Annotated in this window: 59 protein-coding genes and 1 pseudogene (1 of these 60 running past the window's edge); 39 read left to right on the forward strand and 21 right to left on the reverse strand. The window is 69.9% G+C overall.

The window, feature by feature from the left end:
* Together QSK05_RS12805 and QSK05_RS36340 are read right to left on the reverse strand one after the other, a co-directional pair.
* Positions 1-724, reverse strand: a 724-nt coding sequence (locus tag QSK05_RS12805) for a DUF222 domain-containing protein (protein WP_285597372.1), incomplete at its 3' end; no start/stop codon positions are given.
* A 408-nt stretch (positions 725-1,132) separates the two neighbouring features.
* Positions 1,133-1,222: pseudogene (locus tag QSK05_RS36340) on the reverse strand (dehydrogenase); the annotation flags it as partial.
* A 27-nt stretch (positions 1,223-1,249) separates the two neighbouring features.
* Here QSK05_RS36340 and QSK05_RS12810 point away from each other — a divergent pair.
* Positions 1,250-1,591 carry a hypothetical protein gene (locus QSK05_RS12810; protein WP_285597373.1) on the forward strand — a complete coding sequence of 114 codons (342 nt, stop codon included), beginning with the start codon at positions 1,250-1,252 and terminating at the stop codon, positions 1,589-1,591.
* Between the two features lie 118 nt (positions 1,592-1,709).
* Here the strand turns inward: QSK05_RS12810 and QSK05_RS12815 are convergent, their stop codons facing one another.
* Positions 1,710-2,186, reverse strand: coding sequence for a GNAT family N-acetyltransferase (locus QSK05_RS12815; protein ID WP_285597374.1), 477 nt, complete (start codon positions 2,184-2,186; stop codon positions 1,710-1,712).
* Positions 2,187-2,301: 115 nt separating this feature from the next.
* Between QSK05_RS12815 and QSK05_RS12820 the strand changes: the two genes are divergently transcribed.
* The 5 genes from QSK05_RS12820 (at position 2,302) to QSK05_RS12840 (ending at position 4,913) form a co-directional block, all read left to right on the forward strand.
* The gene (locus QSK05_RS12820; protein WP_285597375.1) at positions 2,302-2,700 is read left to right on the forward strand and encodes a nuclear transport factor 2 family protein; all 399 of its coding nucleotides are present in this window, start codon (positions 2,302-2,304) and stop codon (positions 2,698-2,700) included.
* Positions 2,701-2,741: 41 nt separating this feature from the next.
* A complete protein-coding gene (locus tag QSK05_RS12825; protein ID WP_285597376.1) occupies positions 2,742-3,320 on the forward strand; it encodes a helix-turn-helix transcriptional regulator in 579 nt (192 codons plus the stop codon).
* The gene (locus QSK05_RS12830; RefSeq protein WP_352301078.1) at positions 3,280-3,603 is read left to right on the forward strand and encodes an alpha/beta hydrolase; all 324 of its coding nucleotides are present in this window, start codon (positions 3,280-3,282) and stop codon (positions 3,601-3,603) included. The genes QSK05_RS12825 and QSK05_RS12830 overlap by 41 nt, the downstream gene beginning before the upstream one ends.
* A 48-nt stretch (positions 3,604-3,651) precedes the next feature.
* On the forward strand, positions 3,652-4,632 hold the full coding sequence (locus tag QSK05_RS12835) for a M28 family peptidase (protein ID WP_285597378.1): 981 nt from the start codon (positions 3,652-3,654) through the stop codon (positions 4,630-4,632).
* A gap of 77 nt (positions 4,633-4,709) precedes the next feature.
* Positions 4,710-4,913 (forward strand): hypothetical protein, encoded by a 204-nt coding sequence (locus tag QSK05_RS12840; RefSeq protein ID WP_285597379.1) that lies wholly within the window; start codon positions 4,710-4,712, stop codon positions 4,911-4,913.
* Here the strand turns inward: QSK05_RS12840 and QSK05_RS12845 are convergent.
* The gene (locus QSK05_RS12845; protein ID WP_285597380.1) at positions 4,900-5,700 is read right to left on the reverse strand and encodes an NADPH-dependent F420 reductase; all 801 of its coding nucleotides are present in this window, start codon (positions 5,698-5,700) and stop codon (positions 4,900-4,902) included. The genes QSK05_RS12840 and QSK05_RS12845 overlap by 14 nt on opposite strands.
* Between QSK05_RS12845 and QSK05_RS12850 the strand changes: the two genes are divergently transcribed.
* A complete protein-coding gene (locus QSK05_RS12850) occupies positions 5,617-6,495 on the forward strand; it encodes a LysR family transcriptional regulator (RefSeq protein ID WP_285597381.1) in 879 nt (292 codons plus the stop codon). The genes QSK05_RS12845 and QSK05_RS12850 overlap by 84 nt on opposite strands.
* A 33-nt stretch (positions 6,496-6,528) precedes the next feature.
* Here QSK05_RS12850 and QSK05_RS12855 read toward each other — a convergent pair whose 3' ends face one another.
* A complete protein-coding gene (locus tag QSK05_RS12855) occupies positions 6,529-7,398 on the reverse strand; it encodes an SDR family oxidoreductase (RefSeq protein WP_285597382.1) in 870 nt (289 codons plus the stop codon).
* A gap of 406 nt (positions 7,399-7,804) precedes the next feature.
* On the opposite strand from QSK05_RS12855, the gene QSK05_RS12860 reads away from it, so the two are divergent.
* Positions 7,805-8,038, forward strand: coding sequence for a hypothetical protein (locus QSK05_RS12860; RefSeq protein ID WP_285597383.1), 234 nt, complete (start codon positions 7,805-7,807; stop codon positions 8,036-8,038).
* A gap of 143 nt (positions 8,039-8,181) precedes the next feature.
* A complete protein-coding gene (locus QSK05_RS12865) occupies positions 8,182-9,108 on the forward strand; it encodes an AraC family transcriptional regulator (protein WP_285597384.1) in 927 nt (308 codons plus the stop codon).
* A 140-nt stretch (positions 9,109-9,248) separates the two neighbouring features.
* Here the strand turns inward: QSK05_RS12865 and QSK05_RS12870 are convergent, their stop codons facing one another.
* A complete protein-coding gene (locus QSK05_RS12870) occupies positions 9,249-9,860 on the reverse strand; it encodes a TetR/AcrR family transcriptional regulator (RefSeq protein ID WP_285597385.1) in 612 nt (203 codons plus the stop codon).
* 57 nt (positions 9,861-9,917) lie between these two features.
* Between QSK05_RS12870 and QSK05_RS12875 the strand changes: the two genes are divergently transcribed.
* From QSK05_RS12875 to QSK05_RS12900, 6 genes are all read left to right on the forward strand, one after another.
* Positions 9,918-10,532, forward strand: a complete 615-nt coding sequence (locus QSK05_RS12875) for a biotin transporter BioY (protein WP_352301367.1) — start codon at positions 9,918-9,920, stop codon at positions 10,530-10,532.
* On the forward strand, positions 10,529-11,614 hold the full coding sequence (locus tag QSK05_RS12880; protein ID WP_285597387.1) for an AMP-binding protein: 1,086 nt from the start codon (positions 10,529-10,531) through the stop codon (positions 11,612-11,614). The genes QSK05_RS12875 and QSK05_RS12880 overlap by 4 nt, the downstream gene beginning before the upstream one ends.
* Positions 11,607-12,773 carry a thiolase family protein gene (locus QSK05_RS12885; RefSeq protein WP_285597388.1) on the forward strand — a complete coding sequence of 389 codons (1,167 nt, stop codon included), beginning with the start codon at positions 11,607-11,609 and terminating at the stop codon, positions 12,771-12,773. Before QSK05_RS12880 ends, QSK05_RS12885 begins: the two co-directional genes overlap by 8 nt.
* A complete protein-coding gene (locus tag QSK05_RS12890; protein ID WP_285597389.1) occupies positions 12,770-13,456 on the forward strand; it encodes an energy-coupling factor ABC transporter ATP-binding protein in 687 nt (228 codons plus the stop codon). The genes QSK05_RS12885 and QSK05_RS12890 overlap by 4 nt, the downstream gene beginning before the upstream one ends.
* Positions 13,450-14,046 (forward strand): energy-coupling factor transporter transmembrane component T family protein, encoded by a 597-nt coding sequence (locus QSK05_RS12895; protein ID WP_285597390.1) that lies wholly within the window; start codon positions 13,450-13,452, stop codon positions 14,044-14,046. The genes QSK05_RS12890 and QSK05_RS12895 overlap by 7 nt, the downstream gene beginning before the upstream one ends.
* Before the next feature lie 152 nt (positions 14,047-14,198).
* The gene (locus QSK05_RS12900) at positions 14,199-15,215 is read left to right on the forward strand and encodes an aldo/keto reductase (protein WP_285597391.1); all 1,017 of its coding nucleotides are present in this window, start codon (positions 14,199-14,201) and stop codon (positions 15,213-15,215) included.
* A 15-nt stretch (positions 15,216-15,230) separates the two neighbouring features.
* Here the strand turns inward: QSK05_RS12900 and QSK05_RS12905 are convergent, their stop codons facing one another.
* Positions 15,231-16,139 carry a LysR family transcriptional regulator gene (locus tag QSK05_RS12905; RefSeq protein ID WP_285597392.1) on the reverse strand — a complete coding sequence of 303 codons (909 nt, stop codon included), beginning with the start codon at positions 16,137-16,139 and terminating at the stop codon, positions 15,231-15,233.
* A gap of 107 nt (positions 16,140-16,246) precedes the next feature.
* Here QSK05_RS12905 and QSK05_RS12910 point away from each other — a divergent pair, with 107 nt between their 5' ends.
* Positions 16,247-16,660: a tautomerase family protein gene (locus QSK05_RS12910; RefSeq protein ID WP_285597393.1), complete on the forward strand. Its 414-nt coding sequence runs from the start codon at positions 16,247-16,249 to the stop codon at positions 16,658-16,660.
* Positions 16,661-16,781: 121 nt separating this feature from the next.
* Positions 16,782-17,663, forward strand: a complete 882-nt coding sequence (locus QSK05_RS12915) for an LLM class F420-dependent oxidoreductase (protein ID WP_285597394.1) — start codon at positions 16,782-16,784, stop codon at positions 17,661-17,663.
* A 136-nt stretch (positions 17,664-17,799) separates the two neighbouring features.
* Here QSK05_RS12915 and QSK05_RS12920 read toward each other — a convergent pair whose 3' ends face one another.
* Complete coding sequence (locus QSK05_RS12920) at positions 17,800-19,236, reverse strand: GGDEF domain-containing protein (RefSeq protein WP_285597395.1); 1,437 nt, start codon at positions 19,234-19,236, stop codon at positions 17,800-17,802.
* Between the two features lie 160 nt (positions 19,237-19,396).
* On the opposite strand from QSK05_RS12920, the gene QSK05_RS12925 reads away from it, so the two are divergent.
* Positions 19,397-19,747 (forward strand): nucleoside triphosphate pyrophosphohydrolase family protein, encoded by a 351-nt coding sequence (locus QSK05_RS12925; RefSeq protein ID WP_285597396.1) that lies wholly within the window; start codon positions 19,397-19,399, stop codon positions 19,745-19,747.
* 9 nt (positions 19,748-19,756) lie between these two features.
* Here the strand turns inward: QSK05_RS12925 and QSK05_RS12930 are convergent, their stop codons facing one another.
* The 4 genes from QSK05_RS12930 to QSK05_RS12945 form a co-directional block, all read right to left on the reverse strand.
* Positions 19,757-20,221: a MarR family winged helix-turn-helix transcriptional regulator gene (locus tag QSK05_RS12930; protein ID WP_352301370.1), complete on the reverse strand. Its 465-nt coding sequence runs from the start codon at positions 20,219-20,221 to the stop codon at positions 19,757-19,759.
* A gap of 113 nt (positions 20,222-20,334) precedes the next feature.
* Positions 20,335-21,549 (reverse strand): MFS transporter, encoded by a 1,215-nt coding sequence (locus QSK05_RS12935; RefSeq protein ID WP_285597398.1) that lies wholly within the window; start codon positions 21,547-21,549, stop codon positions 20,335-20,337.
* Positions 21,550-21,594: 45 nt separating this feature from the next.
* Complete coding sequence (locus QSK05_RS12940) at positions 21,595-21,840, reverse strand: hypothetical protein (RefSeq protein WP_285597399.1); 246 nt, start codon at positions 21,838-21,840, stop codon at positions 21,595-21,597.
* A 34-nt stretch (positions 21,841-21,874) separates the two neighbouring features.
* A complete protein-coding gene (locus tag QSK05_RS12945) occupies positions 21,875-24,256 on the reverse strand; it encodes a putative bifunctional diguanylate cyclase/phosphodiesterase (protein ID WP_285597400.1) in 2,382 nt (793 codons plus the stop codon).
* Positions 24,257-24,697: 441 nt separating this feature from the next.
* Between QSK05_RS12945 and QSK05_RS12950 the strand changes: the two genes are divergently transcribed.
* From QSK05_RS12950 to QSK05_RS12965, 4 genes are all read left to right on the forward strand, one after another.
* On the forward strand, positions 24,698-25,879 hold the full coding sequence (locus QSK05_RS12950) for a lipid II:glycine glycyltransferase FemX (RefSeq protein WP_285597401.1): 1,182 nt from the start codon (positions 24,698-24,700) through the stop codon (positions 25,877-25,879).
* A 40-nt stretch (positions 25,880-25,919) separates the two neighbouring features.
* Complete coding sequence (locus QSK05_RS12955; RefSeq protein ID WP_285597402.1) at positions 25,920-27,221, forward strand: glycosyltransferase family 4 protein; 1,302 nt, start codon at positions 25,920-25,922, stop codon at positions 27,219-27,221.
* On the forward strand, positions 27,215-27,922 hold the full coding sequence (locus QSK05_RS12960; protein ID WP_285597403.1) for a class I SAM-dependent methyltransferase: 708 nt from the start codon (positions 27,215-27,217) through the stop codon (positions 27,920-27,922). The genes QSK05_RS12955 and QSK05_RS12960 overlap by 7 nt, the downstream gene beginning before the upstream one ends.
* Before the next feature lie 227 nt (positions 27,923-28,149).
* A complete protein-coding gene (locus QSK05_RS12965; RefSeq protein WP_285597404.1) occupies positions 28,150-29,187 on the forward strand; it encodes a glucosidase family protein in 1,038 nt (345 codons plus the stop codon).
* A 70-nt stretch (positions 29,188-29,257) separates the two neighbouring features.
* Here QSK05_RS12965 and QSK05_RS12970 read toward each other — a convergent pair whose 3' ends face one another.
* Entirely contained in the window at positions 29,258-30,184 is a 927-nt protein-coding gene (locus QSK05_RS12970; RefSeq protein WP_285597405.1) for a LysR family transcriptional regulator, read from the reverse strand.
* 98 nt (positions 30,185-30,282) lie between these two features.
* On the opposite strand from QSK05_RS12970, the gene QSK05_RS12975 reads away from it, so the two are divergent.
* Complete coding sequence (locus QSK05_RS12975; RefSeq protein ID WP_352301094.1) at positions 30,283-31,167, forward strand: NAD(P)H-binding protein; 885 nt, start codon at positions 30,283-30,285, stop codon at positions 31,165-31,167.
* Positions 31,168-31,217: 50 nt separating this feature from the next.
* On the opposite strand, the gene QSK05_RS12980 is transcribed toward QSK05_RS12975, so the two are convergent.
* The gene (locus QSK05_RS12980) at positions 31,218-31,787 is read right to left on the reverse strand and encodes a hypothetical protein (protein WP_285597407.1); all 570 of its coding nucleotides are present in this window, start codon (positions 31,785-31,787) and stop codon (positions 31,218-31,220) included.
* 103 nt (positions 31,788-31,890) lie between these two features.
* Positions 31,891-32,544 (reverse strand): class I SAM-dependent methyltransferase, encoded by a 654-nt coding sequence (locus QSK05_RS12985; RefSeq protein WP_352301097.1) that lies wholly within the window; start codon positions 32,542-32,544, stop codon positions 31,891-31,893.
* Here QSK05_RS12985 and pepN point away from each other — a divergent pair.
* Both pepN and QSK05_RS12995 read left to right on the forward strand, forming a co-directional pair.
* Entirely contained in the window at positions 32,543-35,080 is a 2,538-nt protein-coding gene (pepN, locus tag QSK05_RS12990; protein ID WP_285597409.1) for an aminopeptidase N, read from the forward strand. The two genes, QSK05_RS12985 and pepN, sit on opposite strands and share 2 nt — an antisense overlap.
* 569 nt (positions 35,081-35,649) lie before the next feature.
* Positions 35,650-37,182, forward strand: a complete 1,533-nt coding sequence (locus QSK05_RS12995; RefSeq protein ID WP_285597410.1) for an alpha-amylase — start codon at positions 35,650-35,652, stop codon at positions 37,180-37,182.
* On the opposite strand, the gene QSK05_RS13000 is transcribed toward QSK05_RS12995, so the two are convergent.
* Positions 37,160-37,795 carry an NAD(P)H-dependent oxidoreductase gene (locus QSK05_RS13000; protein ID WP_285597411.1) on the reverse strand — a complete coding sequence of 212 codons (636 nt, stop codon included), beginning with the start codon at positions 37,793-37,795 and terminating at the stop codon, positions 37,160-37,162. The genes QSK05_RS12995 and QSK05_RS13000 overlap by 23 nt on opposite strands.
* 140 nt (positions 37,796-37,935) lie before the next feature.
* Here QSK05_RS13000 and QSK05_RS13005 point away from each other — a divergent pair, with 140 nt between their 5' ends.
* Positions 37,936-38,811: a helix-turn-helix transcriptional regulator gene (locus tag QSK05_RS13005; protein ID WP_285597412.1), complete on the forward strand. Its 876-nt coding sequence runs from the start codon at positions 37,936-37,938 to the stop codon at positions 38,809-38,811.
* On the opposite strand, the gene QSK05_RS13010 is transcribed toward QSK05_RS13005, so the two are convergent.
* Positions 38,812-40,251 carry an amidohydrolase family protein gene (locus QSK05_RS13010; RefSeq protein ID WP_285597413.1) on the reverse strand — a complete coding sequence of 480 codons (1,440 nt, stop codon included), beginning with the start codon at positions 40,249-40,251 and terminating at the stop codon, positions 38,812-38,814.
* Positions 40,252-40,417: 166 nt separating this feature from the next.
* On the opposite strand from QSK05_RS13010, the gene QSK05_RS13015 reads away from it, so the two are divergent.
* From QSK05_RS13015 to QSK05_RS13055, 9 genes are all read left to right on the forward strand, one after another.
* Positions 40,418-41,572, forward strand: a complete 1,155-nt coding sequence (locus QSK05_RS13015; protein ID WP_285597414.1) for a CaiB/BaiF CoA transferase family protein — start codon at positions 40,418-40,420, stop codon at positions 41,570-41,572.
* The gene (locus QSK05_RS13020; RefSeq protein ID WP_285597415.1) at positions 41,569-42,390 is read left to right on the forward strand and encodes a citryl-CoA lyase; all 822 of its coding nucleotides are present in this window, start codon (positions 41,569-41,571) and stop codon (positions 42,388-42,390) included. The genes QSK05_RS13015 and QSK05_RS13020 overlap by 4 nt, the downstream gene beginning before the upstream one ends.
* A gap of 18 nt (positions 42,391-42,408) precedes the next feature.
* Positions 42,409-43,269 carry a DODA-type extradiol aromatic ring-opening family dioxygenase gene (locus QSK05_RS13025; protein WP_285597416.1) on the forward strand — a complete coding sequence of 287 codons (861 nt, stop codon included), beginning with the start codon at positions 42,409-42,411 and terminating at the stop codon, positions 43,267-43,269.
* Positions 43,266-43,625, forward strand: a complete 360-nt coding sequence (locus QSK05_RS13030) for a hypothetical protein (protein WP_285597417.1) — start codon at positions 43,266-43,268, stop codon at positions 43,623-43,625. Before QSK05_RS13025 ends, QSK05_RS13030 begins: the two co-directional genes overlap by 4 nt.
* Positions 43,626-43,675: 50 nt before the next feature.
* Entirely contained in the window at positions 43,676-44,482 is an 807-nt protein-coding gene (locus QSK05_RS13035) for an IclR family transcriptional regulator domain-containing protein (RefSeq protein WP_285597418.1), read from the forward strand.
* Positions 44,483-44,596: 114 nt separating this feature from the next.
* Complete coding sequence (locus tag QSK05_RS13040; protein WP_285597419.1) at positions 44,597-45,781, forward strand: D-alanyl-D-alanine carboxypeptidase family protein; 1,185 nt, start codon at positions 44,597-44,599, stop codon at positions 45,779-45,781.
* A 121-nt stretch (positions 45,782-45,902) separates the two neighbouring features.
* Positions 45,903-46,448 (forward strand): hypothetical protein, encoded by a 546-nt coding sequence (locus QSK05_RS13045; RefSeq protein ID WP_285597420.1) that lies wholly within the window; start codon positions 45,903-45,905, stop codon positions 46,446-46,448.
* A 209-nt stretch (positions 46,449-46,657) separates the two neighbouring features.
* Entirely contained in the window at positions 46,658-47,206 is a 549-nt protein-coding gene (locus QSK05_RS13050) for a SigE family RNA polymerase sigma factor (protein WP_285597421.1), read from the forward strand.
* Entirely contained in the window at positions 47,199-47,834 is a 636-nt protein-coding gene (locus QSK05_RS13055) for a hypothetical protein (RefSeq protein WP_285597422.1), read from the forward strand. Before QSK05_RS13050 ends, QSK05_RS13055 begins: the two co-directional genes overlap by 8 nt.
* A gap of 5 nt (positions 47,835-47,839) precedes the next feature.
* Here QSK05_RS13055 and QSK05_RS13060 read toward each other — a convergent pair whose 3' ends face one another.
* Together QSK05_RS13060 and QSK05_RS13065 are read right to left on the reverse strand one after the other, a co-directional pair.
* The gene (locus QSK05_RS13060) at positions 47,840-48,169 is read right to left on the reverse strand and encodes an NADPH-dependent F420 reductase (RefSeq protein WP_285597423.1); all 330 of its coding nucleotides are present in this window, start codon (positions 48,167-48,169) and stop codon (positions 47,840-47,842) included.
* A gap of 143 nt (positions 48,170-48,312) precedes the next feature.
* On the reverse strand, positions 48,313-49,248 hold the full coding sequence (locus QSK05_RS13065; RefSeq protein ID WP_285597424.1) for an SDR family oxidoreductase: 936 nt from the start codon (positions 49,246-49,248) through the stop codon (positions 48,313-48,315).
* Between the two features lie 176 nt (positions 49,249-49,424).
* On the opposite strand from QSK05_RS13065, the gene QSK05_RS13070 reads away from it, so the two are divergent.
* A complete protein-coding gene (locus QSK05_RS13070) occupies positions 49,425-50,711 on the forward strand; it encodes an amidohydrolase family protein (protein ID WP_285597425.1) in 1,287 nt (428 codons plus the stop codon).
* Here QSK05_RS13070 and QSK05_RS13075 read toward each other — a convergent pair.
* A complete protein-coding gene (locus QSK05_RS13075; protein WP_285597426.1) occupies positions 50,696-51,196 on the reverse strand; it encodes an NUDIX domain-containing protein in 501 nt (166 codons plus the stop codon). The genes QSK05_RS13070 and QSK05_RS13075 overlap by 16 nt on opposite strands.
* Before the next feature lie 47 nt (positions 51,197-51,243).
* On the reverse strand, positions 51,244-51,819 hold the full coding sequence (locus QSK05_RS13080) for a helix-turn-helix domain-containing protein (protein WP_352301374.1): 576 nt from the start codon (positions 51,817-51,819) through the stop codon (positions 51,244-51,246).
* Between the two features lie 153 nt (positions 51,820-51,972).
* Here QSK05_RS13080 and QSK05_RS13085 point away from each other — a divergent pair, with 153 nt between their 5' ends.
* The 3 genes in view from QSK05_RS13085 to QSK05_RS13095 are tightly spaced (at most 40 nt apart) and all read left to right on the forward strand, a layout consistent with a single transcriptional unit that may run on beyond the window.
* On the forward strand, positions 51,973-53,199 hold the full coding sequence (locus tag QSK05_RS13085; protein ID WP_285597427.1) for an amidohydrolase family protein: 1,227 nt from the start codon (positions 51,973-51,975) through the stop codon (positions 53,197-53,199).
* A gap of 40 nt (positions 53,200-53,239) precedes the next feature.
* Complete coding sequence (locus tag QSK05_RS13090) at positions 53,240-53,983, forward strand: ABC transporter ATP-binding protein (protein WP_285597428.1); 744 nt, start codon at positions 53,240-53,242, stop codon at positions 53,981-53,983.
* Positions 53,980-54,521, forward strand: the 5' portion of a protein-coding gene (locus QSK05_RS13095) for an ABC transporter permease (protein ID WP_285597429.1). 235 nt of this gene lie beyond the right edge of the window; only the first 542 of its 777 coding nucleotides appear in the window; its start codon is at positions 53,980-53,982; its stop codon lies off the right edge, out of view. The genes QSK05_RS13090 and QSK05_RS13095 overlap by 4 nt, the downstream gene beginning before the upstream one ends.

The following is a 54,521-nucleotide window of genomic DNA, read 5'->3' on the forward strand; positions in this document are numbered from 1 at the left end:
CGTCGGCTCGGCGTTCTTGGTGGCTGCGGGTGTCGGGGATGCCGGCTCGGCGGAGGGCGTCGCGGTAGCTGTCGGCCAGGGCGTCGAGCATGGAGTGGATGAGCATGGCTTTGTCGGCGCGTAGTTTGACGGTCAGTCCGCCCATGCCGTCGGCCAGTGGGTAGGCGTAGACGCAGCTTTCTTTGACTGCTTCTTCGTAGCGGTTGCGGGCGGCGTTGGGGTTGACTTTCTGGATCTCGCGTTGGGCGGCGTGAATGGCTTGGCGCTGGTTCTTGCCGGGTAGGTGCTGGGCCAGGGCTTTCTGGACGGCTTCCCAGGCGGGGCTGCCGGGGGTGAGGCGGTTGCGCATCTGGGTGTTGACCGAGACCGCGGCGCGCCAGTCGAAGGTGCCCTGGTAGACGAGTTGCCAGATGGCGGGGAGGTCTTGGCAGATCTCTACCGCGTTGACGACCTGGTTCGTGGCGGTGGTGCGGGTGATGCTCAGGGAGAGGCAGCTTTCGGCGGCGACGGCGTCGATGCCGTTGATCGGGTCGAACGTGGCCCCGGGTGGGACGGTCTGGGCCTGGGCCGCCAAGGTTGCTGCCTGGGCCAGGGATTGGGCCTGGACGGCGTCGAGGTAGCGTTTGACGCGTTCGGCTGCGGTGGCCGTGCCCAGGCAGTGGTTCTCGGAAGATGAAGGCCAGGAGAAGCTTTCAACTTCCTGGAAAAGGTCGAGAGGTGACATGGCCGCCAGGTTGACCTGGGGCCAGGCTGATAACACGTTTTCCTGCATGACCGCGCCCCCGCACCGTCGGATCGAACAGTTGTTCGAATTCTATGCCATGTGGGCTTGTTTTCCTACTTGGGGTTGCCGGGCCGGAGGGCGAGGGTTGCACCGCCAGATGAAATGAAAATCAATGACCAGAAGCATGTCACGATGGTTCCAGGGCTGATGATGCCGTCATGGGTCGGGCGCCGACATGGGTCTGGCGCCAATCGGCTCGGCCGGTGCCATCGGCGGGACCAACTCGGCATCGTCCAGGAGATCATCATCTTCTTCGAGATCCACCGAAACTGGCCGTGCCGGTGAAAAACTGGGTACACGTGGTCCTGGCGCCCCCGAAGGCACCTGGTCGCGAAAGTGAATCCGGGCTCAGATGGCGGTGGTTCCGCTTTCCACGACCAGTTCCAGGCCGTTGACGTACCACGAGTCGTCGGAGGCGAGAAACAACGCGACGACCGCCGGAGTGTTTCCAGTGTCGTTCCGGCCTTGCTCGCCGTGCTCGCCGTGCTCGCCGTGATGGTCAAGGTCGTGCTGATCAGCATCACTCTGCTTCAGGTGACGCAGGGCCATGGCTTCGCGGGGAAATCACAGCCTCTGGCGGTCGACTGGGCCCGGCTGGTGGGACTGACCGGGCTGGTCTGCCTCGTCCTCGGCGTTCGATCGCTCGTGCGTGGCTGGGGGCGTGAGGGCCCGCAGGACGGAGCGATGCTGATGGCGCTGGCCGGTGTGGGCGGACTGGTCCTCGTGTCGGTGATCGCATCGGGTGAGATCATGGCGCTGAGCGTCGTTGCGATGTTTTATTTTTCGGCGTTGGATTCGATCCGGTAAACGGTGCCACCCGGAGTTCTCGGGGTGAGTCGCTTTCCGGTGATCCGGCACCGGGTCACACCGGTACCAGGCTCCTTGATCCGGCCGACGGGTCGGCCAGCTCTCGAGCGCGCCTTCTCTACCGGGTCAGCACGAAATGTAGCTCCGCGATCCCATCGCCAGGACCGGGTGCGTGAGGGACCTGCTCCTGGTGGAAGCCGCATTTCTCCAGGACGCGGATCGATCCGGCGTTGTGCGCGGCAACGTGAGCATGGAGCGACGGGTTCGTCACCTCGTCCACGAAAAGTCTGATTGCCTGCGTCGCCACGCCACGGCCCCAGTAACCGCGCCCGATCCAGTAGCCGATCAGCCACTGCTCCTGGTCCTGGTCCTGCCAGCAGGCAACATGCCCGGCAACGGCCCCGTCGACGAGAACGGTCCGTAGGTGCCCCGTCGGGTTGAGACGGATCTTCGCCCAGTGTGCATCGAACTGATCGCGATCCTGCGACGCGACGGCGGCCATCGCGGCCGCCCCCGCATCGGCCTGGTACTCGAAGAACAGAGCGAGATCGCGGTCTTCGACAGTTCTCAGGCTGACCCGTTGCGGTGCGTTCACGCCTTCCATCATCGCCGACCCGGAACGTCGACGGTGGTGAAGTGCTCTGATTGCTGTGCGGCAATCCCGGGAACACCGACACACCGTTGTCGCGTCGGCGTTCAAGAGTGGCTGCATGACCAAGAACGCGAACCCCACGACCGCCTCCACGGCCCGGCACTCGCTCGATCTGTGGCTGACGATGTGGAACACCGACGGCGGCATTGCCCGGCAGATCTGCGCCGACGACTTCCGCATCCGCTTCGCCGTGACCGAGCCTGATGGGTCGACCCCCGCGGACGACATCCGCACCGCCGAGGATTTCGCCCAGTATCTCGGCTGGTGGCACGGGCAGAACCCGGGCGTGGCCTTCACGGGCGTCGCCGATGCGATCGACGGGGACCACGGCCGGCTGCTGTGGGACGTCGAGGTGGGCGGCCACCGCGCGGGTGGCGTCGATGTGTTCGATTTCGCCGAGGACGGCCGGATCCGGCGGGTCTGGTCGGTCGGTGGGCAGCGGAGCATGCGCAGCTGACGTAGGACGCTGAAAGTGACTGTCTCTGGCAGAATTGAGGTATGAAGCGAGCCGAGCGGCAGTACGCCCTCGTCGACCTGCTCCGTGGAGCCCGTCGGCCGTGGTCTGCCGCCCGGCTCGCCGCCGAGTTCGGGGTGTCCTCGCGGACGATCGAACGGGACATCGGATCGCTCCAGAGTGCCGGGGTCCCGATCTACGCCGATCACGGTGCGGCGGGCGGTTACTCGATCTTGCGGGAGTATTCGCTGCCGCCGCTGAATCTGTCCGCTGCCGAGTCGCTGGCGGTGCTCGCCGGGCTCGCGCTGTTGGAGTCCTCGCCGTACCAGGGGGCCGCCCGCCGCGCCCGCGCCAAGATCGTCGCCGTCATGGCCGAACTACAGCCGCACATCGTCCCCGCTCCGGCGCCCGTGACCGCCGACCGGCTGGACGCACTACGGGCCGAGGACGCGACCGAGGTACCACCGACAGAAACACTGGAGCGCGGTGGCCTTTTCGAGATCAGCGAGCGGACCGTCGACGGGCCGGTGGGGGTCAAGGCTGCTGATCTGCACCCCGGTCGGCCCGGCCGGACCGCGTCCGGTGATCTACCACACGCACGGTGGCGGCATGTTCAGCGGTGACCACCGCATCGTCCTCGATCCGCTGTTGGACGAGGCACAGGCCCTGGGGGCGACGCTCGTGTCGGTGGCCTACCGGCTCGCTCCCGAGCACCCCCACCCGGCGCCCCTCGACGACGTCCACGCCGGTCTGCTGTGGACCGTCGAGCACGCGGCCGAGCTGGGCATTGACCCGGACCGGATCATCGCCGCGGGAACCAGTGCGGGGGGCGGTCTCACGGCGGCGCTCGCGCTCACCCTGCGCGACACCGGCGGCCCGCGCCTGCTGGGCACGCCGGACGAATGACCCCGCCAGACGAGGCGACCCCGTACCCTTCAGGAGGAGACACACCAGATGAGCGGTGCACCGGAGACTGCGGACGAGCAGCGGGTGGAGAAACACGTGCGGACCCTGGCGGCCGGCCCGCGTGGGCGCCGGCACCACCCGCAGGCCCTGCAGCAGGCCATGGACTACATCGCCACCGAGCTCGACGGCTACGGATGGACGACCCGGCACGTTCCCTTCGTGATGCGCTGGGCCATCGGGGTCACGGAGAAGGGCGGCACCGCACCCTTGTGGCGCCGGGTCCGGCTGTACCGCCGGCTGGAGGGCACGAACCTGCTGGCCCACCTTCCGCAGCACGCCCCGGACGCCCCCGCCGTGCTCCTGATAGCCCACGTCGACAGCGTCGAGAACAGTCCGGGCGCCGACGACAACGCCTCGGGCGTGGCCGCGGTGCTGGAGTGCGCGCGGCTGCTGGCCACGCTGCCCGACCCGCCCGTGGTGCGGCTGGCCTTCGTGGACATGGAGGAGCTGGGCAAGATGGGTTCGCGGGCTCTGGCCGGTGACCGTCGTTTCCGGCAGGGGCTTCGTCACGTGGTCTGCCTGGAGTCGGTCGGGACCTTCACCAGTGAGCCCGGCTCCCAGCAGGTGGGTGTGCTCAGGTGGGTCTTCCCGCAGGCCGCGGCCGAGATCGCGAGCCAGGACGGCCGGGGCGACTTCGTCCTGGCGATCTGTAAGCGTTCGTCCCGCCGGGCCGCCGACACCATCCGTGAGAGTGCCGACAGGGTACGTGTTCTGGTCGGTCAGGAACCGCGTCCGGACGGTCTGGCCGGTCGCCTGGTGACGCAGATCGCGCGCCCCCTGAGGAACCTCGACCGCTCCGACCACGCGCCGTTCTGGGACAGGGGCGTGCCGTCCCTGATGCTCACCTGCACCGCGTCGTTCCGCAACCACCGCTACCACCTTCCCGAAGATGTCGCGGAGGAAGTCGATTTCGGGAAAGTGGCCCAGCTGTCGACGGCGGTGGTCCGGGCTCTTGCGCGCGGGTTCTGAGGGTGGTCGGTGCAGGTCCAGGGGGTCTGGGGGCACCATCGAGTGGCGTGGGGCGCTACCTCGGGGAAGATGTCTGCATGGCTGATCCGTTCCCTGCGCACGAGACATCCTCCGGCACCTGCTTCTGTGGTTACCACGTGCAGGCGAGTTCGACGGGGGTCGTGCCGCCGTGCCCCGAGTGCGGGAACGGCCCCTGGGACAAGCCGTTCCCGCGCCTCGCGGACCTGCCCCGGCAGAATCGCCAGGAGATGCGCGACCCGGGATCGCTCAGCCGAACGTGACCAGATCCTTGAAGATCAGCTGACCCCAGGTGGTTCCGCTCGCCTGCACCAGCAGCCCGCCCTCCGCGAGACCGCCTAGATCGACCGGCGCGAACCCGAGAGCCTCCGCCAGCGCGCCGACCTGCGCTGCCGCACCCTCGTCGTCACTCGCCAGGAACACGACCCTCCTACCGCCCTGGACGGCCGGATCCTGCTCGAGAACTCCGGCGACCAGATGATTGAAGCCCTTCATCAGCTTGGCCCCGGTGAAGGCCTGGGCGACGACCTGGGCGGACGACTTGTCTCCCAGTTGCTCGGGGGAGACACCGTAGGCGTTGGTCACATCGACGATGGTCTTTCCCGTCCAGGACGGCAGCGCCCGGGCGACATCCGGGTGTGATCCGAAAGGGACGGCCAGGAAGATGATGTCTGCAGTGAGGGCCTGGGCCAGATCGGTGGGGACGAGCTCGGGCCCGATCGCGGCCGCGGCGGAGGCCAGGCTTTCCGGGGCGCGGGTCGTCGCCACGGACACCTGGATGCCGCTGCGGGCGAAGGCCTTGGCCAGGGCCTGGCCGATGGTGCCGAAGCCGATGATTGCGTAGTTCATGTGTTCTCCAGAAGGTTTCGGGGTGCGCAGTTGACGGTGCCACCGGCTCGATGAGGTGTCCAAGACCTCTTTCAGCGGCTGCGATACCCTCAGGACATCGCCGGACCGGGAGGCTTCATGGATCTGGACCTGCGCAAGCTGCGCTACTTCGTCGCCGTCGCGCAGACCCTGCACTTCGGCCGCGCCGCCGAGGAGCTGCACATCGCACAACCGGTGCTCAGTCGGCAGATCCGCGCACTGGAAAAAGATCTCGGCACCCCGCTGCTGATCCGGGACAGTCACGGCGTGGCACTGACCGACGCCGGCCGCCAGTTGCTGACCGACGCCGGCCCGCTGCTGGCCTCCACCCGGGCGATCCGCCGCCGGGTGACCGCGGCCGCGCGCAGCGGACAGCGGCTCATGGTCGGCTTCCGGGCGGGCATCACGGTCACCCCGGCGATCCGCCGGTTCGCCACCGGGAACCCGGGTGTGACCGTGGACATGCAGCGGATCGAGGCGGACGACCAGGCCGCGATGCTGCTCGACGGCCGCATCGACATCGCCTACGTTCGCCTGCCCATCGATGAGGCCGGCCTGCGCGTCATCCCGCTGTACACCGAGCCGCGGGTGGCGGTGCTGCCCGCGGGCCACCGCCTGGCCGGCAAGGAGCAGATCACCGAGGCGGACCTGTCGGGCGAGCCGCTGCTGTGGTCGGCCGACGCCGGCACGCAGCCCACCCGGCATCCCCACCCCGACGCCGGGTACCGGGTGCGCGGGGTGGACGAGACGCTCGAGCACGTCGCGGCCGGTCGCGGCATCGCGTTCCTGGCCCGTTCGGCGACGGTGTTCTACTCCCACCCACAGATCAGTTACGTGCCCGTCGTGGACCTGGCGCCCGAGGAGGTGTGTCTCGCGGTGGCGGCGTCGGGCGCCCCGTCCGGGGTCGACGACTTCCTCGCCGCGGCCCAGCACTCGGCCGAGGTCACGGCCGAGTGCGGGAACTACGAAATGTGGTAGCTGGGAAGCCTTTCCAGTTCCTAGGGCCTCGGTTCAGCGCTTGACGGTGAGCAGGTGGCTGATCTGGAACATGTCGTAGAGCTGCTGATTGAGTGCTTCCATCCGCTCGTTCTGGGGCTGGACCAGGTCGCCCAGGCCCATCCTGTCGACGACCGTGCGGAACGGCCGCTCGCCGTGCGGGAGATTGATCAGGTCGACGATGGCGTCTGCGACCAACCGGGGACTCTGGGCGGGGTTGGCCGCGAAGGTGCTCTCGAAGGCCTGCAGGAAACCGGCCGGCAGGGCGGCGACGTCGCCGTAGTCACCGAGGCGTTCGGGCTCGCTCGGACCGCTCAGCTTGCCGATGAATTCGGTCGGCATGCCGCCCGGTTCGATGATCGCGGACTCGATACCCAGCTGCGACAACTCGGCCCGGTACAGCTCGGCGAAGTTCTCGGCGGCGGCCTTGGAGGCGCCGTAAGGGCCCTGGAACGGAATGGCCAGACGGCTGGTGAGGCTCGAGATCAGGACCAGCAGGCCGCTGCGGCGCGCCTTCATGTGCGGGATGATCGCGCGGTTGACCCGGTGCACGCCGAACACGTTCACGTCGAAGACCTTCTGCAGATCCTCGGTGGTGAAGCCCTCGAGCAGATCCAGGGCTCCCAGCCCGGCGTTGTTCACGACCACGTCGATGTGGCCCAGCTCAGCGATCGCCCGGGCGACGCCACGCTGGACGCTGTCCTCGTCGGTGACGTCGAGCTCGATGACGGTGACGTCCTGGGCGGCGAGTTCGCCGGCGGCCTGCTGGTTGCGTCCGGTGACGTCACGCATGGTCGCGGCGACGGTGTGGCCGGCGTCCAGCAGGCTCTCGACGGCCAGGCGGGCGAAACCGGTTGCTGCTCCGGTGATGAGGACGGTGGACAAGGTGGTGCTCCTTCGAGTCGTAAAACGTTCCGGGACAACGTGAAGCAGTCGGTCAGCCCAGAAGGCCGCTGGTCCAGTCCCACAGGCGGGCCGCCGTGGCTTGGTCGACCGCGTGCGGGACGACTCCGACCGGACGGGTGCCCTGCATGCGCTGCTGGTGCACCTCCTGCTCGGAGGCCAGCGGGACCAGGGGTGAGATCTCGGTGTTCTCGGCGTAGGCCCCGCCGCGTCCGCTCAGCCGGGGATCGGTGGCCAGCCAGGTCTGTGTCGAGGCGCCCTGCTGGGGGTTCTTGAGGCCGGTCTCCGGGTCGTAGAAGGGCAGGCCGTCCTGGTCGAGGGTGCCCAGGACCTGCAGATCCGCGGTGGAGGCCCAGACGGAGAGGTTGGTCTCGACGATGGTGCCGGGGTGGCAGGAGAACCCCTCAATGCCCTCATCCTCGCCGTGGGCGGTGATGCCTACCGCGTGCAGGATGTTGGCACTCTTGGACTGGCCGTACGCCAGGGTGAACTCGTAGGGGCGATGGCGGTCTTTCCGGTGAGGTCGATGCCGGCGATCACGTCATCGGCGGTGGAGGACGCCGTGAAGCCGGACCCGATGGGCTGCTGGATCTCTGACGTGGTGAGCATGGGATTCCCCTGAACAGAAGGTCGTTGGTGCTGGTGTGAAGAGAGGTCGGCCGCGTACCTCCGGGGCGCCTTTCGTGGTTCACGTCATCAAGCTAAACGCCCACGTCTGGTCGGTGAATCACGTAGAGGCCGCAAAAGTTGCGCTAAAGTACGGACATGCCCAGGGATCCTCTGTCGGACACGCTGGCCCTGATCGATGCCCGCTGTGTCGTCTCGGGCGGGTTCACCGCCGGCGGAACGTGGGGCCTGCGGTTCTGGCCGCAGGCTCAGCTCAAACTGGTTGCTGTGGCGAGGGGTTCGCTCTGGCTCTCGGTCGACGAAGGGCCGGAGCCCGTGCTGCTGCGCACCGGCGACGTCGCCGTGGTGAACGGCTGGCGGCAGGTGGTCCTGGCCGACGATCCGCAGAGTGAGAACGCGGATCTGACGGAGGCCTTCACCAGCAGCGAGACCGGCGTGATCAGCGTGGCCGAGGGCGAGGAGGTGGCGGTCGTCGGTGGCCACGTCGAGGTCAACCGGATGGGGGAGGAACTGCTGCTCGCCGTCCTGCCGCAGATCACCTGCATCCGGGCGGTGGCCGAGGAGGCCCACGCCATCGGCTGGCTGCTGCAGCGCATCCTGAGGGAGATGACCACGAACCCGCCCGGATCGAGCTTCGTGGCCCACCAGCATGCACAGCTGCTGCTGGCCGAGGTCTTCCGCGCCTACTTGGCGGACGTCACCTCGCTGCCGGTGGGCTGGTTGCGGGTCATCGCCGAACCCGGGCTGGGCCCTGCCCTGCGAGCCATGCACGCGGATCCGGGCCGGGACTGGTCGCTGGCCGAGCTCGCCCGCCTGGCGACGATGTCGCGTACCACTTTCATCGACCGCTTCAAGGCCACTGCGGGCGTCCCCCCGATGACCTATCTGCAGCAATGGCGGATCCGGCTGGCCGAAAGGGAACTCGGCACGTCGACCACCTCGGTCACCGACTTGGCGGCAGCGCTCGGCTACAAGTCCAACAGTGCGTTCAGCACCGCCTTCAAGGCCGCGACCGGCCTGTCACCGCGTCACTTCCGAGAAGCGCAACTGGCGCTCCGGTCGTGAGCTGGACGCCCGGGCAATTCCGCTGCGCACCCGCACGCCGTCCCAGGTCAGGGCCTCGACCTCGGGGAGGGCCCGGCCCCACACGGCACATCTGAGCGACTCGTCCATGCTTGCTGGACAACGCCCTCAGGGGTGCCCTGTCATGGCCTCTTGGGCGGGTGGCCCTGATGCTGGTCCAGGGACGCCGCGAGACCCTGGGCGATCATCGTCAGCGCGTCGGTGAAGGGGTCCTGAGCAGAGGGAATGTCGTCGGTCTCGAGCAGGCCGAGCGCATCTGCCACGAGGCGCTGCTGCTCATGGAACGTGAAGCCGACCACGAAGTGCATGACCGCCTCGGCCGCCACCTCCGACAGCGAGTCGGGCACGCCCCGGGCGCGCCCGACGCTCAGCAATGGGGGACGCACGGGGGAGTTCACGAGCCCGAGGGCCAGTGAGCTCGACACCAGTTCGGAGGCGTCGCGGTGGGCGAGCAGGCTCTCGTGCATCCGGGCGCCCACCACGAGCACGGCCTGCGGCACGGTCAGGTTCTCGACCGTGACCTCGCCCACGGGCGCGAGGATCCGCTCGCTGACCGCGGCCAGGAGAGCCTGCTTGTTCGGGAAGTGCCAGTACAGGGCGCTGGGCTGGACGCCGAGGGCGGTGGCCAGGTGGCGCATCGTCAGGTCGGGCAGTCCACGTTCGTCCAGCAGGTGCAGGGCCATGTCGGCCACGTCGTCCCGTGTTCTTCTGGGCGGACTTCCCGAACCTGCCATTGGCCCATTATGGTCATGAACGCTGTTCAGGTGAACACCGTTCAGGAGGGCGAGTCGATGGCAAAAGGGCAAGGTCCGACGCTCGGACCGGTCGATGCGACGGATCTGGCGCGCGTGGCGGTCTTCGCGGCGCTGACGGCGGCGCTCGGGCTGCCGGGCAGTTTCAGCGCGTTCGGCGGGGTTCCGATCACCGCGCAGACGCTCGGGGTCATGCTGGCGGGGGCGATCCTCGGTCCCCGGCTCGGCGCCCTGTCGATGATCGTCCTGCTCGTCCTCGTTGCGGCCGGGCTCCCGCTGCTGGCCGGTGGGCGGGGCGGCATCGGGGTGTTCGCCGGGCCGTCCGCGGGTTACCTCTTCGGGTGGGTCGCCGGGGCCTTCGTCACCGGGCTGATCGTGCACGCCTCGTCGCGCAGGCCCACCCTGCTCCGGACGGCGCTCGGCCTCCTGATCGGCGGCATCCTCGTGGTCTACGCGATCGGGATCCCCGTGCAGAGCCTGGTGACCCGACTGCCGCTGGGGCGCACCCTCGTCCTCAGCCTCGCGTTCGTCCCCGGCGACCTGATCAAGGCGGTGATCGCCACCAGCACCGTCGGCACCCTCCTGCGGGCCTACCCCCGCGCGTTCCGGCGTACCTGGGCCGGGGGCTCTTCCCGCGCGGAAGCCCGACGATGACGTCCCGGATCGTCGTGCTGCCGGGTGCGCCCGGCGAACTGCTCGACCGGCTGCGCGAGGTGCGCCACCGGGGAGACGTCCCGCTGGTCGGCGACGAGCGCTGGCCGGCGGCGCACTGGTCGGCGGTGCGCGACCTGGTGTCCTCCGCTGCGGTGCCCGACGATGTGGCCTGGGCGACCCTGACGTCCGGGACCAGCGGACGACCTCGCGTCGTCCTGCGCACGGCGGCGTCGTGGCAGCGATCCTTCGCCGCGATCTCGGCGATCCTCACCGACCAGGTGCTGCTCCCGGGGCCACCGGCCTCGTCCCTGACGCTGTTCTCCCTGGCCCACGCGCTCGAGGGCGGCCCCCACCCCGTGCTCGACGGTCGGGACGCCACCTCGTTCCACGGAACACCGCACGCCCTGCGCACGGTCCTCGACACCCACCCCCGGCTCCGCGTCGCCCTCGTGGGCGGTTCCCACCTCGACCCGTCCCTGCGGGCCGCCGCCGAGGACCGGGGAATCCGGGTCGTCTCCTACTACGGCGCGGCCGAATTGTCCTTCGTCGCCCTCGACGAGGGAACGGGACTGCGGGCGTTCCCCGGAGTGGATCTGGACGTGCGGGACGGTGAGCTGTGGGTGCGCACGCCGTACGCGGCGCTCGGCTACCTGGGCGGGGCGGGCCCGTTGCGCCGGGACGGGGCCTGGAGCACCGTCGGCGATCTCGCCTCCCTCGACCCGCTCGACCCGGGCGTGCTCACCCTGCACGGGCGGGCGGACAGCGCCATCCTCACCGCGTCGGCCACCGTTGTCCCCGAAGAGGTGGAAGCCCAGGTGAGGACGATCGCCGGGGTCCGCGACGCGGTGGTCTTCGGCATCCCCGCACCGGGTGTCGGTGAGATCGTCGCGGCCCTGATGGAACCGGACGGCCCGGCCCTGACCGCGGGCCATCTGCGCACCACCGTGGACGCCGGGCTCGCCACCGCCCATCGTCCGCGCGTGTGGTTCACCGGGGAGATTCCGCGCACCGCCTCCGGGAAACCCGCCCGCGCCGAGGCCCGGCGCCGGGCTCTCGCCGGGGAGGTGCCCCGCCTTGCCTGACCAGCCTGACCAGCCTGACCGGCCTGACCAGGAACGGGCCGATGCGGTCATCGTCGCCGCCCGGCGCACCCCGATCACCACGCGCAGCCGTGCTTTCGCCCGGCTCGGCCTCGAAGACCTGGCCGCACCCGTCCTGCGCCACGTGCTGGGCGATGCCGGGTCCGCGACCGGTGCGCCCCTCGTCGTGGCCGACGTCGTGCTGGGAAACTGTAGGGGGCCCGGGGGTAATCCGGCCCGGATCGCCGCGCTCGCCGCCGGGCTCGGCGTGAGCGTGCCGGGTGCGACCGTCGACCGGCAGTGCGGCAGTGGTCTGGCCGCCGTCCTCGAGGCGGTCCGGGCGATCCAGGCGGGCGACGACCGTCCCCGTCTGGCCGGTGGCGTCGAGAGCGCCTCGACCGCCCCGACCCGGTCCGTCGGCGGAAAGAGCTACGCGCGAGCGCCCTTCACCCCGGCCGGCTGGCCGGACCCGGACATGCCGGCCGCGGCGCAGGCCCTGGCCGACGCCGACGGGATCACCCGCGAGCGCCAGGACGCCCACGCCGCCCGCAGTTACCGGCGAGCCCGCGCGGCCCGCGACGCCGGACGCTTCGACCACGAAATCGTCCCTCTGCAAGGAGTGTTCGCCGACGACTCGATCAGGTGGGACGAACGCCTGCTGGCCCGACTGCGTCCTCAATTCCCCGACGGCACGCTCACGGCGGGAACCTCGACGCGGATCAGCGACGGCGCGGCGGCGGTCGCCGTGATCCCCCGGCGGATGCGGGGCCGGGCACCCGGTCTCGTGGTGCGGGGACAGGCCGTGGTCGGTTGCGATCCGGCCCTTCCCGGCATCGGTGCCGCCCCGGCCGTACAGGCCGCGCTCGCGAGCGCCGGTGCGTCCGTCGCCGACGTCGCCGCCTTCGAGATCGTCGAAGCCTTTGCGGCACAGTCACTGGCCGTGCTGGCCCGGCTGGGAATGGAGGACGACGATCCCCGGGTCTGCGCCGACGGTGGCGCTCTCGCACTGGGTCACCCCTGGGGGGCCAGCGGCGCGGTCGGCCTGGTCCGGCTGTTCAGCCGTCTGGTGCGCGCGGGTGCCCCGGCGGGGACGCTCGGGGTGGCGGCCGCGTCCGTGGGTGGCGGTATGGGGGTCGCGGCGGTCGTCGAGGTGGTCCGGTGAGCGGATTGCTTCTGGACGAGGTGAGCGTGCGTGGGGGAGACGTGGAGGTACTGCACGACGTCACCTGCGCGCTGGATGACCGCACGATCGCCGTCATCGGCGAGAACGGTTCGGGGAAGTCCACGTTGGCCCGGCTCGTCGGTGGCCTCATCACGGCGTCCAGCGGCACGGTGCGTGTGCTGGGGCTGGACCCGGCGCGGGACGCGGCCCGATTACGGCACCGGGTGGCCATGGTCTTCAGTAACCCGGACGCACAGATCATCATGCCGACCGTCGCCGAGGACGTCGCGTTCTCCCTGCGCCCGGAAAAGCTTCCACGGGAGGAGAAACGGCGTCGGGTCCAGGCCGCGCTCGAGCGGTTCGGACTGGACGGGATCGCCGACCGTTCGGCCCACGACCTCTCCGGTGGGCAGAAACAGTTGCTCGCCCTGTGCGGGGCCTTCGTGCGGGAACCCGAGCTGGTGATCGCCGACGAGCCGACCGCGTACCTGGACGCCCGCAACGCCCGCCGGGTCACCGGTCATCTCCTCGAGAAAGGCTCGCACCGGCTGCTGCTGGTGACTCACGACCTCAACCTGGCTCAGCGCTGCGACCGGGTGGTCTTCGTCAAGGACGGGACGATCGCCGCGGCCGGCGACCCCGACCAGGTGGTCACCGCCTACGAGGAGCACCTCGCGTGCTGAGCCTCTACCGGGCCGGTGACAGCCTCTGGCACCGGCTGCCGGCCGGTCCGAAAGCGTTGCTGCTCATGGTGATCGTGCTCGGGGTGGGCCTGCTGCCGGTGAGCCGGCCGGGCCCGGCGGTGGCGGCCGTCATCGCCGTCGGCTGTTATGCCGTGCCGGGGGTCGGCCTGCGGGAACTGGGCCGTCAGCTGGTGGCCGTCCGCTGGGCGATCCTGGTCACCGCGGCCGGGCAGCTCCTGTTCCTCGGACCGGAGCGGGCGGCCGCGAACACCACCCGGGTGGGCGCGGCCCTGGTGATCGGCGCCCTGATCGCCCTGACCACGCCCGTCGGGGCCCTGCTGGACGCCCTCGAGCAAGGCCTGAAACCGCTGGACCGGATCGGCATCGACCGGCAACGCGTGGCCCTGCTGCTGATCGTGACCATCACCATGCTGCCCGTGCTCGCCCGACTCGCCCACGACGTCCGTGAGGCCCAGCGCGCTCGCGGCGCACCGCCGGGTCTGCGGCACTTCGCCCTGCCGTTCCTGGTCGTGGCGCTCAAGCACGCCGATGCGCTGGGCGATGCGCTGAGCGCCCGGGGTGTGCGGTGACCTGTCGACGCCGTTGTGCTCCATGAACTGGCATGACCTCCCGGACGCAGCCGCCCGTCCGCCGGGGGGTAGTGCCAGTACCGGTCATGACAGGAACTCCCCAGGTCAGGGCCGGAGACGTTCACTGGTGGTGTTCCGACGAGAGGAAGACCATGGAATACCGCCTTCTGGGACGCACCGGGTTGTCCGTCAGCCCGCTGTGCCTGGGCACGATGATGTTCGGCCCCTGGGGCAACGACGACCACGACGACTCGATCCGGATCATCCACCGGGCCCTGGACGCCGGTGTCAACTTCGTCGACACCGCTGACGTGTACTCCGGCGGGGTGTCGGAGGAGATCGTCGGGAAGGCATTGAAGGGCCGCCGCGACGAGGTGGTCCTGGCGACGAAGTTCTTCATGCCGATGGACGACGCGCCCAACCACGGTGGTGGGTCGCGGAAGTGGATCGTGCGGGAGGTCGAGAACTCCCTGCGCCGGCTGGGGACCGACTACATCGACCTCTACCAGGTGCACCGCCCCAGCGCCGTGATGGACGTCGAGGAGACCCTGGGCGCCCTGACCGACCTGGTCCGGCAGGGGAAGGTGCGCTACATCGGGTCCTCGTCGTACTCGGGTTCGCAGATCGTCGAGGCTCAGTGGGCCTCGCGGGAGCGGCATCTGGAGCGGTTCGTCAGTGAGCAGCCGCCGTACTCGATCCTGGTGCGCGGGATCGAGGAGGACGTCCTGCCGACCACACTGCGCCACGGCCTGGGCACCCTGGTCTACAGCCCGCTGGCCGGTGGCTGGCTGTCCGGTCGCTGGCGCAAGGACGCGGCCGGCCGGCCGACCTCGGCGGCCCGCCCGAACGCCCGGTTCGACATGTCCAGCCCGGCCAACCAGCGCAAGCTCGACGTCGTCGAGGAACTCGCGCTGCTGGCCGAGAAGGAGGGCATCACGCTGATCGAGCTGGCCCTGGCCTTCGCGATCAACCACCCGGGCGTGACGTCGGCGATCATCGGGCCACGGACGATGGAGCAGCTGGAGTCGCAGCTACCGGCGGCCGACCTCCAGCTCAGCGAGGCCGTGCTGGACCGGATCGACGAGCTGGTGGCCCCCGGCGTGACCCTGAACCCGGACGACAACAGCTACGGCGCGGCGGAACTCACCCCCGAGGCGCGCCGCCGCTGAATCGGCGGGCAGCTCTCAGCGGAAGGATTCGGCCACGACGGCCTTCAGGGCCTCGCCCACGGTACGCACCGCCGGTCCGGTCCGTCCCGGCCGGTAGGCCAGGCTGACGCGGCGGACCTCCGGGGGCACCCCCACGAGGTGGGTGATGTGGATACCGTCCAGCACCTCGGCCGGAAGCTTCTCCGGCACGACGGTGATGCCGGCCCCGGCCCGCACCAGCGCCAGCTTGCTCAGCCAGTCGGCGCCCTGGTGCAGGATCCGGGGCCGGCCCGGCAGGCCGGGCCAGACGCCGAGAACCGTTTCGCCCGAGGGAGACCGGTCGACGATCCAGGCTTCGTCCCTGATCTCCTCGGGGTTCACCGACGCTCTGCCCCCGAACCGGCCGTGAAGGGGTACGGCCAGAGCCAGGGACAGGTCGGTCAACGGGGTCGACCGCAGCGGCGGTGTCTCCTGATCGAGGGCGCGATGGGGCGGACGGGAGGTGAGCACGGCCAGGTCGAGCGCGCCTGCCCGTAGCGCCCGGACCAGTGACGGTGTCGTCGCCTGCCGGGTGGACACCTCGATCGCGGCTTGCGCCCGGCTGATCCTCGCCAGAAGGGCCGGCAGCAGAAGGGGCCCGGCAACCGGCAGGTATCCCAGACGCACCTCGGCCGTGGGGAGCGGTGCACCGGACATCTCACGTTCCGCGGCGTCCATGGCCTCCAGGGCGATGGACGACTGCCGCACCAGGACCAGTCCTGCGGCCGTGGGTCGGACCCCTCCGGTCTGACGATCGAACAGCTGCTTCTTCAGGACTTTTTCGGCGTGGGCGATCTGACGGGAGACGGCCGACTGGCTGTACCCGAGTTCGCGGGCGGCGGCAGTGAAGCTCTGGCGCTGCGCGACCTCACGGATGATGCGCAGGGTACCGAGACTCAGGTCCATGCGAACAAAGCATAGGGGGGACGCAGGACTTGCGCTTGTCTCATGAGTAGAAGGCGACCTAGCTTCCGTAGCAAGAGAAATCGATAGAAGAACCAAGGGAGTACGCCATGCCGTTGATCACCATCAATCTCCAGGCCGGGACCCGGACGCAGGACGAGCGTCTGGCCATCTCCACCGCACTGCACCAGGCGATGGTGGAGGTGCTCAACGTTCCGGCGGACGACCGCTTCCACATCTTCAACGAACTGCCCGAGGGGAACCTGCTGCACGACGACGTCGTGTTCGGGTTGCCGCGCAGCGAGCGGATGATCTTCATCGCGTTCTCGTTCAACCACCGCGACGCCGATCAGAAGAAGGCGCTCTTCGCGGCTGCGGTGCGGCTGCTGGCCGGCGCCGGGGTGCCGGAACACGAGCTGGCGATGATGATCATCGAGACCGCCCGGGAGAACTGGTGGGCAGCCGGCCGGGTGGTGAACCCCCGGACCGGTTACGACGAGCGCATGGTCGAGGTCGGGGCCTGACGTCCGGCACGTCCGGCCGAGATCCGGATGCTCCTCCGTTTCGGGGGTTAAGGTGGTGCCGACCGCATCGGCCTCGTCCGGCCGGTGCCAAGAACTGTGGTGGAAGGGAAAAGGGCACCTCATGGATCTCGGCATTCACTACTTCACATTCACCCACCCCGAGTGGGAGACGACCCTGACCGACCGCTTCACCGAGACGGCGCGGATTGCCGACGAGGGTGGCGTGAGTCTGCTGACGGTGATGGATCACTGGTTCCAGATGCTCCACGCGGGAGGGCCTTTCGAGCCGATGCTGGAGGGGTACACCTCCCTGGGATACCTGGCCGGCGTGACGAAGAACGTCCGGTTGAGTTTGCTGGTCACCGGGGTGACCTACCGGCACCCGGGTCTGCTGGCCAAGATCGTCTCCACGGTGGACGTCCTCTCCCGTGAGCGCGCGATGCTCGGTCTGGGGGCGGCCTGGTACGACCGGGAGCACGCGGGGCTGGGCGTGCCGTTCCCGTCCACCGCCGAGCGGTTCGAGCGGCTGGAGGAGACGCTGCAGATCTGCCGGCAGATGTGGTCGGACAACGACGGCGCCTACCGCGGCAAGCACTACCAGCTGGAAGAGACGATCAACCTTCCGCAGCCGCGCCGGGGGAGCGTCCCGGTGATGATCGGTGGCGGCGGGGAGCAGAAGACCCTGCGGCTGGTCGCGGAGTACGGGCAGGCCTGCAACCTGTTCGGGGCGCCCGGCGCCGAGGGGCTGGAGACGATCCGGCACAAGCTCGAGGTGCTGCGCGGGCACTGCGATCGCCTGGGCACCGACTACGACGCCATCGAGAAGACGATGCTCTTTCGCGGTGAGGTCCTGGGTGACGTGGACACGTTCCTGTCCCAGATGCAGGAGTACAGGGCGCTGGGCATCAGCCTGGTCGCCCTGACACCCACCCCGTACGAGAACCCGGTTCCCTGGGCCACCGCTCTGGCCGAGAAGGTCGTCCCCCGGTTGCGGGAGATCTGAGGGGACCCACGACGGGTCCGGGAGCGTTCCGGCGTCCACCATCGGCTGTTTGAATGGTGGACGCCGGACCTGGCCCACGGGGGCGGCTCGCGGGAGAGTGTGGTCGGCGGAGCGGCCGATCCGGCCGGGAACGGTCTCAGGCCTGGACGACCCGGCCGCGGCCGGCGGTCTTGGCGCCGTACATCGCGGTGTCGGCGCGTTTGATCTCGGTATCGGGGTCGGAGCCCGGGGGCGCCAGGATGACGCCGATACTCGCCCCGACCCGCACCGGTGCTCCCTGGATCGTCATCGGCACCGAGACGGCCGCGACGATCCGGGCGGCGATGTCGCCCGCGTGCTCGTCGGTGGCCCCCGGCAGCATGATCGCGAACTCGTCACCGCCCAGGCGCGCGATCACGTCACCGCTGCGCACCACCTGCCGGATGCGGTCGGCCACCGTCTGCAGGACAGCGTCACCGGTCTCGTGGCCGAGTGTGTCGTTGACGGCCTTGAAGCCGTCCAGGTCCAGGTACAGCAGGGCGGTCGGGCCGGGAGCCTCGGCCAGCGACCGGCTCCACCTCGAGTAGAACAGCCGGCGGTTGGCCAGGCCGGTGAGCAGGTCGGTGTTGGCCTGGGACTGTGCGGTGTCCAGCGAGGAGGCCAGCTGCTGCACCACACCGTGCAGACGCGCCAGCACCAGCAGGTACAACCCGATCGAGCCGCCCGCGATGACCGGGGCGTCGATAGCCTCGTGACGCAGCCACTCGATGATCAGCACCAGCGGGGCCATCAGGCTGGCCACGGCCAGGGCGTACAGCCGGCGCCGGCCGATGACCCCTTCGGGGACCGGCGGAGTGGGCTGGGAGAGTTCGGGCATGGACGGGTGGAGCGCGGCGGAGGCGAACAGGATGTGCGACACCAGCCAGCCGGAATCCAGGACGCCACCGGCCTGATAGGCCCCGGCCAGCTCGAGCAGCGTGTAGATCGCGTCGGTGACCAGAAGCGTGATGACACCGCCGACCAGGAGCCGGTAGGCGACGGGTCTTCGGCCCGAGCCGATGGCCAGCCGCAGCAGCACGGCCAGGGCCAGCAGGTCGAGAATCGGATAGGCCAGGGAGACCGTCCGGCCCAGCACCGACAGGTCACCGCTGTGGGCGGTCGGCGAGATCAGGTACAGCCAGGCCAGCATCCCGGCACCGATCGAGAGCACCGCCGCGTCCAGCAACCCGGCCCGGTCCCACTCGCGGTGACGGGCCAGGGTGAAGGCGATCAGCACCACGATCAGCAGCAGGGACGAGGGCAGGTACAGGGCATCGGCGATCGAGGGGAAGGCGTCGCGTTCGGTCGACAGGCTCTGCACCCAGTAGGCGACCTCCGCGGCCCCGAACAGGGCGACCTTCACCGCCAGCACGTACCAGGACCAGCTGGTTCCCGGCCGGTGACGCCGGACGCCCACGAGGATCGCGACCATCGCCGTGAGATACACCAGCCCGGCGATCACTGCCTGGGCCGTCTCGGACGGGACGGCGAGATAGCCGAGCACGACCACACCGCACACCCACGTGTACCACTGCCAGCCACGTGACCCCGGCACACCAGCCCCCTCGAACTTCCCGATGCCGAGGTCATCGACAGGTCCGGGGCCGGGGTGAAGCGGGCGGGGCGGCCCAGCGCCTGGCCCAGCGCCTGGCCCAGCGCCTGGCACAGCGCCTGGCACAGTGGTGCGCTCGCAGTCGCGGCGACAGGGGGGCACGATGACGGACGATGCGGTGAGGTTCGGGGGTGGAGACCTGCGCAGCCTCACCGCTGCGCTCGAGCAGGTCTCGCAGGGCTACGCGCAGCGCTTCGGCATCGAGCGCGACCCGGCCTGGTTCCTCCTCAAACTGCAGGAGGAACTGGGGGAGCTCACCCAGGCGTACCTGGCCGTGAGCGGGCAGGGGCGCTCACGGGACCGGACCCCCGGGCAGCTGCGCGAGGATCTGGAGAACGAACTGGCGGATGTGCTGGCCCACGTGCTGATCCTGGCCCACCACCACGGGATCGATCCGGAGCTTGCCGTGCAGCGTAAGTGGTTGTCCTGGTTGGAGACTCCGAACGGGAACTGAACCTGCACGTCAGCTCACCAGCACCGGCCGGCGCTCGGCGGCCCCGATCGCCTCGATCAGATGAGCCATGTCGGGGTTGGCCTCCCGGGCCTCGCACAGCGCCTTCTCCAGGGCGGCGTTGTGTTCCTGGCGGGCGCGGGTGAGCAGGTCCGCGCCCTGGGGGGTGGCCTCGCTGTAGATACCCCGCCGGTCGTCCGGGCACAGACAGCGCCGCAGCAGGCCCCGGTCTTCGAGGCGGGTGACCAGCCGGGTGGTCGCGGCCTGGCTCATCGCCATGGCGGTGGCCAGCTGGCCCATGCGCAGGTGGTGCTCTTCCTGGCGGGAGAGCAGTTCCAGCACGCCGTACTCGTTGACGCTCAGCTCGAACTGCCCCTGCAGGACCTGCTCCAGGCGCGCCGCGATGCGGGTGTGGAGGACAGCGAGCTGGCGCCAGCCGTGGACCAGCGCCTGGACCTTTTCGTCGGGCAGCGACATGGTGTGAGCCTCCTCGTCCACGGACGTCCTCGGGCGGACGCGTTGTTCTCCCACTGAAACTACCCGCGTCGTCAACGAACGGACGACGCGGGTAGTTTCCGGGTGGTGTCGCCTCAGCCTGCGGATTCGCTCTGGCGGGCCAAGGCCGACGGCGCGTCCTCCGCCGGTGCTGCCGGTGCGGCCGTGGCCTCGCGGGGGAGTGCCGCACCGACGAGCAGGGCACCCACGCCGCCCACGGCCAGGGCGGCGCCGACCCACAGGGGCGAGGCGAGACCCAGGCCGGCGGCGATCGTCAGGCCCCCGATCCAGGCCCCGATCGCGTTGCCGATGTTGAAGGCGGCGATGTTCGCGCCGCTGGCGACCGTCGGTGCGTCCGGGGCGTAGACCATGATCCGCACCTGCAGGCCGGGGGCGGCCGACAGGCCGACCGTACCCATGAGCAGCAGGAGGACGACGGCGGCCGGCTTGCTGTCCACCAGGAGGGCGAAGACACCGAGCACCACCGTCAGGACGGCCAGGGCGGTCATCAGGGTCCGGTCCAGGTTGTGGTCCGCGGCGCGACCCCCGACGTAGTTGCCGATGAAGGTGCCCACCCCGAAGAGCACCAGCAGCCACGGCAGGGCGGACGTCGCGAAGCCGGTCTCGTCCGTCAGGGTGAAGGCGACGTAGGTGAAGGGACCGATGACGGCGGCGAAGGCCAGGGTGCTGACGGCGAGGGACACCCAGACCTGGGGACGTCGGAAAGCGGCCAGTTCGCGCTGCAGATGGGTGTCCTGCGGGGCCGGGGCGGAGGGGACCAGGGCCTGGATGCCGATCATCGTGACGACTCCGAGGGCGGTGATCACCCAGAAGGTGGCGCGCCAGCCCAGCTGCTGACCCAGCAGGGTGCCGAACGGGACACCGAGCACGTTCGACAGGGTCAGCCCGCCGAACATCAGGGCGATCGCCCCACCCTGACGGCTCTGCCCGACCATGTCGGCGGCGACCACGGCACCGATCCCGAAGAAGGCCCCGTGGCACAGCGCGGCCACGATCCGCCCGGCCAGCAGGATGCCGTAGCCGGGGGCCACGGCGGAGATCAGGTTGCCCAGGATGAACAGGAGCATGAGTCCGACCAGGACCTTCTTGCGGTCCATCCGGATCACCGCGGCGCTCAGGGCGACGGCCCCGAAGGCGACGCTGAGGGCGTAGCCGGAGACCAGAAAGCCGGCGACCGATTCCGAGACTCCGGTGTCGGCAGCCACTTCCGGGAGCAGGCCGACGATCCCGAACTCCGTGAGGCCGATGCCGAACCCCCCGAGGGCCAGGGCGAAAAGGCCGATAGGCATGACGAGACCCTTCCAGGCCAAGGAAAGAATGTCTGACGTCTGAAACTATTCCGCACGCGGGCTACCACTGCAAGTGGCCTTATCGCTCTTGGTTGAGAAGGGCTGACCGATCGGTGAACCGGAATGCCGGTCCATGTCCACCGAGCGGATCACGGCGGCCGGGAGCAGGACCTTCTTGCCGAAGATCCACGGGCTGGTGTCGACCGCGATGTAGCTGCTGTCGGTGTCGTAGGTGGCCCGGGCCGGGAGGTGGTTCTCCTGGGGGGCGGGCCCCGAAAGTGCCGCCGGCATCTGATCCGGCGGGCCGGGCGCAGCGGGTGGGCGCTCAGAGGGTGGGCGTGACCTGCCGGTCCGCGGGGGCGTTCGGCGGCAGTCGCGGCACGGTGTGAGGACCGGCCGATCCGGCCCGGGACAGGATCCACGGCCGCAGATCGGAGTACGGCATCGGCCGGGCGAAATGGAAGCCCTGCAGGACGTCGATCCCCAGGTCGCCCAGGATCGTCGCCGCCTGCGCGTCCTCGACGCCCTCGGCGACCGTGCGCAGCCCGAGGCCCTGGGCCAGCGAGGCGGTGGAGGCCACGATGGTCCGGCTGCGGGGATTGGAGGCGACGGTCGTGACGAACGACCGGTCCAGTTTGAGTTCTCCCACGGGCAGGTCGCGCAGATACGCCAGGGAGGAGAAACCGGCGCCGTAGTCGTCGATGGCGACGTCCAGTCCGTGGCTGGTGATGTCGTGGAGCGTGGCGGTGGCGCGGTCGGGGTCGGCCAGTAGTGAGTCCTCGGTGATCTCCAGGACGAGGGTGCCCGGGGCCAGTGCGGCCCGGTCGATCGCCGCGAGCAGCCGGGCGATGAGGGCCTGGTCGAGCAGCTCGGCCGGAGCGACGTTGAACGACATGCGGCAGTGGATCCCGGCCTGGAGGAGCCGTTTGATGTCGGCCAGGACCGTGTCCAGGATGATCTCGGTCATGATGGGCATCAGCCCGGACCGACGGGCCACGGGCAGGAACTGGCCGGGTGGGCGCAGTCCGGTGTCGGGGTGCTGCCAGCGGACGAGGGCCTCGATCCCGGCCAGCTCGAACGTCCGGCTGTTCACCTGCGGCTGGTACCAGGCGTGGATCTGCCCGTCGGGCAGGCCCCGCCGCAGGTCGGCGGCGATCTCCAGGTGCTCGAGGGTGAAGTCGTCCCGGTCGGCGTGGTAGAGCAGGGTCCCGGTCTGCTGCGACTTGGCCTGGTACATGGCGACATCGGCCTGGCGCAGGAGTTCGTCACCGACAGTGGTGCCGGGGTGGCGGACCGAGACGCCGACCGAGGAGCCGAGAGCCAGTTCGTGGCCCAGGATCTGCAAGGGGCGGGCGATGACCTCGCGCAGTTGGGCGGCCTTGGCCAGGGCGTCCTGCTCGCCGAGGATCGGCAGGACCACGATGAACTCGTCCCCGCCGGGGCGACCGAGCATCACCTCGGCGGGGGCGACCTCCCTCAGCCGGCGGGCGATCGTCCTGAGCACCTGGTCGCCGGCGGGATGGCCCAGCGTGTCATTGACGATCTTGAATTCGTCGAGGTCGGCCAGGAGCAGGCCGATCGACTCGTCCGCGGAGTCGGCGACCTGGATCCTGGCCAGGACGGCCCGTCGGTTGGGCAGGTCGGTGAGATCGTCGATCAGCGAGAGACGGTAGGCCTCGGCCGCCCCCCGGGCATCGTGCAACGCCAGAGCCATCCGGGCCATGGCCGCGGCCATCGTGACAGCGGCGGGGACCACCAGCAACGGGGCTTCACCGATGGTCTCCACTGTGAGCACGGCCCCGGCGGCACAGGAGGCCAGAAGGGTTGCCACCATGCCGGTCCCGTCGCGTACCCGGGTGGCGGTGTCGGACCGGGGACCGCAGGCGGACGCCGTGGCCAGGAAGAACCCGAGACCCCACAGGAGGGTGGTGGCCGGGGTGTAGATCGGCTCGGTGCCCGGGTCGACCCGCATCAGCAGCAGGTTCCCCGCGAGCAACAGCGTGAGGCCGGTGCCGAGAGCGGCGGTGTGCCCGGACCACCGTCGGCGGCCCAGCACCGTTCCGGAGACGACGGCCAGCAGCATCACCAGGGCGATGGCGGGGAACAACAGGGCCTGGTCGAGTTCATGACCGTGCAGGTGCGTGAACCACCCGGACAGCGGCGTGGTGAAGGCGAACCCGGCGAAACTTGACGCCCCGCCGCAGATGATGACCGTGTCCAGGGCCACCACCCGGGTCGGTTCCAGGGTGGTCTCCCCGTCCAGCACGATGAAGGTCGCCAGCGCGAACTGGGCGGCGAGCATCACCAGGAACGCGGTGAGGGAGACCTCCCGGGGTGCCGGGTCCACGGCATCCACCAGGATCGCCCCGACACTCAGCAGTCCCAGGCAGGAGGCCAGCGTGACCGTGGCCCGCCGGCGTTGCGGCCAGGCGATGGCCGCCGCCACCAAGCGGCCACCCAGGAGTGCGTACATCAGCACCAGGACCGCGCCCCGGGCGGTCGGGGCCCACCCCGCACCCCGGGTCAGGCCGGTCTGCTCGAGCAGGAAGCCGGCCCCGAGGACAATCAGGAGCGCTCCCGAGGCCAGCGAGAAGACCCCTGACCAGATCGCCGCGGCGGGCTGCCCGGGGACGACGACGGAGCCGGTGTCCCTCAGCCAGGCCAGGACATCGGATCGCGAGACCCTCCGAGAGCTTTCAGGCGGCACAGCGGGTGATCGACCGACCGGCCCGCGACCTTGAACCATGGCTGTCAAGTTACTCGTGGCCGACGGGCTCGGGACGTAGGTCCCTGGCGCCCTCGGGGCCGGGCCCCGCAGGCCCTGAGTACCGCCACCGACGGGGTGGCCGATCTGCTGGAGGCGACCGGAACAACGTCCGAAAAGCTTTCCCTGAGGCCCTTCTGAAGGAAAGGATTTCTTGTGACCCTTTCCGTCCAGCGCCCGCGGTGTGCTGGTGCCGGGCTTGACGTATCCCTGGCCGCCGAACGTGGCCCAGGGACAGGTCAAGCCCTTGAACTGGCCGGGTCCGCCCGTGGGCTTGTTACCTGTGTGTCGCCGGTGCGGGATGATGTCACAATCACCCGATAAATGTCGCAGGCCTCCCCTGCGGCCCGACCTGGCGAGACCGCCCCGGAGGCTTCCCCCCTCATGCCTGGAACTGACGCACGCTCCGGCACGGCGCTCTGGCCGGCCCAGCATGCCGGTCTGACGGTGCTGCCCATCTCGGCCGCCGATCACGAGCGCTTCGCCGTGAAGAACGCCGCGAGCATCACCCAGACCCCGGCCTGGGGCGGGGTGAAGAAGGCCTGGCGCAACGAGAGCATCGGCTGGATCGAGGACGGGGAGGTGATCGGCACCGCCCTGGTCCTCTACCGGCCGGTGCCCGGCACCAACCGCAGCCTCGCCTACATCCCCGAGGGACCCACCCTGCCCTGGGACCGCGTCCTCAAGGCACCGTCGTGGTGGCTCAACCCGTTCCTGAACCACCTGCGCTCGCAGCACGCGTTCGCCGTGCGCATGGGCCCGACCCAGCCCACCCGCTACTGGAGCACGGCCACGGCCAAGCGCGGCATGTCGGCCGAGGGCGTCACTCGGTTCTCGGAGCTCGAGCCGGACGAGACCTACCCCGACGGCGCCGCGCTCCAGCAGGCCCTCAAGGCCCTGGGCTGGGTATCGCTGGAAGACGAGTCCGGGCAGTTCACCGCCGGGCAGCCGCGCCTGGGCGTGCGCGTCGACCTGCGCGACCGCACCCCCGAGCAGCTCCTGAAGAACATGAACCAGCAGTGGCGCCGCAACGTGAAGAAGTCGGCCGCGGCCGGTGTCGTCGTGCGCCAGGGCGACATGGCCGACCTGCCGATCTTCCACCGGCTCTACGTCGAGACCGGCGAGCGCGACCAGTTCACCCCGCGCCCCGCCAGCTACTTCACCACGATGTGGAAGGCCCTGAACGCCGGGCCCGAGCCGGTGCTGCGGCTGTGGATCAGCGAGTACGAGGGGGAGCCGCTGGCGGCGGCGCTGACCGTCGACGTGGACCGCACCTGCTGGTACACCTACGGTGCCTCGACCTCGCGCCACCGGGAGGTGCAGGCCCCCACGGCCATGCAGTGGACGTCGATGCGGGCGGCCCTGGGGCGCGGGAACTGGGTCTACGACTTCCGGGGCATCGCCGACACCCTGGACGAGAACGAGCGCCTCGCCGGCCTGCTGCGGTTCAAGCTGGGTGCCGGTGGTCACGTGGTGGAAACCGTGGGCGAGTGGGAGTTCACCCTGTCGCCGCTGTGGCAGAAGGCTTTCCAGACGTACCAGAAGGTCCAGGCCGCGCGGTCCTGAGAACGGGGATTTACACCGAACCGGATATCGTGACCAGTTCATGAACATCGACAGGTCGCCACGGGCACTGCGCATCGCGCTGTTGTCGTACCGCAGCAAACCGCACAGCGGTGGCCAGGGCATCTACGTGCGGAACCTGTCCCGGGAGCTGGTGGCGCTCGGGCACCACGTCGAGGTGTTCTCGAGCCCACCGCTGCCCGAGCTCGATCCGGGCGTGCGGCTCACCCACCTCCGCAACCTCGACCTGTACCGCGAGCCCGACCCGTTCCGCACCCCGGCGCTGCGCGAGTTCACCTCACCGGTCGACGTGCTGGAGTGGGGTCTGATGTGCACGGCGGCCTTCCCCGAGCCGCTGACCTTCTCCCTGCGGGCCTGGCACCACCTGCGCTCGCGGCTGAGCGAGTTCGACGTGGTGCACGACAACCAGTCGCTGGGCTACGGGCTGCTCGGACTGCGGGCGCAGCTGCGCCGCCGGGGCGTCCCGCTGGTCGCGACCATCCACCACCCGATCACGGTCGACCGCGACCTGGAACTGGCCGCGGCCACCGACCGCCAGCGCCGCTACTCGCTGCGCCGCTGGTACGCGTTCTGCCGCATGCAGGGGCGGGTCGCCCGGCAGCTGCCCTGGCTGACCACCGTCTCGGCGGCCTCGCGCGACGAGATCGTCCGGGCCTTCGGCGTGCGCTCCGAACGCCTGCGGGTCATCGGGGTGGGGGTCGACGAAGAAACGTTCACCCCAGCCCTCGAAACCGAAGTGAGGACGCCCGCGGTGCCCGGTCGCGTGGTCGCCGTCGCCAGCGCGGACGTTCCCCTCAAGGGGCTGGGTGACCTGATCGAGGCGGTCGCCAAGGTCGCCGTCGAGCGGCCCGTCGAACTCGTGGTCGTCGGCGCCGCCCGCCCCGGCGGCCCGGCCGACCGGGCCATCCACCGGCTCGGCCTCACCGGCATCGTGCGGTTCGTCCAGGGGATCAGCGAGGAGGCCCTGGCCGACCTCTTCCGCAGTGCCCAGGTCGCCGTGGTGCCCTCCCGCTACGAGGGTTTCTCCCTGCCCGCCGTCGAGGCGATGGCGTGCGGCGTGCCCCTGGTCGTCACCACGGCCGGGGCCCTGCCCGAGGTCGCCGGTCCCGACGGGCTCACCGCCCTGCACGTACCGGCCGGCGACAGTGAGGCCCTGGCCCACTCGATCGGCCGCCTCCTGGACGACGCCCCCCTGCGCGCCCGCCTCGGCGCCGCCGGGCGGGCCCGTGTGGTCGAGCACTTCACCTGGCAGCTCACGGCCAGCCGCACCGCCCAGTGGTACAGCGACGCCATCGACGATCTGAAAGGTGAGGGCACGTGCTGACGCTCGACTACGACCGCCTCGACGTACGGGCCGGGACGACTCTGCTCGACCTGGGATGCGGGGAGGGCCGGCACACCTTCGAGGCCTACCGGCGCGGGGCCGACGTCGTCTCGCTCGACCTGAGTGCGAAAGACCTGGTCACCACCCGCACCTGGACCGGCGCCATGGACCTGGCGGGGGAGCCTCCGGCCGGTGCCCGGACCGCCCCCGTCGTGGGTGACCTGCGCTCGCTGCCCCTGCCCGACGAGTCGTTCGACCGGGTGATCGCCTCGGAGGTGCTCGAGCACATCCAGGACGACGCCATCGCGATCGCCGAGATCGCCCGCGTCCTCAAACCCGGTGGCCTGGCGGCGATCACGGTGCCGCGCTGGCTGCCCGAGCGGATCTGCTGGGCCATGTCGGACGAGTACCACGCCAACGAGGGCGGGCACGTGCGCATCTACCGGGCCTCCGAGCTGGCCGCGCTCTGCCGCGACGCCGGGCTGGAGCACACCGGCACCTCTCACGCCCACGCCCTGCACAGCGTGTACTGGTGGCTGAAGTGCTTCTTCGGGATGGAAGACACCCCGATCGTGCGCGCCTACCACCGGCTGCTGGTCTGGGACATCATGAAGAAGCCCCGCACGACGAAACTGCTGGAGCGGACGCTGAACCCGCTGATCGGCAAGAGTGTCGTGCTGTACCTGCGCAAGAGCGCCTAGGGCCGCGCACCCTGGCTGTACACAACGCAGAGGTCTCCGGCGCGACCGTCCGCACTCGTGACGGTGACCTCTGTGCGGACCGGGACGACATCATGGCGAGGCCGTCACGCACCACTGCGCGCCCGGGATTCGGGCCGAACCGGATATTGTGATCAGCTTATGGACACCGCTGCCGCTCGACCCCAGCCGCACGTCACCCCGTGCCCCCGGCCCGAGCGGCGGGCGAGTTGACGTTCCCCACCGCGGCCGAGGTGCACGCGACCGCGCTGAGCATCGCCGCAGCTCAGGAAACCTCCGGTGCGGTGCCGTGGTTTCCGGGTGGTGAGACCGACCCCTGGGACCACGTCGAATGCCTGATGGCCCTCGACGTCGCCGGGCTGCACGAGGCGGCCCGCTGCGGGTACGACTGGCTGCGGCGCACGCAACTCCCGGACGGCAGCTGGCCCGGCCGGGTCCGCGGGGAGATCGTGGTCGAGGCCACCGCCGAGACCAATCACGCCGCGTACGTCGCCGTCGGGGTGCTGCACCACTGGCTGAGCACCGGTGACGACGAGTTCCTCGCGCGCTACTGGCCGATGGTCCGCGACGCCCTGGGTTTCGTTCTCTCACTGCAGAATCCGGACGGCACCGTGGGCTGGGCCCGCTCCCCGAAGGGATCTCCCGACCCGGCCGCCCTGCTGACCGGCTGCTCCAGCATCCATCACGCGCTGCGGTGCGCGGTCACGCTCGCACAGGCCCGGGGGGACGGCAACCTCGCAGAGATGTGGGACGCGTCGGCGCACCGATTGCGCGAGGCGATCGTTCACCGGCCGGGCGCCTTCGTGGAGAAGACCCGGTTCTCGATGGACTGGTACTACCCGGTGCTGGGTGGCGCCCTGCGTGGTGACCAGGCCCAGGAACGGATCTCGGCCGCCTGGGACACGTTCGTGGTGCCGGGCCAGGGCATCCGCTGCGTGGCCGACCGCCCCTGGGTGACGGGAGCCGAGACCTGCGAACTGGCCCTGGCCCTGGCGGTGATGGGTGACACCCGGCGGGCGGCCGAGCAGGTGGCGGCCATGCAGCACCTGAGGGAGGCGGACGGCTCCTACTGGACCGGCCTCGTCCTCACCGACGGACAACGCTGGCCGGTTGAGCAGAGCACCTGGACCGGAGCGGCCATGGTACTGGCGGTCGACCTGATCAACGGCGGCAAGGCCACGACCCCAGCGTTCGGTACGACGGGGACGGACCTGCGGGAACTGGACCTCGACGACCTGGTGTCCTGAGCCGGGCGCCTTCAGGCCCCGTGACAGGAGAACTGCACCCGTCCTGTCGGTCGTCGCTCGGGTGAACCGGTCAGGGTTGGGGGGTGGTCGGTGTCCGCAGGCCTGCCGACGCGGCCGGAACAGGGTGGAAGGCGCCGGGTAGTCCCTCGAGGAGCGCGGTTTCGGCCACCTCTTGCACCGTGCGGACGAAGGCGGCCACCTCGGGTGAGCGCGACCCGGTTCGCCAGGCGACGGTCAGGGTCACGGGTTCCAGGTCTTCTACCGGCCGATAGGTGATGTGCGGGCGGGGGAATCGGGCCGCGATCCATTGCGGCACGAACCACACGATGCTGCCGACCTCGACCAGGCTGAAGATCTGCGCCAGGTCCCGGGTCTGGCGGTAGCCGGGCGGGGTCTCGAGGCCACCGAGTTCGGCGGCGGTGCCGTCGGGCAGCGTGCGCCCGGCCAGGTCGCACCGGCGCAGGCTGGTGCGGGCCGCGAGCGGGTCGGCGGCCGAGAGGGCGACCAGACGGGGCCCGCTGAGCAGGTCCTCGCGTTCGAGACCGGTCTCGTCGTACGGCGTGGGCAGGAGGGCCACGTCGGCCTGGTGACTGGTCAGGGCGGTGATCTGTTCTCCGCGCCCTCCGAGCAGAAGTTCCAGCGGGACGGTGTCGAAGGCGTCGACGATCTTCGGCAGCAGCCCGCCGTCGTAGTCGGCCTTGAGGGCCAGTCGCAGGGGCCGCTCGGGCCGCCCGGCGTCCTGGACGCGGCGGGCAATGGCCTCGATCTCCCCGATCAGCCGGCGGCCCTCGGTCAGGAGCATCTCACCGGCGGGAGTGAGAGTGACCTGGCGGGTGGTCCGCACGAGCAGCTGGGACCCGAGCTGCCGCTCGAGGTCACGGATGGCCCGGGACAGAGGGGGTTGCGCGATCCCCAGCCGGACGGCGGCCCGGCTGAAGTTCTTCTCCTCGGCGACGGCCACGAAATACTTCAGCTGCCGGGTCTCCAGGTCGTTCATACCTCCACGGTATAGGCCTAGAGGTAAGAGGTCTTTCCCTCCGGGTCGCCGACGGGCCTTCACTGAGAGGGCAAAGTCTTCTCCGGATAGGACGAACCATGATTGTTGTGACGGCACCGACCGGGAACATCGGCTCCGGCGTGGTACGTGGGTTGCTCGAGAACGACGAGCAGGTGCGCGTCGTCGTCCGTGACCCGTCCCGGCTCGATCCGCAGGTCGCCGGGCGGGTGGACGTCGTGGTCGGCTCCCACGCCGACGCGGACGTGGTCGACCGGGCGTTCGAGGGCGCGGACGCCGTGTTCTGGCTCGTCCCGGCCGATGAGGCCTCCGTGTCGATGGACGAGGCCTACTCGGGTTTCGCCCGGGCCGGCATCGAGGCCTTCACGGCCCGGCCGGTTCCGCGGGTGGTCGGGATCTCGGCGCTCGGGCGGGGGACGCCCGTGGCCGGGCAGGCCGGGCACGTGACCGCCACGCTCGCGATGGACGATCTGATCGCGGCCACCGGGGTGCCCTACCGGGCCCTGACGAACCCGTCCTTCATGGACAACTGGCTGTGGGCCGCGGGCTCGATCAAGTCCACGGGAACGTATTTCGGCCCCTACGAACCGGACCTGGCGATGCCGTCGGTCGCCACCGGGGACATCGCCGCCGTCGCCGTGGACCTGCTCCGGGACTCCTCGTGGACCGGTTTCCAGGAGCACCCGGTCCTGGGCCCGGAGAACCTGACCTTCACCGGGATGGCTCAGATCGCCTCCGATGTCCTCGGTCGCCCCGTGAGGTACCAGCAGATCCCGGGCGAGCAGTTCAAGGCCACCATGATGAAGTTCGGCAACTCGGAGGCCATCGCCCAAGGGCTGCTCGACATGGCCCTGGCCAAGAACGAGGGCCTGGACCTGAACGTCGCCCGCACCGCCGGGAACAGCACCCCGACCACGTTCGCGCAGTGGTGCACCGACGTCCTCAAGCCGGCCGTCGACGGCTGAACCACCGACCGAACCGGTGCTGGGAGCCCTCGCTCCCAGTGCCGCCGTGATCAGGAGCCCGCGGTGCCGGTGGCCCATATTGCGCTGGCGACCCAGGGCTTGGTCCAGTCGGAATAGACCGACGGTTCCGCACAGTAGATCACCAGGTTGGAGTCGGCCTGGGCGGAGAGGGCCGGATAATTGAGGCCCGTGCCGACACATTCGTCCTCGGTGTTGCTGGCCCACACGTGCCTGGCATAGTTCGCCGTGTACAGCACCAGGTTGCCGTCCCTCTGCAGGAGCAGCCGCACGGCACCGGACCCGGTGGTGTTGCTGGCCCAGATGTGCCGGGAGTAAATCTTTTTGGCGTAGTCACCCTTGGGGTACATGACCAGGTTGTTGTCGGGCTGCAACACCATGTCGACGTTGCCGAAGGACCAGTAGGGCCCGCTGCCCCAGGCCGTCGACCTGTCCAGCCAGGTGTACGCCAGGCTCAACGGGGCACGGACCTTCTGGGGCCCCTGGACATGGTTGGCAATGTAGGAGCCCGCCACGACGGGCAGACCTTCCGGGCCGGTCGCCGCACTGGCCGAACTCGGTGCGACCAGCCCAAAAACCCCTGCGATGGCCAGAATTGGCAAGAACTTCCTGATGAACACGCCATCCCCTCCGCGCTGTCCATTTCTGTGATCCCCGTGTGCTGCCAGCTTGCTACGAAAGGGTGTAAATGGGGTGCAAACGGATTTAGTCGCGGCGGCGCAGGAGTCGCAGGGAGTCGGTGCCGTCCAGTTCCTCGTAGTCGCCGCTGTCCAGGGCCGTGCGGTACATCCGGTAGGGAGCCTGACCGCCGTCGGCCGGGTCGGGGAAGACGTCGTGGATGGCCAGGGTGCCGCCCGGGGCCAGGTGGGGGGCCCAGGCGCGCAGGTCACGCTGGGCCGAGTCGTCGGTGTGACTGCCGTCGATGAACAGGAACGCCAGAGGAGTGTTCCAGAGCTGGGCCAGGGTCTCGCCGCGGGCGATCACGGCCACCACCAGGTCCTCGGCGCCGGCCTGGGCGATCGTGCGGCGGAAGGCCGGCAGGGTGTCGACGAGCCCGGTGGCGGGGTCGATCAGGGTGGGGTCGTGGTACTCCCAGCCGGGCTGGTGCTCCTCCGAACCGCGGTGGTGATCGACGGTGACCACCCGCGTCCGCACTTCGGAGGCGGCCGCGGCCAGGTAGAGGGCGGACTTGCCCATCCAGCTCCCGACCTCCAGCAGGGGGCCGACCGGTGGCGCGGCCAGCGCCGCGCGGTAGAGGGCCAGGCCCTCGTGGGAGGGCATGAAGCCCGGGGCGGCCTGGGCGGCGGCGAGAAGAGCGGTGGAGTCCGGCACGAGGGGAAAGCATAGGCTTCGCCCCATGGCTGGGAACCTGACCCGAGATGAGGCTGCCGAGCGTAGCCGTCTCCTCACCGTGCACACATATGCCGTCGAACTCGACCTCACCACCGGCCCGGACACGTTCCGGTCGGCCACGGTCGTGCGCTTCGACGCCTCCCGGCCCGGCGCCTCCACGTTCGCCGAACTGTTCGGCGCGAACGTGCTGGAGGCCAGCCTGAACGGTGCGGCGCTGCCCGCCGGGCAGAACGGTCGCATCACGCTGCCGGACCTGGCCGCCGAGAACACGCTGCGGGTCGTCGCCGACGTCGACTACTCCCACACCGGGCAGGGCCTGCACCGCTTCACCGACCCGGTGGACGGGCGCGTGTACCTGCACAGCCAGTTCGCCACGGCCGACGCCCAGCGTATGTTCGCCTGCTTCGACCAGCCCGACCTGAAGGCGCGGTACGAGTTCACCGTCACCGCCCCGGCCGACTGGGAGGTCGTCTCCAACGCGGCGCACACCTCCGTCGAGGAGGTCGCGGCCGGTCGCCGCTGGAGGTTCGCGCCGACCGACGTGCTCTCCACCTACCTGGCCGTCATCGTCGCCGGGCCGTACCACGTGGCCACGGGCGAGTACCGCAATGACCCCCTGGGCACCGGGGAGATCGTCATCCCGCTGCGCGCCCTGTGCCGTCAGTCGCTGGCGCCGCACTTCGACGCCGACGAGATTCTCGACGTCACCCGCCGCGGCTTCGACTTCTACCAGGCCGCGTTCGGCATGACTTACCCGTTCGGCAAGTACGACCAGGCCTTCGTGCCCGAGTTCAACCTCGGCGCGATGGAGAACCCCGGCTGTGTGACCTTCACCGAGACCTACGTGTTCCGCTCGCGGGTGACCGACGCCGAGCACGAACGGCGCGCCTCGACGATCCTGCACGAGATGGCGCACATGTGGTTCGGCGACCTGGTCACCATGCAGTGGTGGGACGACCTGTGGCTCAACGAGTCGTTCGCCACCTACGCCGCGGCCCTTTCGCAGACCGGCGCCACCCGCTGGACCGACGCCTGGGGCACGTTCGCCGACAGCGCCAAGGCCCGCGCCTACCGCCAGGACCAGCTCTCCACCACGCACCCCATCGCCGCGGACATCCCCGACATCCGCTCGATGGAGGTGAACTTCGACGCGATCACCTACCAGAAGGGCGCGTCGGTCCTGAAGCAGCTCGTGGCGACCATCGGGCAGGAGACGTTCCTGGCCGCGCTGCGCCGTTATTTCGCCCGCCACGCCTGGGGCACCGCCACGCTCGGCGACCTGCTGGCCGCCCTCACCGACGAGACCGGCCGCGACATGAGCGGCTGGTCGGCGCAGTGGCTGGAGACCACGGGCCCCAACACCCTGCGGGCCGACTTCACCCTCGACGAGTCCGGCGCCTTCTCCAGTTTCGCGATCGTGCAGAGCGCCCCCGAGGGGCACCCGACGCTGCGCTCGCACCGGATCGCGATCGGGCTGTACGACGACCAGGCCGGGGAGATCGTGCGCCGCCGGCGGGTGGAGCTCGACGTGCAGGGCCCGCGGACGCAGGTGCCGGCATTGCTGGGTCAGGCCCGCGGTGATCTGGTGCTGGTGAACGACGACGACCTGACCTACGCCAAGGTACGTCTCGACGAGACGTCACTGAACACCGTGCTCAGCTCGATCGGGCGCATCAGCGACCCGCTGGCGCAGGCCGTCAGCTGGACCGTCATCTGGGACCTGGTGCGCGACGCCGAGCTGTCGCCCGCCCGGTACGCCGAGGTGGTCATGGCCGGCGTGGGCTCGGTGAGTAACGCTTCGGTGCGGCGCACGCTGCTGGCCCAGGCGGTGTTCGCGGTGAAGGCCTACGTGCCCACCGCGCAGCGCCCGGCGGCGCTGACCGAGCTGGCCGACGGTCTGCTCGGACATGCCGTGGCGGCCGAGCCCGGTTCGCACGAGCAGCTGGCCCTGGTGCGGGCGTTCGTGGCGGCCGCGTCGTCGGGCGGGCAACTGTCGGTCCTGGAGGAACTGCTGTCGGACGAGGGGACGGGTCTGCTGGTCGGCGTGGTCGTGGACGCGGACCTGCGCTGGAGCTTGCTGCTGCGCCTGGTCGCGACCGGGCGGGCGGGGCAGGAGCGCATCGATGCCGAGCTGGCGGCCGACCCGACGGACAAGGGCCGTCAGCAGGCCGCGGCGTGCTCGGCGGCCATTCCCTCCGTGGAGGCGAAAACCGCTGCCTGGCAGGAGTTCGTGGCCGGTGAGCAGCCGCTGAACACGCTCCGGTGGGCGCTGGACGGGTTCTTCACGGCTGAGCACACGGACCTGGTCGAGGGGTGGGCGCAGGCCTACTTCGACGTGCTCACGCAGGTGGCCGACGTCTGGCCCAGCGAGCGCGTGCAGACCTTCGCCCGGGGTGCGTATCCGCCCGCCCGCTCGCAGGCCGACCTGCCCGCGCTGACCGAGCAGTACCTGGCGCAGGCCCAGCCGCCGGCCTGGCTGCGCCGTCTGGTGCTGGAGGGGCGCGATGAGGTGGTGCGGGCGCGATTGATCCTGGCGGGATAGGCGCTTCGGCCGACGGCGCTGGAGTCGCCCGTCGCTGCCTGTCGTGGGGCGCTGCCTGTCGTGGGGCGCTGCCTGTCGTGGGGCGCTGCCTGTCGTGGGGCGCTGCCTGTCGTGGGGCGCTGTGCGCCCGCGCATCGCCGCGTCTCGACGGTCACTGCGGGCCCACGGTGACGGGGATGTCCCCAGCTCGTTGTTGGTGTCAGGTGCGGACCCGGGTGCCGTGCGTTGTGTACACCTGGTACATCCGGTACCGGATGTACCAGGTGTACACAACGCAGCCGGTCCACTCCGGACCGTTGTCCACAGGGTCTGGGAGAGTCGGCGCCCATAGGTGGTGATAACAGGCTTTCGCTTTGGTGATCAGTGACCCGTAACCCGGCTTCGCGCCGTGGGTAGTCGGCAACGGCCTGTCGGCCTGTCGGCCTGTCGGGCGAGACCGGTGTGGCTCCGGGCGAGACCGAGGTGACAACGGCGTCCTCAGTCAGGTGTGTTCGGGGCCTGGCCGGGACGGTGCGCACACCGTTACCTTGGCGTCGCAACGTGTCATGCCGGTAGGTCACTGTCGACCGATGGGGGAAACCCGTATGTCCGCACGCTCGTCGTCCCTGACCGCCATCGCCGTGTTCGCGGCGATCGGCCTGCCCCTGGGCGGGATCGCGGCCCTGCAGCATTCCGACACCACGCCCCCGCTGGCCGGTCCTGGCCGCACCGACGTGATGGCCAACCTCTTCGAGTGGAACTGGGCCTCGGTGGCCTCGGAGTGCACCGATGTTCTGGGCCCGGCCGGGTATGCCGGGGTGCAGGTGTCCCAGCCGGCCGACTCACTCAGGCGCACCGAGCTGGGCAACGGCAGCGACACCGTGCTGCACCCGTGGTGGGAGATCTACCAGCCGGTCTCGTACGGGCTGACGAGCCGGATGGGTACCGAGGCGCAGTTCCGGGCGATGGTGAAGACCTGCCGCCAGGCCGGGGTGAAGGTCTACGTCGACGCCGTGGTCAATCACATGACCGGGCAGGGGTCGGTGTCTTACGGCGGCACGACATACAGCCACTTCGCCTACCCCGGACTGTACGACGCCTCGGACTTCCATCAGAAGGGCACCGACTGTCCCTCGTCCACCGGGGGGATCGAGGACTTCAACCATCTCCAGCAGGTGCGCACGTGTGAGCTGGTGGGTCTGGCCGACCTGCGCACCGACAAGCCGAAGGTCCAGAACGAGCTCGCCGCCTATCTGAACCGGCTCATCGGCTACGGGGTCTCGGGATTTCGGGTGGATGCCGCCAAGCACGTCGGTCAGGACGACATGATCGCGTTGCAGAAGAAGCTGAACCGCACGCTGGACGGCGACAAGCCGTACGTGGCGCTGGAAGTCTTCGGCGGGGGACCGGGAACCCTGTCACCGGAGGCCTTCACCGGGGCCGGGGCGGTGCTCGGGCTGGATGCGGACATCCAGCTGAAGAACGCCTTCAAGAGCTACCCGGCCGACGCCACCGGCAGCCTGGCCACGCTGCGGGACTTCGGTGCGGGACTGCCCCCCTCGGGCAAGACCCTGAGCTTCGTGCAGAACCACGACACCGAGCGCAACGGTGACTCCCTGAACTACAAGGACGGCGCGACGAACCTGCTGGCCCAGCAGTTCCTGCTCGCCTACGGCTACGGAACGCCGCAGGTCTACAGCAGTTTCGCCTGGTCGACCGCGGACGCCTCGCCGCCCTCGTCCGCGGACGGCCTCATCACCGACACCGACTGCACCTCGCAGGCGTGGGTCTGCGTGCACGCCGAGAAAGCCGTGACCGGGCTGGTCTCCTTCCACAACCACGTCGGCCGGGCACCGGTGACCAACTGGTGGGACAACGGCGGCAACGTGATCGCCTTCAGCCGGGGCAAGGCCGGCTGGGTCGCCCTCAACAATGACAAGGCGCCCCACACCGAGACGTTCGGCACCGGCCTGGCGGCCGGCACCTACTGCGACGTCACCCGCGGATCGGTCACCAAGGGTCGCTGTTCGGGCCCGACGGTCACCGTGGACGCACGGGGCCAGGCACGGGTCACGGTCCCGGCGAAGGGGGCGGTCGCCTTCACGAAGGCAGATCGGGTGTAGCCGCTGGCGGCACGTCGAGTGCCGCCAGTTGCCGGTCGAGGTGGGCTGCGTAGGCCTTGATGCCCACCTCGACGTCGGAAGGGCTGCGGAAGATGTCGTACAGCCCGTAGCTCTCGAGCACGGTGTAACCGACGAAGGCGTAGCTGGTGGTGACGCCGAGCAGCAGGTCGTCCACGCTCTTACCCCCGAGCAGCACACTGTCGGCGTTGCTGAACGTGGCCGCGGGAGCGTTCCAGGTGGAGGAGACGAAGAAGCCCCGGCCGTGCAGGTGGCCTCCCGTGCCGTACTGCCGGGTCGGGTCGGAGCGGGTGCGCCCGTCGGTCTCGAGGAACTTCTTGCTGTGGAGACCGGCGTTGAAGACCTCATCGACGTAGCGCTTGTAGATCCACGGGGCGCCGAACCAGTTGACGGGGGTCTGCAGGATCACCAGCTGGGCGTCCAGGTGCCGCTGCACCTCGATCTGGGGATCGTAGGAGTCCTCGATCCGGGTCTCGGTGACCTCGTGCCCGAGGTCGAGGAGGTGTGTTCTCGCGGCCTCGACCATGGTCCGGGTGAGGGCGCCCTCCGACCAGTTCGGGTAGGTCAGGTGGGCGTTGACGATGTGTACTCGCACGGTCTGGGTGCTCCTGGAGTTCTACGGAGAATGCTGTCGCCGTTCACTCTTCGCGATCACCGCTGACCGAGGCAGTCCCCGGCTACAGGGTTCATGCTGGTGACCCCCTCGATCGCCGGGGCGGCCGTAGATTGGCGGGTATGGACGGTCCGAACGAGATCCGCGAGTTCCTGATCTCGCGCCGTAACCGGCTCACCCCGGCGCAGGCCGGGCTGCCGGACTTCGGTGGGCGCCGCCGCGTGGTCGGTCTGCGTCGTGAGGAGGTCGCGCTGCTGGCCGGGATGAGCGTGGAGTACTACGTGCGTCTGGAGCGGGGCAACGCGAGCGGGGTGTCCGAGTCGATCCTGGAGGGCATCAGCCGGGCACTGCAGCTCGACGACGCCGAGCGCGATCATCTCTACGACCTGGTCCGGTACGCGAACCGTGGCGCCCGTCCCCGGAACCGGCGCGATGCCGGTCGCCTCGAGCAGGTCCGGCCGGTGGTGCAGCAGATCCTCGACCAGATGCGTGACGTGCCGGCGCTCGTGCAGAACGGCCGCCTCGACGTCCTGGCCGTCAACGACCTGGCGGCCGCCGTGTACGCACCCCTGTACGAGCAGCCGCAGCGCCCGGCGAACTTCGGCCGGTTCATCTTCCTCGACCCCCGGGCGCAGGAGTTCCACCGCAACTGGGACGAGGCAGCGGCCCAGACGGTCGCCCTGCTGCGTGCCGAGGCCGGGAGGGTCCCCCACGACCGGCGCCTCACCGCCCTCGTCGGGGAACTCTCCACCCGCAGCGATCACTTCCGGCACCTGTGGGCCGCGCACGACGTGCGCGAGCACCGCGCCAGTGTGAACCGCTTTCACCACCCCGTCGTCGGCGATCTGGAACTCGTCTGCGAGGGAATGGAACTCACCAACAACCGCGGACTCATCCTGATCGCCTATGCGGCCCTCGACCAGCCCTCGCAGGACGCTCTGCGCCTGCTCGGGAGCTGGTCGGCCGTGACCTCGGGCGAAGCGGCCGACCAGCTCTGACTAACCGTTCGACCGGGTGCTGGAGCTCTGGTAGTCGGTGTAGGTGTAGGGGTTGTCGAGGATCTTCGTCTCCGGCACGTCCGGGTTCATACCCTGCTGCCAGGCCTCCTCGCCGATGGAGGCGCGCAGGTGCTCCACGGTCTGCTCGACCGCGTGCCGGGCCGCGGTCAGGTCGATCCCGACCAGGCGGCCGTCGCGCTTCACGATCCGCCCGCCGACCAGCACGGTGTGCACGTCGCCGCGCCCGGCCTGGAAGGCGATGTGGCCGTGCGGGTTCAGCAGCGGGAAGGAGACCGGCGAGTGCTCGTTCTTGACCAGCACGAGGTCGGCCTTCTTCCCCACCTCGACGCTGCCCAGGTCGTCCTGGCCCAGGGCCGCCGCGCCGCCGCGGGTGGCCCATTCGACGACCTGGTCGGCCCGTAGCGCCGTGTGGGTGACGGTCTCGCCGAGGGCGTGCGCCTCGAGGTGGGCGCGGGAGCGGTCGGCCCCGAGCGTGGTGCGCATGGCGGAGAAGAGGTCGGCGCTCCACCAGACGCTGGTGTCCATCGACAGCGACACCGGGATGCCGTGGCGGCGCAGGGCCCAGGTGGAGGGGTAGCCCTGCCCGGCGCTCTGCTCGCTCTCGGTGGAGACCGAGACCGACCCGCCGGTGGCGGCGATGCGCTGGTACGAGTCGTGCGACAGGGAAGAGCCGTGCACGTAGACGGTCTCCGGGGTCATGAAGCCGTTCTCGTACATCAGGCGGATGCTGTCGTCGCCGGTGGCGCCCCAGACGCCGGCGTGCGTGGTGACCGGCACGCCCAGCTCGCGGGCCACCTCGAACGCGGCCCTCTCGGGGAAGGCCGGGTCGCCGGTCACGTCGAAGGCCAGCTGGAAGCCGAGCATCTCGTCACCGGTGATGCGGCGCTCGACGAAGTCGCGGAACTGGGGAGTGGCGGTCCAGATGTCGGGGGAGGCCTGGATGTTGCCGTAGGCCAGCACGAAGCGGCCGGGCACGGCCTGGAGGGCGTCGACCGCGGCATCGGCGTGCCCGGGGGTCTGCAGGCCGTGGGACCAGTCGACGGTGGTGGTCACGCCCGCGTCCAGCGCCTCGATCGCGCCGAGCAGGTTGCCCGCGTGGATGTCTTCGGGGCGGAACGTCTTCCCGTGCTCCAGGTAGTACCAGACGAAGTACTGGGTGAGGGTCCAGTCGGCGCCGTAGCCGCGCATCGCGGTCTGCCACAGGTGGCGGTGGGTGTCGATCATGCCGGGCATCACGATGCCGTCACTCGCATCGATCTCGATCGTGCCGTCGGGCAGGTCCCTCAGGTCCGGCCCGATCGCGGCGATCTTTCCGTCGACCACGAGCACGTCGTGCCCGGACAGCACCCGGCGGGTCGCGTCGACGGTGAGGACGGTGCCGCCGCGGAACAGGACGGGCCGGTCGGTGGGGTTCGTCATGGAGGGGCTCCACACTCACGGACGCATGTCCGCCATCGCGCCATTGGGATGAGCAGCACCTTCCGCCCGATGCCGATCCGTTGTCAAGGCTTGACCCGAGCGGCCCGACCTCGCAGAATCATTCAACGGACGAGTGTCCGCTGTGCGGACGTAAGGATTTCCTGACATGCCAAGCAGCTCTGACGGACCGCTCGCGGGGATCCTGGTCGCCGATTTCTCGCGGATCCTGGCCGGCCCCTACGCCACCATGCTGCTCGCCGATCTGGGGGCCGACGTGGTCAAGGTCGAGGGGCCCCGGGGGGACGACACGCGCACCTGGATGCCGCCGGTCCGGGAGGAGGTGTCCACCTACTACCTCGGGGTCAACCGGGGTAAACGGTCGATCGCCCTGGACCTGCGCCAGGAGGCCGACGCCCGGGTCGCCCGCGAACTGGCTCGCCGGGCCGACGTCGTCATCGAGAACTTCAAACCCGGCGGGCTGGCCAAGTACGGTCTCGACTTCGACGCGGTGCGGGCGGGGAACCCCGGGGTCGTGTACTCGTCGATCAGCGGATTCGGTTCCGGGGCGGGCAAGGACGTGCCCGGTTACGACCTGATGGTGCAGGCCGTCTCCGGGCTGATGAGCCTGACCGGTGACCCCGACGGATCACCGTTCCGGGCCGGTATCTCGGTGTTCGACGTGATGGCGGGCAACCACGCCACCATCGGCATCCTGGCGGCTCTGCGCCACCGTGACCGCACCGGCCAGGGGCAGCACGTCGAGGTCAACCTGCTCTCCTCGGCGCTGACCGGCCTGGTCAACCACAGCTCGGCCTGGGTCGCGGGCGGCGTGGTGCCCTACCGGATGGGTAACGCGCACCCGAGCCTGTTTCCCTACGAGCCACTCCCGACGGCCGACAACGACCTGATCGTGACGGCCGGCAACGACGGCCAGTTCCGCAAGCTCTGCCAGGTGCTCGGGGTGCCCGAACTGGCCGAGGACCCACGCTTCGCCGGGAACGCCGACCGCACCCGCAACCGGGAGGAACTGCGGCCGCTGCTGGTGGCCGAGCTGGCCCGTCACGGCGCCCTGGAATGGTTCGAGCTGCTCACCGCGGCCGGAGTGCCCAGCGGCCCGATCAACACCATCGACGGCGGGTTCGCGATGGCCGAGCGGTTCGGGCTGGACCCGATCGTCGAGGTCGGCGAAGGGGAGCGGGCCGTCCCGACCACCCGTCACCCGATCCGTTTCTCCGAGACCCCGGCCCAGTACCGGCTGCCGCCGCCGGGCCTCGACGAGCACGGTGACGAACTGCGCCAGTGGCTGGAGGCCCCCGCATGACCGGCAGGACGGGCACGAACGAGAAGTACCGGACCGCGCTGGGCGCCTCGTCCCGGCACCACATCACCCTGCTCGGCCAGGACCTGGCGGACGACGTGATGGGCACGGTCGGCTTCGGTGAGCTGGCCTTCTGGCTGGCCACCCAGCGCCGCCCCACCCCGGGGGAGACCCGGGTCTTCGAGGCCGTGCTGGCCGCCCTGGCCGACCACGGTTTCACCCCGACCGCCATCACCGCCCGGCTGACCTTCCTGTCCGCGCCGGACTCGGTGCAGGGCGCCCTGGCCGCCGGCCTGCTCGGCGGCGGCTCGCGGTTCCTGGGGGTGACCGAGGACTGCGGGCGGTTCCTGCACGAGGTTCTGCAGCAGGCCGAGAACCTGCCCACCACCGAAGCCGAGTGGGACGCGCTCGCCGTGACCGTCGTCCAGAAGCAACGGGCCGAGAAGAAATTCGTTCCCGGTCTGGGACATCACGTGCACAAGGACGGCGATCCCCGCACACCCCGGCTGTTCCAGATCGCAGCCGAGGAGAACCTGTTCGGGCCGCACCTGTCACTGTTCGCCGCGATCGGCCGCGTACACCCGCAGGTACTCGGAAAGACCCTACCGCTCAACGGGGCCGGGGTCTGCGGAGCGGCCCTGGCCGACCTGGGCCTGCCGCTGGAACTGCTGCGGGGCTTCGCCCTGCTGGCCCGCACCGCCGGGCTGATCGGCCAGCTGGCCGAGGAACTGCGCCGCCCGGTGGCAGGAGACATCTTCCTCTCGGTGGACCTGAACAACCAGTCCGTCCCCCCGGAACCCTTCGAACAACCAGCCCTCTGACGTCGACGGAGACCCAGCATGGCGCAACTCGTGGCGGTCATCGCCTCCACCCATCACCCCTTCTACTACAAGGCCAGCCAGGCGGTCGGTGAGGACCGGCCACCCTTCGCGGACGAGTGGGTCCGCAAGATCCTGAGCTTCCGCGAGACGCTGACCGCGGCCCGGCCGGACGTGCTGGTGATGGTGGGGTCGGACCACTTCCACCAGTTCTGGCTGGACAACATGCCGCAGTTCCTGGTCGGCAAGGCCCCCGTCTACGACGCGAACTTCTACAACGAGGAGCGCGAGTTCGGCCTGCCGAAGATGGTTCTCCAGGGCCACGAGGAACTCTCGGCGCACGTGCTGCGGCAGGGCCTGGACTCCGGCTTCGACCTGGCCTTCTCCAACGAGCTGCGGATCGACCACTCGATCACCTGCCCGATCATCACCCTGCGGCCGCAGGCGGACCTGCCGATCGTGCCGATCTACACCAACATCTTCGCCCCACCGCTGCCGCAGCCCCGGCGCTTCGTCCAGCTCGGCCGGGCGATCCGGGAGATGATCGAGTCCTGGCCCTCGGACCAGCGGGTCGCGGTGATCGGCACCGGGCACCTGTCGCTGGAGCTGGGTGGACCGCGCCAGTTCGGGCCGCACGGGCCCGATCCGGAGTTCGACCGCCGGGCGGTGGAGTGGATCGCCGGTGGGGACATCGAGAAGTGCCTGGCCGAGGTGAGTCTCGACAGCCTGCACCTGCCGGGCAACGCCACCCACGGCTTCATGGACTTCATGCTGATGATGGGTGTGGCCGGGCAGGGGAACCAGGCCGACTACGTGGACACGTACGACCTCTTCCACACCATGGAGGCGTACTTCACCTGGTACCCCGGGGGTGTGGCGTGAGCAGGTACCTGCTGAACAAGTTCCTCTACACCGTGGACCGCGACCCGGATCTGGTGGAGCGCTACCGGGAGGACCCGCGCGCAACGGTGACGATGTGGGAGCGCGAGTACGCCAACCGGATCCTCAACTGCACCACCGGGGAGTCGTCCACCTGGCTGGCCTTCGACGACATCGAGCGCGAGGCCCTGGGGACGCACGACTACCCGAAACTGTTCGAGCTCGGCGCGCACCCGTTCCTGACCCTCACCCTGTTCATCGCCCTGTTCGAGCGCGACCACCCGCCGATGGGCTACCAGACGGCCTATGCGCAGGCGCTGTCGCACATCACGATGCCCTACCCGGACATCACCACCTGATGCCCCCGTAGGCTGGCCCGCCGATCACTACCGCCGAAGGGAGGCGTCACATGCCCCGTGAGGGAACCGGCCCGGACTTCGTCGAGGCCCTGGCGCGCGGCCTCGAGGTGATCACCGCGTTCCGGCCCGGGACGTCGGTGATGACGCTCGCGGACATCGCGGCGGCCACCGGTCTGGCCCGCCCGACCGCCCGGCGGCTGCTGCTGACCCTGGAGGAACTGGGCTACGTGCGGGGTGCTGACCGCGGATACCGCCTGACCCCGCGGGTCCTGCAGCTGGGCGTGGCCTACGTGCAGTCGATGGGTCTGTGGGAGGTCGCCCGGCCGCACCTGGAGAAGCTGGTCGAGGGCACCGGCGAGTCCTGCTCCATCGCCCAGCTGGACGGGTCCGACATCGTCTACGTCGCCCGGGTGGCCGTGCCCAGGATCGTCTCGCTGGCCGTCCAGATCGGCACCCGTTTCCCGGCCCTGCCGACGTCCCTGGGCAAGGTGCAGCTGGCCGCGCTCACGCCCGGCGAACTGGAACGGGTCCTCGCCGAACCCAGCCGCTCCGGTCTCGTCGCGCGCTGGCAGCCCGGACCGGCCGAACGGGACGCGGTCCTGCGGGACGTGCGGGCCCGGGGATGGGCCATGACCGACGAGGAACTCGCCCTCGGCATTCGTTCGGTCGCCGCGCCGTTGCGCGACGGGTCCGGCCGGGTGATCGCCGGCCTCAACGTCAACGCCCATGCGGCCGAGACCTCGGTGGAGCAACTGATCGAGCACCACCTTCCGTTACTGCTGCACGCGGCGGGGGAGATCAGCGCCGACTTCGCCCGGCGCGACGAACTGCCGCTGGCCACGGTGTCAAGGTCCTGAGCACGGGAAAGGGCCGCCCGCCGGTCCTGCCCGGCCGGGCCTGATGGCGGGTGCAAGAAGTCCCTTCCATCAGTGTTTGTCAGTATTTCTTTTTCTTATCAGTATTCTGCGCTGGTGAACTTTCGTCGCAGCACCTTCCGGAAGCGCTACATCACCGGGGCCGCGGCCCTGGTGGCCTCCGTAGCCGTGGTTGCCCCGTTGGCTCCACAGATTGCGTCGGCCATGCCGATGGCGTCGAAGGCCACGAAGGCCAAGCTGTTGGTGTCGGCCACCCAGAAGGTGGCCGGAGGCGCTCCTGAGATCGATTGGCCGGGTGCCGGGCGGGCACGCCTCGAGGTGGCCGGCCTGGGCACGATCGGTCAGAAGTACAGCAGCGCTACTCAGGTGCCGATCGCCAGCGTCACGAAAGTGATGACGGCGTACACCATTCTGAAAGATCACCCGTTGGCCGCAGGGGCCAAGGGGCCGACCGTCTCGATCACCAAGAAGGATGTGACGACCTACAACCAGCTCAAGGCCGACGGTGCGTCGGTGCTCAAGGTAGAGGCGGGCGTCAACCTCACCCAGCTGCAGTTGCTGCAAGGGCTGCTCCTGGAGTCGGGTTCCAACCTGGCCGTCACGCTGGCCCGCTGGGACTCCGGTACCGAGGCCAAGTTCGTCGCCAAGATGAACAAGAACGCCAAGGCCCTGGGGATGACCGACACTACTTTCGTGGATGCGCACGGGGTGGACAAGAAGTCGTCCAGCAGCACCGAGGACCTGCTCGACCTGGCCCCCGCGGCCATGAAGAGCGCGGCGTTCCGCAAGATCGTGAGCACCAGGACGGTGAAGATCCCGCTGCACACGCTGACCAACACCAACAAGCTGCTCGGTGCGGACAACGTGATCGGGATCAAGACCGGCACCACCTCACCGGCCGGTGCCTGTCTGCTCTTCGCGGCCACCGACACCGTCGGCGGTAAGAAGTACACGATCTACGGTGTGCTCCTGGGGGTGAAGGGCTCGTCCGCCGACAAGGCCAAGCGTTTCCCCTACGCCAAGGCGATGGTCCAGACGGCCCAGGCCGAACTGCGCACGGTGACCCTGCTCAAGAAGGGCACAGCGCTGGTCTCGGTCACCGGGGCCGACGGCACGGTGCGCAGGTACGGCGCGAAGAAGTCCCTGGCCGCTCCGGCCTGGGACGGCCTGTCGTACAAGCTCAGCCTGCCCGCCGGTCTGGCCGCGGGCGAGACCCCGAAGAAGATCACCGTCAAGCAGGGTTCGCACACCTACTCGGCGGCGCTCGCGCGCGTCAGCTAGCCGGCTGACGCACGCAGGACGAGGTCCTCGGCCGAGGACGCAGATCCGCAGAACCTGTCCTCGGCCGAGGAAGCTCGTTCCGAATGCAACCTGGCGCCAAGCGGATTCCGTTCATATGGGCATGACCAACACCATCGCCCGCCGCAACGTCCTGATTCCCGCGGGGATCGCCGCCGCTGTGGCCGCCGGCGCACTCGCCTTCACCCTGATGGGCTCCAGCTCGCCGGTGGTCGCCTCGCCCTCGCACTCCACCACCACCATCTCCGCCGCCCTCACCTCGTACGAGGGCAAGGCCGTCGACGGCTTCAGTATCGACAAGGTCCCGGTCGGCTGGGACACGCTGGCTGCCGACCAGGGCAAGCTCGTCCTGGCCGACAAGAAGGCCAGCAACCAGGACCCGAACGAGTTCACCGGCAAGATCCTGGTGCACGCCGCGAACGAGGCGGAACTGTCGACGAAGTCGGACACGGGGAAGTCGGTGAAGGTCGGTGACGTCACCGGGACCCTGGACTCCTTCACTGACGGCGACCCCCGTCTGTGGGTTCCCTCCGGCACGTACACGCTGATCTTCCAGTTCCCGGACAACCTCGACTGGGACACGGCGACGATCGTTGAGTTCGCGGCCGGTGTGCACCTGACCGGTACCCCGGAGATCGCCGCCGGCTGATCGGCCTTCTCCCCGGTGGGCCGGTGTGACTTGGACCGTCACCCCGGCCCACCGGGCCCCGGCCCGGGGCTGAAATATCGGGCGCATGGGTGACAGACCGGCGTGACCGGACCGCGGGATCGGGTCAGCCGAGGGAAACTCGTTGCCGGTGAATGCAACCGGCGATCCGGCGAGTTCCGTCAAAGACGTATGAGTACTTTGGAGCCGCGATGAAGACGGGCTATGACGACGAATTCCGGGCCTTCGTCCGGGAACGGCGCGCCGGTCTCCTGGGCACGGCGACCCTCCTGACGGCCGGTGACCACCACCTGGCCGAGGACCTGACCCAGACCGCGTTGACCGCGTTGTACGTGAAGTGGCCGGCCTTCCGCCTGGCCCAGCACAAGAACTCCTATGCCCGGCGCTGTCTCGTGAACGCCTTCATCGACGAGAAGCGACGTCCCTGGCAGCGCCGCGAGCGGGTCACCGACGAGATCCCCGAGCATCTGGTGCTCAGCACCCTGATGCCGATCGACCAGGGCGAGCCGAACCAGCGGACCGAGGCCCTCTACACGGGCCTTCGGGCTCTTCCGGTGCGGATGCGAGCCGTTCTCGTGCTGCGGTACTTCCAGGAACTGAGCGTGGAAGAGACGGCGGAGGCGATGAACTGCTCGACCGGAACAGTGAAAAGTCAATCGAAACGGGCGATCGACAAGCTACGCGAACGGATGTCACCCCAATTCGCCGTCCAGGGATCCCACGGAGCTCACGATGCATGATCTGCGCGATCTGATGAAAGAAGCGGTGGCCGGCATCGCGAGCCCTTCGGACCTGGCGGTCGAGGCTGATGTCCGCCGCGGCCGTCGCGCCCGGGCCCGCCTGGCCCGCCGGCGCACGCTGGTCCCGGTCGGTCTGGCCGCCGGGGCGGCTGCCGTGCTCGCCTTCTCCGTGGCCGACATCGGTGACGGAACCGGGAACCCGGCGCCGCCCTCGTCCACCATCTCGGTCGCCCTCACCACGTACCAGGGGAAACAGCCCAAGGGCTTCTCGCTCGACAAGGTCCCGGTCGGCTGGGACGTGCTGGCCGCCGATGCCGGCCAGCTCGTGCTGGCCGACGAGGATGCCAGTAACCGGGACCCGAACGAGTACCCCGGCAAGATTCTGGTGCACGTCGCGAACGAGGCGGAGCTCTCGACGAAGTCGGATGCCGGGAAGTCGGTGAAGGTCGGTGATGTGACGGGAACCCTGGATGCTTATAGCGATGGTGATCCCCGTCTGTGGGTTCCCTCCGGCAAGTACACCCTGATCTTCCAGTTCCCGGACAACCTCGACTGGGACACCGCGACGATCGTCGAGTTCGCGGCCGGGGTGCACCTGACCGGTACCCCGGAGATCGCCGGCGGCTGACCGGCCTACCGCGTTGTGAGGGCCAGCGCGGCGCGGACGGTTTCCTCTCCGGCCGGCTGGCCCTGCGTGTTCGAGTACGGCCCGTACGGGGTTCCCCACACCGGTGTGACCGTCGCCTGCCGCCAGCTGTCGCTCAGCCGTCCCGCGTCCACCACCCCGTACCCGAGGGATTCGATGAAGGCGGTGACCGCCGTCTTCGCCGGCACCGAGTCAGCGGCGACGGGCAGGAACGAGCGGTCGGGGGCCCCGGCCGGGCGGGGCAGCGACAGCAGATGCTCGAAGAAGATGGTGTTGAAGGCCTTGACGATCCTGGCATCCGAAAGATATTGCAGCATTGGCTCGCTCGAAGTGGGTGAGGCGTCGTCGAGCTGTGGGACGGGCCGTCCCACCTGGTACCCGGCGTCGACGGCCAGTCGCGCGAGCGTGGTGCCGATCGCGCCGCTTCCGATGAATCCTACGGTGGTCAGGGTGATCGCCTTCAGCGGGAGGGGAAGTAGCGGCCGTTGTCGAGATCGCTGAGCAGGCGCGGCTGAACCGGTTCCCAGCCGAGGGTCTCGCGGGTGATGCGGTTCGAGGCCGGGTAGCTCTTCGTGACGATGTTCGCGAGGAAACCGAAGTACCCCGGCAGCATCAGTTCGTCCACGGGAATGCTCACCGCGGGCACCCCCAGACGGCTGCCGACGGCCTCGGCGATCTCGCGGAACGGGATGCCGCCGTCCTCGACCGCGTGCCAGTAGTAGCCGGCCGGTCCGCTCTCCAGCGCCCGGCGGAACACGGCGGCGGCGTCGCGAATGTGCACGGCGTTCCACAGGTTCGAGCCGTCGCCGGGGTAGCCGGCGACGCCCTTCTCCCGCGCGAGCGCGATCAGCGAGGGCAGGAACCCGGCGCGATCGGTCGGGCCGTGCACGATGTTGGCGATGCGCACGACCGAGGACCGCACGCCCTGATCGGCCAGGCGGATGACGGTGGACTCCACGACGTTGCGGGCCCGCAGGGTGCCCTTGTACTCGTCGCTGCTGGGCAGGGCCGGGTCGTCCTCGGTGGCCGGCCGGCCCAGGGCCCCGGGCGAGCCGATGCTCCCGGCCGCGACCAGCGGCTTGCCGGTTCCCGCGAGCGCCTCGCCGTACGCGAGCATGATTGGGAGCTCCGCGGCCGCCACGGCGTGGATCCCGCCGGAGGGCAGCAGATCCTGCCGGTGGGCGACGTGGACCACGCCGTCGGAGTCCGCGGCCGCCTTCTTGAGCCCGTCGAGGTCCTCGATGTCACCGCGGATGACCGTCGCGCCCTGCGCGGACAGTGTCGCCGCGGCCGTGTCCGACCGGGCCAGGCCGGTGACCTCGTGCCCGGCGGCGATGAGCTCGGGGACGATGTACGAACCGGAGTGGCCGGTCCCTCCGGTGACGAGAACGCGCACGGTGCTTCTCCTGACGAGTCGGTGGCGCCGGGGCAGAACATGATGTGCCCCGGCCTGATTCACGGTGTCACCGGCCGCAGGTAGTGTCCAAGACCTCTTTCGGCCGCGGCGATACCCCGAAGACATCGCCGGACCGCGAAACCTGGGCGGGTAGGGGCGTCTGGTAGAACTCCGCCGTGCTCACGATCACCGGCGCCACCCGCATCCTCGTCGACCCGGCCACCGAGACGACCGGAGACCTGTCCGCCGTCGACGGGCGGATCACCGATCAGGCCGTCACCGGTGGCGAGACCCTGGACGCGGCGGGTGCGGTGGTCACGCCCGGCCTGATCAATGCCCATCACCATCTGCTGCAGACCGCGTTCCGCACGCTGCCGGGCACCCGCGGGGTCCCGATGCGCGAATGGCTCGGCGTGATGGCGGCCGGGTACCGCGCGGCCGGGGTCACCCCGGAACTGACCGGGGCCGCCGCGTCCGTCGGGGTGGCCGAGGCGCTGCTGAGCGGCGTGACCACGATCGCCGACCATCACCTGACCTGGCCGGACGGGTGCGACGACGTCGGGATGGCACAGGCCACGGCCACTGCTGCCCGGACTCTCGGCGCGCGGCTGGTGTTCGTGCGGGGCAGCGCCGGCGACGACCCGCAAGCGGCCGCCGATTCCGCCACCCGCATCGTCGAGGCCCTGCTGCCCGGGACGAGCACCGGAATCGGCGACGACGGGATGCTCCAGCTGGCGGTCGGGCCGGCCGGGGTGCACAGCGACCGGCGGGAGACCTTCGAGGCGTTCGCCGAGGTGGCGGCCCGGTTCGGACTGCGCCGCCGGACCCAGGCCAACGAGCAGGTCGACGTCGAGATCGCGGCGCAGCGGTACGGTCGCCGTCCGCTGGAACTGCTGGCGGAGTGGGGGTGGCTGGCGCCGGACGTGACCGTGGCCCACCTGTGTGACGTCACCCCGGCCGAGATCGCGCGTCTGGCGCAGGCCGGCGTCACCGCCACGCACGCCCCTGGTTGTGACGTGCCGATGGGGTGGGGGATCGCCCCGGTCGCGGCGCTGCTGGAGGCCGGGATCCCGGTGGGTCTGGGCACGAGCGGCGGGGGCAGTAATGACGCCGGTCATCTGCTCGCGGACGCCCGCCTGGCGATGCAGGTCTCGGCCCTGGTGGGGCGGCAGCTGAGCGCCCGCGAGGTGCTGGCCTCCACCACGCACGGGTCGGCGGCCGGCCTGGCCCGCCCGGAGCTGGGGCACCTGCGGCCCGGTGCGGCGGCGGACCTGTGCGTCTGGGACGTGTCCGGGGTGGCGGACGCCGGGGTCGCCGACCCGGTGGCCGGGTTGTTGTGGGCCCGTCCGGGACGACGCCCGCGGCACGTGGTGGTCGGTGGACGTGTGGTGGTGCGGGACTACCGGCTCGTCGGTACCGACGAGAGCGAGCTGGTCGGGCGGCTGGGTCAGGCGCTCTCCTGACCGTCCTGACCTTCCTGACCGTCTTCCAGGTACACGGTCGTACCGGACTCCAGGGCTTTCAGCGCGACCACGATCTCCTGGGCGATGCGCGGGGAGGCCAGGCGTTGCACCTGCGAGGGATCGCACCAGGCCCAGGACTGCAGTTCCTCGGCCTGGAGCACGATGTCCGGCCCGTGCACGGGGGTTCCGGCGAAGACCCAGTTCAGGTTGTCGCCGCCGTCGGGGCGGGGTGCGCACCAGTCCACGACCAGCAGACGCCCCGGGGTCAGGCGCAGGCCGAGTTCCTCATGGGTCTCGCGGGCGGCGGCCGACCGGGGTGACTCCCCGGCCTCGACGATGCCGCCCGGCAGCAGCCAGCCCTGCCGGTACGTGGGCTCGACCAGGAGCACCCGTCCGTCCGGATCGGTGATCAGGACCCCGGCGCCCATGTGCTTGCGGGGGAGCGTGGCCAGCCAGGCCAGGTGTTCGGCATCGGTGTAGGTCATTCCCGCGACGCTAGGGGCGCACCGCCGGGTAGGTCGCAAGGGTGCAGTCAGCGGGCGCCCGGGTTCTCCTTCACGATGAACAGCCGGTAGACCTCGGGCCCGCCCGTGCTCCAGCGGTGCGGTGTTCCGCCGCTCAGGTACAGCGAGTCACCGGGGCCCAGCGGCTCGATCCCGTCGGGGCCCAGGTCGACGAGGACCTTCCCGTCCGTGACGTGGATGAACTCGTCCTCGGCGTGCTGGTAGAACTCGCCCGGGTCGGTGTTGTCGCCCTCGTACAGCATCGGCTGCAGGCGCCGGTTACCGGTGGTCAGCAGGCGGGCCCGGCCCAGGCCGTAGGAGCCGGCGGTGCCTTCGCCGGCCCGGTGGACGGCGCTGACCTGTACATTTCCCTGCCCGGCCAGCAGTTCCACCTGGCTGGTGCCCAGCGCCACGGTGATCCGGTCGAGCGAGGCCATGCTCGGGCTGGCCAGTCCCCGTTCCAGCTTGCTCAGGAACCCGTGGGTCAGCCCGGCCGCGTCGGCCAGCTGGATCAGGGTCAGACCGCGGGTGCGCCGGACCTGGCGGATCCTCCTCCCCAGGGCCCGGACCGGATCGCTAGTGTCTGCCGGATGACTGACGGTGATCGCCTCCCTGAAGCTTTACAGCGTCGACGTCGTGTGTGACACGACCGAAACGACAGATGCCTAGATTCGCCGATGTTCCTCACAGGAACATTCGTGCACATCCTAGGCAAGGGCCGTACGGCCCGACCAGTAGTGAAGAACGACAGGAGCACCGTGCCGGCCCATCAGCCCCTTCCGCAGAGCCTCCGTCGGCTGATCGGCGCCACCCTGCCCGACGGGCGGGTCGTCGATGTCGAGATGGAGGACGACGTGGTCACCGCGGTCGTTCCGGCCACCCCCGGTGCGGTGGCGGCCGACGGCGAGCTCGACCTGACCGGCTACCTGTTGCTGACGGCCCCGGCCGAGCCGCACGCGCATCTGGACAAGGCGCTGTCGTGGGACGAGATCTCGCCGCCGATGGGTGATCTCGGCCTGGCCATCGACTCCTGGCGGGCCCACAGCCGGGGTATGACGACCGAGGGCATCGCCGCCCGGGCCACCGCGGCGCTGCGGATGATGCTGCAGGCCGGCACCACGGCCGTGCGCACGCACGTCGACCTGCTGTCCGGGCCTCAGCCGCTGCGGGGCGTGCAGGCCCTGACCGGTCTGCGCGAGGAGGTCCGGCACCTGATCGACCTCCAGATCGTGGCCCTGGCTGCCCCCGACACCCCGGACGCGACCGTCCACGCGGCCCTCGACCTGGGCGTCGACCTGATCGGTGGCGCCCCGCACCTGGCCCCCGACCCGGTGCGCGACCTGGACCGGCTGCTGACGATCGCGCAGGAGCGTGGCGTCGGGGCCGACATCCATACCGACGAGAGCCTGCACGGCGAGCCGACTCTCACCCACTACGCGCAGACGGTGCGGGACTGGCCGGCCGACCGGGTCCGCTCCGCCGGGCACTGTGTGCGGCAGGGCACCCAGAGCGCGGCCGACCTGGTCCCGGTGATCGAGGCCGTGCTCGCGGCCGGCATCGGTGTGATCAGCCTGCCGATCACCAACCTCTATCTCCAGGGCTGGGAGCACCCGGCGAGCACCCCGCGGGGCCTGACCGCCCTGCGCGCCTTCCTCGACGCCGGTGTCCCGGTCGCGGGTGGCGCCGACAACCTGCGTGACCCGTTCAACCCGGTCGGGCGCGGCGACGCCCTGGAGACCGCGTCGCTGCTGGTCACCGCCGGGCACCTGACCCTCGACGAGGCCTACCAGGCGGTCTGCTCCAGTGCCCGCTCGGTGCTGGGTCTGCCCCCGGCCGGGGCCGAGCCCGGCCACATCGCCGACTTCCTGGCGGTGCAGGGCGCCAGCCTGGGCGAGGTGATCGCCGCGGCCCCGGCGCAGCGCCGGGTGATCCACCGCGGCGCGCTCGTCGCCCGTTCGTCCGTCGTCCACGATTCCGCATTCTGAACCGTCAGCACCGTCAGCACCGTCAGCAAGGACAGCCATCATGACCGTGGATACTTCCACCCTCCTCGACTTCCGGGACGTGTCCATGCGTTTCGGTGAGACCGAGGCACTCACCGGCGTCGACCTGAGCGTCCGGCGGGGCGAGTTCGTCTCCGTGGTCGGGCCCTCCGGCTGCGGCAAGTCCACCCTGCTGCGTATCGCCTCGGGCCTGGAACAGGTCTCGGGCGGCACCGCGTCCGTGACCTCGCAACGCATCGGGTACGTCTTCCAGGACGCCACCCTGCTGGCCTGGCGATCGGTGCGGAGCAACGTCGAGCTGCTGGCCGAACTGCACCACGTGCCGAAGGCCGAGCGGGCGGCCCGGGCCACCGCCGCGATCGACCTGGTGGGCCTGAACGGGTTCGAGAAACACCTGCCCCGGCAGTTGTCCGGCGGTATGAGGATGCGGACCTCCCTGGCCCGTTCCCTCACCCTCGACCCCGAGCTGTTCCTGTTCGACGAGCCGTTCGGGGCCCTGGACGAGATCACCCGCGAGCGCCTGAACGACGAGCTGCTCAAGCTTTTCGTGCAGCAGAACTTCGCTGGGCTGTTCATCACCCACTCGGTGGCCGAGGCCGTGTACCTGTCCACCCGGGTGCTGGTGATGTCGGGGCGCCCGGGCCGGATCGTGGGCTCCTTCGACGTGCCGTTCGACATGCCCCGGGATCCCGACATCCGGTTCACCCCCGAGTTCGCCGCCCTGGTGGGCCAGATCTCCCACGCCCTGCGGGAAGGACACCGATGAAGCGCATTCCCTGGTGGCAGCCGAGCATCGTGTTCGGTCTGGTCGTCGCCTTCTGGTACGCGATCGCCGCGTGGTACGACAAGAGCAAGGAACTGGCGTTCGTCGTGCCCTACCCGCACCTGGTGCTCCAGGAGGCGGTGACCGACGGCCAGTTCCGGCAGCAGCTGCTCGAGAACCTGTTCCAGACCATCGTCGTCACCGCGACCGGCCTGCTCATCGCCACGGTGATCGGGATGGGCTGGGCGGTGCTGATGTCGCAGGCCCGGTGGCTGGAGCACTCGCTGTACCCGTACGCGGTGATCCTGCAGACCATCCCGATCCTGGCGATCGTCCCCCTGATCGGCACCATCTTCGGCTACGAGTTCACCTCCCGGGTGATCGTGACGGTGATGATCGCGCTGTTCCCGATGGTCTCCAACACCCTGTTCGGCCTGGCCTCGGTGGACCGCGCGCAGCGGGAACTGTTCCGGCTCAACGGTGCCGGCCGGTTCACCACCCTGACCAAGCTCCAGCTGCCGGCGGCGCTGCCGGCGATCTT

Source organism: Kineosporia sp. NBRC 101731, assembly GCF_030269305.1.
In the GTDB taxonomy this organism is placed as follows: domain Bacteria; phylum Actinomycetota; class Actinomycetes; order Actinomycetales; family Kineosporiaceae; genus Kineosporia.

What these genes read in the sequence shown, in the direction of transcription:
- QSK05_RS12950 (WP_285597401.1), top strand. Translation starts at nt 24,698, where the DNA reads ATGCCTGGAACTGACGCACGCTCCGGCACGGCGCTCTGGCCGGCCCAG.
- QSK05_RS13090 (WP_285597428.1), top strand. Translation starts at nt 53,240, where the DNA reads ATGACCGTGGATACTTCCACCCTCCTCGACTTCCGGGACGTGTCCATG.
- QSK05_RS12875 (WP_352301367.1), top strand. Translation starts at nt 9,918, where the DNA reads ATGGCAAAAGGGCAAGGTCCGACGCTCGGACCGGTCGATGCGACGGAT.
- QSK05_RS12975 (WP_352301094.1), top strand. Translation starts at nt 30,283, where the DNA reads ATGATTGTTGTGACGGCACCGACCGGGAACATCGGCTCCGGCGTGGTA.
- QSK05_RS12825 (WP_285597376.1), top strand. Translation starts at nt 2,742, where the DNA reads ATGAAGCGAGCCGAGCGGCAGTACGCCCTCGTCGACCTGCTCCGTGGA.
- QSK05_RS12925 (WP_285597396.1), top strand. Translation starts at nt 19,397, where the DNA reads ATGACGGACGATGCGGTGAGGTTCGGGGGTGGAGACCTGCGCAGCCTC.
- QSK05_RS12870 (WP_285597385.1), bottom strand. Translation starts at nt 9,860, where the DNA reads ATGGCAGGTTCGGGAAGTCCGCCCAGAAGAACACGGGACGACGTGGCC.
- QSK05_RS12880 (WP_285597387.1), top strand. Translation starts at nt 10,529, where the DNA reads ATGACGTCCCGGATCGTCGTGCTGCCGGGTGCGCCCGGCGAACTGCTC.
- QSK05_RS13015 (WP_285597414.1), top strand. Translation starts at nt 40,418, where the DNA reads ATGCCAAGCAGCTCTGACGGACCGCTCGCGGGGATCCTGGTCGCCGAT.
- QSK05_RS12955 (WP_285597402.1), top strand. Translation starts at nt 25,920, where the DNA reads ATGAACATCGACAGGTCGCCACGGGCACTGCGCATCGCGCTGTTGTCG.
- QSK05_RS12985 (WP_352301097.1), bottom strand. Translation starts at nt 32,544, where the DNA reads ATGGGGCGAAGCCTATGCTTTCCCCTCGTGCCGGACTCCACCGCTCTT.
- QSK05_RS12915 (WP_285597394.1), top strand. Translation starts at nt 16,782, where the DNA reads ATGGATCTCGGCATTCACTACTTCACATTCACCCACCCCGAGTGGGAG.
- QSK05_RS12940 (WP_285597399.1), bottom strand. Translation starts at nt 21,840, where the DNA reads ATGCCGGCGGCACTTTCGGGGCCCGCCCCCCAGGAGAACCACCTCCCG.
- QSK05_RS12865 (WP_285597384.1), top strand. Translation starts at nt 8,182, where the DNA reads ATGCCCAGGGATCCTCTGTCGGACACGCTGGCCCTGATCGATGCCCGC.
- QSK05_RS13050 (WP_285597421.1), top strand. Translation starts at nt 46,658, where the DNA reads ATGAAGACGGGCTATGACGACGAATTCCGGGCCTTCGTCCGGGAACGG.
- QSK05_RS13045 (WP_285597420.1), top strand. Translation starts at nt 45,903, where the DNA reads ATGACCAACACCATCGCCCGCCGCAACGTCCTGATTCCCGCGGGGATC.
- QSK05_RS12905 (WP_285597392.1), bottom strand. Translation starts at nt 16,139, where the DNA reads ATGGACCTGAGTCTCGGTACCCTGCGCATCATCCGTGAGGTCGCGCAG.
- QSK05_RS13035 (WP_285597418.1), top strand. Translation starts at nt 43,676, where the DNA reads ATGCCCCGTGAGGGAACCGGCCCGGACTTCGTCGAGGCCCTGGCGCGC.
- QSK05_RS12995 (WP_285597410.1), top strand. Translation starts at nt 35,650, where the DNA reads ATGGGGGAAACCCGTATGTCCGCACGCTCGTCGTCCCTGACCGCCATC.
- QSK05_RS12935 (WP_285597398.1), bottom strand. Translation starts at nt 21,549, where the DNA reads ATGCCTATCGGCCTTTTCGCCCTGGCCCTCGGGGGGTTCGGCATCGGC.
- QSK05_RS13020 (WP_285597415.1), top strand. Translation starts at nt 41,569, where the DNA reads ATGACCGGCAGGACGGGCACGAACGAGAAGTACCGGACCGCGCTGGGC.
- pepN (WP_285597409.1), top strand. Translation starts at nt 32,543, where the DNA reads ATGGCTGGGAACCTGACCCGAGATGAGGCTGCCGAGCGTAGCCGTCTC.
- QSK05_RS13025 (WP_285597416.1), top strand. Translation starts at nt 42,409, where the DNA reads ATGGCGCAACTCGTGGCGGTCATCGCCTCCACCCATCACCCCTTCTAC.
- QSK05_RS12900 (WP_285597391.1), top strand. Translation starts at nt 14,199, where the DNA reads ATGGAATACCGCCTTCTGGGACGCACCGGGTTGTCCGTCAGCCCGCTG.
- QSK05_RS13005 (WP_285597412.1), top strand. Translation starts at nt 37,936, where the DNA reads ATGGACGGTCCGAACGAGATCCGCGAGTTCCTGATCTCGCGCCGTAAC.
- QSK05_RS12835 (WP_285597378.1), top strand. Translation starts at nt 3,652, where the DNA reads ATGAGCGGTGCACCGGAGACTGCGGACGAGCAGCGGGTGGAGAAACAC.
- QSK05_RS13075 (WP_285597426.1), bottom strand. Translation starts at nt 51,196, where the DNA reads ATGACCTACACCGATGCCGAACACCTGGCCTGGCTGGCCACGCTCCCC.
- QSK05_RS12910 (WP_285597393.1), top strand. Translation starts at nt 16,247, where the DNA reads ATGCCGTTGATCACCATCAATCTCCAGGCCGGGACCCGGACGCAGGAC.
- QSK05_RS13055 (WP_285597422.1), top strand. Translation starts at nt 47,199, where the DNA reads ATGCATGATCTGCGCGATCTGATGAAAGAAGCGGTGGCCGGCATCGCG.
- QSK05_RS12850 (WP_285597381.1), top strand. Translation starts at nt 5,617, where the DNA reads ATGGATCTGGACCTGCGCAAGCTGCGCTACTTCGTCGCCGTCGCGCAG.
- QSK05_RS12930 (WP_352301370.1), bottom strand. Translation starts at nt 20,221, where the DNA reads ATGTCGCTGCCCGACGAAAAGGTCCAGGCGCTGGTCCACGGCTGGCGC.
- QSK05_RS13010 (WP_285597413.1), bottom strand. Translation starts at nt 40,251, where the DNA reads ATGACGAACCCCACCGACCGGCCCGTCCTGTTCCGCGGCGGCACCGTC.
- QSK05_RS13060 (WP_285597423.1), bottom strand. Translation starts at nt 48,169, where the DNA reads ATGCTGCAATATCTTTCGGATGCCAGGATCGTCAAGGCCTTCAACACC.
- QSK05_RS12820 (WP_285597375.1), top strand. Translation starts at nt 2,302, where the DNA reads ATGACCAAGAACGCGAACCCCACGACCGCCTCCACGGCCCGGCACTCG.
- QSK05_RS12840 (WP_285597379.1), top strand. Translation starts at nt 4,710, where the DNA reads ATGGCTGATCCGTTCCCTGCGCACGAGACATCCTCCGGCACCTGCTTC.
- QSK05_RS12970 (WP_285597405.1), bottom strand. Translation starts at nt 30,184, where the DNA reads ATGAACGACCTGGAGACCCGGCAGCTGAAGTATTTCGTGGCCGTCGCC.